Source organism: uncultured Azonexus sp., from assembly GCF_937982035.1.
Taxonomy (GTDB): domain Bacteria; phylum Pseudomonadota; class Gammaproteobacteria; order Burkholderiales; family Rhodocyclaceae; genus Azonexus.
Window position 1 is genome coordinate 109177 of the sequence record NZ_CALJNI010000011.1, and the last position, 42754, is coordinate 151930.

Sequence of the window (42754 nt, forward strand, 5' to 3'; positions counted from 1 at the left end):
TCGGGCCAGACCGACACCGGCGTTCGGCAGCTGGGCAAATTCGAAGGCCAGTTCCGGGTTGCCGACGTTCATCATGACTTTGACCGGGACGTCCGGCATGGCCGAGATGTCGCGGGTGGTGACTTCGTAGTCGAGGCGGCCGCGATAGACGTGGCCGGTATCGCCTTCCGTGCAGCTGACGGTGACGGTATCGCCTTCGTTCAGCGTTTCGGTCGCGTCGCCGCAACCGACGATGGCCGGGATGCCGAGTTCGCGGGCGATGATCGCGGCGTGGCAGGTGCGGCCACCACGGTTGGTGACAATGGCGGAAGCGCGCTTCATCACCGGTTCCCAGTTCGGGTCGGTCATGTCGGCGACGAGCACGTCACCCGGCTTGACCTGGTCCATCTCCTTCGGGTCCTTGACGATACGGACCGGACCGACGCCGATCTTCTGGCCGATGGCGCGGCCGGAGGCGAGCACCTTGGAGAAGGACTTGAGCTTGAACTTCTCCTGCTTGCCGGCGGCAGCCTGCGACTGCACGGTTTCCGGGCGGGCCTGGAGGATGTAGAGCTTGCCGTCGACGCCGTCCTTGCCCCACTCGATGTCCATCGGACGACCGTAGTGCTTTTCGATGATCTGGGCGTAGCGGGCCAGTTCCATGACTTCTTCGTCATTGATCGAGAACTGGTGGCGCAGCGATTCTTCAACTTCTTCGGTGATCGTGGACTTGCCGGCGACCTTCTCGGCGGCGAAGGTCATCTTGATCATCTTCGAGCCGAGGTTTCGACGGATCACCGCCTTCTTGCCCTGCTCCAGCATCGGCTTGTGCACGTAGAACTCGTCCGGATTGACGGCGCCCTGCACCACCGTCTCGCCCAGCCCGTAGCTGGAGGTGACGAAGACGGCATCGCGGAAACCGGATTCGGTGTCGAGCGTGAACATCACGCCGGCCGCGCCCTTGTCCGAGCGGACCATGCGCTGGATACCGGCCGACAGCGCGACGTCGGCGTGCACGAAGCCCTTGTGCACGCGGTAGGAGATGGCGCGGTCGTTGTACAGCGACGCGAAGACTTCCTTGATCGCGTGCATGATGTTTTCCAGGCCGACGATGTTCAGGAAGGTTTCCTGCTGACCGGCAAAGGAGGCATCCGGCAGGTCTTCGGCGGTGGCCGAGGAGCGCACGGCGAAGGACATGTCGGCGTTGGATTCGGCGACCAGGCGCTGGTACTGCTCGGTGATGGCGATGGTCAGGTCCATCGGGAACGGCGTGTCGAGAATCCACTGGCGGATTTCGGCGCCGGTCTTGACCAGGGCGTTGACGTCATCGACATCGAGCGTATCGAGCGTGTCGTTGATCTTCTTGTCCAGGCCGGACTGCGCCAGGAACTCGCGGTAGGCGTGCGCCGTCGTGGCGAAGCCGCCGGGAACGCGAACGCCGGTATCGGCGAGCTGCGAGATCATTTCGCCGAGCGACGAGTTCTTGCCGCCGACCTGGTCGACGTCGGTCATGCGCAGTTTTTCGAAGGGGATGACAAGGGCTTCCATCAGTGGGTCCTTTCGGTGGGAATTGAAGATTGGAAAATCAGGAGTTCAGGAAATCGGTGTTCAGGCGGCGCTCGGCGGTTTCGCGGCGGGCGACCGAGCGCAGCGTCTGCGCCAGCGTCTCGCGGACGAAGTCGATGTGCGTCTCGGCGGCGGCGCGCGCGGCCTGCGGTTTCTTGTCGACGATGGCGGTGTGGATCGCGGTGTGCTGGCTCATCAGGAGCTTGCCGGCGGCCGGCACGCTCTTCAGTTCACCGAGGTTGAGGCGGATGTTGTCGTGCATCAGGCGCAGCAGCGCCGCCGACAGGTGACCGATCAGGACATTGTGCGAGGCGTCGCCGATGGCCTGATGAAAGGCGATGTCGGCGGCCGAGCGTTTTTCGGTGTCGTCATTGTTGAACGAGGCCTGCAGCGCCGCATAAGCCTGGTCGAGACGCAGCAGATCGGCGTCGGTGGCGCGCTCGGCGGCCCATTCGGCGGCCTGGCCTTCGATCATGCGGCGGAATTCGAGCATGTCCTCGCGCAGGTTCGGGTAGGAACCCATCATCTCCTGCCAGGGGTCGAAGAAACTCTTCTCCAGTGCGGCCGTCACATAGGTGCCGCCGCCCTGGCGGCTCTGCAACATGCCTTTCGATGCCAGCTTCTGGATCGCCTCGCGCAGGCTCGGCCGCGACACGCCGAGTTCAAGCGCCAATTCGCGCTCGGCCGGCAGGCGGTCGCCCGGCTTCAACGAACCTTCGAGGATGCGCCGCTCCAGCGTCGAAGCGACGGCATCGGAAATCCGCGGAACCTGCACCTTGTTCGGCATTGGTAAGACCACCTTGATTGGTAAGACCGCCACATTCTAGCCAGCGATCTGTAAAAGTGCAAGCATGGGGATTTCCCTAGTGGCATTGACCAAGTCACGGATTTACCTTAAATTTCTGCCTCAGGAATTATTGGTCTTACCATTGAACCAATTAAACAAAACGGAGAGAGGATGACAATCGCCCAAACCCCGCCGGGCAAGCCGGCCGATGTGTATTTCTTCGCCACCTGCGTCGTCGACCAGTTCTACCCGGACGCCGGCATGGATGCGATCACCCTGCTCGAACGCGAAGGCATCCGTGTGCACTTCCCGGAAGACCAGACCTGCTGCGGCCAACCGGCCTACACCAGCGGCTTCCATGACGAGGCACGCCAGGTCGCGGCACATCAGTTGACGCTGTTCCCGGAAGACTGGCCGATTGTTGTGCCCTCCGGCTCCTGCGCCGGCATGATGAAGCACCACTACCCGACGCTGTTTGCCGCCGACCCGGTGCGCAAGGCGCAGGCCGAAAGGCTGTCGGCCCGGGTCTGGGAATTCACCCGTTTCCTCGTCGACGTCCTCGATTTCAAACCCCAGGACTGCGGCAGCGACTGCACCGTCGTCCTCCACACCTCCTGCTCGGCGCGCCGCGAGATGGGCGTCCATGTCAGCGGTCGCCAGTTGCTCGGCGGTCTGGCCCAGGTCACCGTCGCCCAGCAGGACCACGAATCCGAGTGCTGCGGTTTCGGCGGCACCTTCTCGGTCAAGCAGCCGGAAATTTCCGGCGCCATGGTCGAGGACAAGGTCAAGTCGCTCAAGGCCACCGGCGCCGAGCGCGTGGTCAGCGCCGACTGCGGCTGCCTGATGAACATCCTCGGCCACGCTGCCTGGAAGGACGCCCAGGAAGGCCGTCCGCCCACCCTGCCCGGCGAACACATCGCCACTTTCCTGCTGCGCCGTACCGGAGGTGCCAAATGAGCGCCCGCGACCGCATCCTGGCCCGCCTGAACCGTAGCGCGCCTCAACAGCCCCCCGCCCTGCCCGACGTCGGCAGCTGGTACGCCACGCATCGCAGCAGCGAAACCCCGGCCGACAAGGCCCGTCGTTTCCGCCACTTCATCGAACTCGCCCATGCCGAAGTGCATGCGGTCAGCCGCGACAACTGGGCCGACACCCTGCACCAGGCGCTCAAGGCGCGTGGCATCGACCGCTTGCTGGTCGCCGAAGGCACGGCGCATGGCGACACCGCGCTCGACGAACTGCCGCCGCGCGGCATCGAATGCAGCGTCTACGACATGGCCATCGAAGCCTGGAAATCGGAAATGTTCAACGCCACGCCGGCCAGCCTGACCGCTGCCCGCGCCGCCATCGCCGAAACCGGCACGCTGATCCTGTGGCCGAACGAGAAAGAACCGCGGCTGATGTCGCTGGTGCCGCCGGTACACATCGTGCTGCTCGACGCATCCAACATCTACAACACCTTCTTCGAGGCGATGACTGCCGAAGCCTGGAACAACGGCCTGCCGACCAACGCACTGCTCGTTTCCGGCCCGTCGAAAACCGCCGACATCCAGCAGACGCTGGCCTACGGCGCGCACGGCCCGAAGGAACTGATCGTCCTGCTACTGGGAGAGGAAGCATGAGCGAGCACACCTTGCACTTCAAGCCGGCCGACGGCTTCCGCGCCCGTTCCAAGGCGGTCGTCGACAACCCCTTCCTGCGCCAGAGCTTCCGTGGCGCGATGGACTTCCTGATGAGCAAGCGCGCCGCCCAGTTCCCCGACCCCGAGGAACTGGAAAGCCTGCGCAACCTCGGCGAAGCGATCCGCCAGTACAACCTGGCCAAGTTGCCCGACCTGCTCGAACGCCTCGAAGCCAACCTGACCCGCAACGGCATCAAGGTGCACTGGGCGGAAACGCCGGATGAAGCCAACGCGATCATCCTCGGCATCATCCAGGGCCACGGCGCGACCAAGATGGTCAAGGGCAAGTCCATGGTCAGCGAGGAAATCGAACTCAACCACGCCGCCGAAGCGGCCGGCATCGAAGCGCTGGAATCGGACATGGGCGAGTACATCGTCCAGCTCGCCAACGAAAAGCCGTCGCACATCATCATGCCGGCGATCCACAAGACCAAGGAGGAAATCGCCCGCCTGTTCCATGAAAAGGTGCCCGGCGTCGATTACACCGACAACGTCGACGCGCTGATCCAGATCGGCCGCAACGTCCTGCGCCGGAAATTCCAGGAAGCCGAAATCGGCCTCTCCGGCGTCAATTTCGCCGTCGCCGAAACCGGCACGCTGTGTCTGGTCGAGAACGAAGGCAACGGTCGCATGTGCACCACCGCGCCGGCCGTGCACATCGCCATCACCGGCATCGAGAAGATCGTCGAGAAGCTCGAACACGTTCCGCCGCTGCTGTCGCTGCTGACACGCTCGGCGACCGGTCAGAACATCTCGACCTACTTCAACATGATTTCCTCGCCGCGCAAACCCGGCGAGAAGGACGGCCCCGAGGAAGTGCATCTGGTGCTGCTCGACAACGGTCGCAGCCAGGCCTACGCCGACGAGCAGTTGAGGAAGACGCTGCAGTGCATCCGTTGCGGCGCCTGCATGAACCACTGCCCGGTGTATACGCGCATCGGCGGCCACGCCTACGGCACCACCTACCCCGGCCCGATCGGCAAGATCGTCTCGCCGCACATGCTCGGCCTCGACGCCACCGCCGGCCTGACCACCGCCTCGTCGCTGTGCGGCGCCTGCGGCGAAGTCTGCCCGGTGAAAATCCCGATTCCGGACCTGTTGATCCGCCTGCGCAGCGAAGCCTTCTCCGCCCCGCACGCCAACCCGGCGATGCGCGGCCAGGGCGCCGGCTATTCGTCGCTGATCTCGGCGATCTGGCGCGGCTGGGCCTTGGTTTACCGTTCGCCCGCGCTGTACCGCGCCGTTTCGTGGCTGGGCAGCCGTTTCGGCTGGCTGATGCCGTCGCGCCAAGGCGCCTGGACCACCGTCCGCGAACCCCTGCGGCCGGCGCCGAAGCGCCTGCGCGACCAACTCAAGGAACGCAACAAAGCATGAGCCAGCTTCTGACCGCCGCCCTGCGCGAAAAACTGCCGACCTCGCAGGTCATCACCGACGAACTGCGCCGCCTCGCCTACGGGACCGACGCCAGCTTCTACCGCCTGATCCCGCAGGTCATCGCAATCATCGAGAACGAAACCCAGGCCCGCCACGTACTGGCCACCGCCCACGCGCAGCAGGTACCGGTCACCTTCCGTGCCGCCGGCACCAGTCTGTCCGGACAGGCGATTTCCGACGGCATCCTGGCGCTGATCGGCGAGGGTTTTGCCACCTGCGAGATCGCGGCGGACGGCGGCAGCGTCCGTCTCGGACCGGGCATCGTCGGCGGCGAGGTCAATCGCCGGCTGGCGCCGCTCGGGCGCAAGATCGGTCCCGACCCGGCCTCGATCGGTGCCGCCAAGATCGGCGGCATCGCCGCCAACAACGCTTCCGGGATGTGCTGCGGCACGGCCCAGAACAGCTACCGGACACTGGCCGGCCTGCGCGTCATGCTCGCCGACGGCACCCTGCTCGATACCGAAGATCCGCTCAGTCGCGACGCCTTCGCCAAGTCGCACGCCGTCCTGCTCGGCGAACTCGAACGCCTGGGCCAGGCGACGCGGGCCAACCCGCGGCTGGCCGAACGCATCCGCCAGAAGTTCAAGATCAAGAACACCACCGGCTACAGCCTCAACGCGCTGGTCGATTTCGAAGACCCCTTCGACATCCTCGCGCACCTGATGATCGGCTCCGAAGGCACGCTCGGCTTCATTTCGCGGATCACCTACCAGACTGTCGTCGAGGACCCGTGCAAGGCCTCGGCGCTGGTCTTCTTCCCCGACATCCGCAGCGCCTGCGAAGCGGTCATCCGACTGAAGACGCAACCGGTCGCGGCGGTCGAATTGCTCGACCGGCCGGCGCTGCGCTCGGTCCAGGACAAACCGGGGCTGCCGGCGGTGATGCGCAGCCTGGGCGACGACGCGGCGGCGCTGCTGATCGAGGTGCGGGCCGGCGATGCCGCCGCGGTCGCCGACAAGATCGCCGCCGTGCACGGCGCGCTAGCTGGCGTCGCCACGGTCGAGCCGGTCCAGTTCTCGACCGACCCGGCGACCTGCGAAATGTACTGGAAGGTGCGTAAAGGCACTTTCCCGGCGGTTGGCGCGATGCGCCGCACCGGCACCACGGTGCTGATCGAGGACGTCGCTTTCCCGATTGCCGCGCTCGCCGACGCCACCCTCGACCTGCAGGCGCTGCTCAAGAAGCACGCCTACGACGAGGCGATCATCTTCGGCCATGCGCTCGAAGGCAACCTGCACTTCGTCATCACCCAGGATTTCGCCACACCGAGCGAGATCGACCGCTACGCCCGCTTCATGGACGAACTGTGCGACATGGTGGTCAACAAGTACGACGGTTCGCTCAAGGCCGAGCACGGCACCGGCCGTAACATGGCGCCCTTCGTCGAACTCGAATGGGGACGCGAGGCGACCGAGCTGATGCACCGGATCAAGGCGCTGTTCGACCCGGCCGGGCTGCTCAACCCGGGCGTCATCCTCAACGCCGACCCGCAGGCCCACCTTGCCCACCTCAAGCCGATGCCGGCGGCCGAAGACATCATCGACCGCTGCATCGAATGCGGCTTCTGCGAGCCGCTGTGCCCCTCGCACCGGCTGACGCTGAGCCCGCGCCAGCGCATCACCAGCGTCCGCGAGCTGGCCCGCCGCGAGGCGGCCGGCGAAGCCGCCGGCAAGATCGCCGAAGACTACGCCTACATGGGCCTCGACACCTGCGCCGGCTGCGGCCTGTGCTCGACCGCCTGCCCGGTCGGCATCGACACCGGCGACCTCACCCGGCGCCTGCGCGGGCGCCGGGTGAACGACGGCGCGCGCGCGGTCAACGCCTGGACCGGGCGCAATTTCGGCGTCCTCGCCGGTGCTGCCCGCGCCGGCCTGACGCTCGGCCACGCCGCAGCTTCGGTAATCGGCCAGAAGACGTTGGCAAAACTGTCCGGCGGCGCCTGGAAGCTGCCAATGCCGCGCGCCGGCCGCGCCCCGGCGGCCATCCACACTGGCGGTGACCCGGTTGTCTATTTCCCGACCTGCGGCGGGCGCATTTTCGGGCCGACCGCGGCCGGCGAACCGCAACTTGGCGATGTCGTCCTCGAACTGCTGCGCCGTGCCGGCTACGCGCCGATCCTGCCGGACGGTTTCGACAAACTGTGCTGCGGTCAGATGCTGGCCAGCAAGGGCCTGGCCATCGAAGCCGACGCAATGTCGGCGCAGCTTGAAGCCGCGCTGCTGAAAGCTTCCGATAACGGCCGCCACCCGGTGATCATGGACGCCAGCACCTGCACCGCCCGCATGCAGCAACATCTGGCCGGCCGCCTGCAGCTCTTCGACTTCCACGAATTCGCCCATGACGCGCTGCTGCCACGCTTGATGATCGTCCGCCAGGCCGAGCCGGTCGCCCTGCACATCAACTGCAGCGTACGCAAGACCGGCAGTGACGCCAAGCTGCGCGCCCTGCTCAAGGCCTGCGCCGAAACCGTGATCGAGCCGGCTGCCGTGACCTGCTGCGGCTTTGCCGGCGACCGCGGCTTCGCCGTTCCCGAGCTCAACCGGCACGCCCTGCGCCACCTCAAACCGGCGCTGCCGGGCGGCTGCGCCTGCGGGGTATCGACCAACCGGACCTGCGAAATCGGCCTCACCGCAGAATCCGGCATCGACTACCGCTCGATCGCGTATCTGCTCGAGAAATGCAGCCGACCGCTGGAAATCCCTTGCTGACCGCGGGGCCCGCCACTCGTTACAATCGCCGCATATTCACCCGCCTGGACCTGCCATGACCGATTCCGCCCTCGACAACAACAAGGACGAACCTCTGCGCAACGACATCCGCCTGCTCGGCCGGCTGCTCGGCGACACCGTCCGCGAACAGGAGGGCGCCGCGATTTTCGACATCGTCGAACAGGTCCGCCAGACGGCCGTCCGCTTTGCCCGCGACGGCGACCCGGCCAGCCGCAACGAACTCGCCGCCCTGCTCGACCCGTTGCCGCGCGACACCACCCAGGCCGTCGTCCGCGCCTTCAGCTACTTCCTGCAACTGGCCAACATTGCCGAGGACGAGCACCACGTCCGCCGGCGCCGCGCCCACGACCTGGCCGGCTCGCCGCCGCGCGAAGGCAGCCTGGTCTTTGCCCTGGACGCGCTGGCTGCCGCCAAGGTTTCGCCCGAAGCGCTGGCCGATTTCTTCGCCCACGCTCTGGTCGCCCCGGTGCTCACCGCCCACCCGACCGAAGTCCAGCGTCAGAGCCTGATCCGCAACCACCGCGAGATCGCCCGCCTGCTCGACCGCCGCGAACGCCAGCAACTGACGCCCGAAGAAGCCGCCGACAACGAACTGGCGCTGGCCAACGCGATCCTGACGCTGTGGCAGTCGCGCATGCTGCGCCCGGTCCGGCTCAAGGTCATCGACGAGGTCAAGAACGGCATCAGCTACTTCAAGGAAACCTTCTTCAGCGAACTGCCGCGCCTCTACATCCAGGCGACCGAGCAATTGCAGAAGCGTTACCCGGAGAAAGTCTGGGCGCTGCCCCCCTTCTTCCGCGTCGGCTCGTGGATCGGCGGCGATCGCGACGGCAATCCCTTCGTCACCGCCGACATCCTCAACGAAGCGCTGCGCCTGCAATCGGCGGCCACGCTCAATCACTACCTCGACGAAATCCACGAGCTCGGCGCCGAACTGCCGCTGTCCGACCTGCTGGTCAAGGTGACGCCTGAACTCAAGCTGCTCGCCGATCTGTCGCCCGACCAGTCGCCGCAGCGCATCGACGAACCCTACCGGCGCGCCCTGTCGGGCATCTACGCCCGCCTGGCGGCGACCGCCCGGGCGCTCGATCACGTCGATCCGGTGCGCCACGAGATCGGCCACGCCGAACCCTACGCCACGCCGGCCGAACTGCGCGGCGAACTCAAGGTCCTGGCCAATTCGCTCAAACTCAACGGCAGCGGCCGCCTGGCCGGTGGCCGTCTGCGCCGCCTGCTGCGCGCGGTGCAGGTATTCGGCTTCCACCTGGCGCCGATCGACCTGCGCCAGAACTCGGAAGTGCACGCCCGCAGCGTCGCCGCCTTGCTCGCCGCCGCCGGCCGTTGCCCGGATTACGAAGCGCTGCCGGAAAACGAGCGGATCGCGCTGCTGACCGCCGAAATCGCCTCACCGCGCCCGCTCTACTCGCCGTGGCTCGATTACGACGAAGAAACCCGCGGCGAACTGGCGATCTTCTTCGCCGCCCGCGAACTGCGCGCCAAGTACGGCGAGGCGGCCTTGCCCAACTGCATCATCTCGAAGACCGACGGCGTCTCCGACCTGCTCGAACTGGCCCTGCTGCTCAAGGAAGCCGGGCTGCTGCGCCCGGGCGCCGAGCCGCGCCTCGACGTCAACATCATCCCGCTGTTCGAGACCATCGAGGACTTGCAGAAGAGCGCCGCGATCATGGATCAGCTCTTCGCCATTCCCGGCTACCGCCAGCTGGTCGCCGGCCGTGGCGACGAGCACGAAGTCATGCTCGGTTACTCGGACAGCAACAAGGACGGCGGTTTCCTGACCTCGGGCTGGGAACTGTACAAGGCGGAAATCCTGCTCGCCGACACCTTCGCCCGCCACGGCGTTCGCCTGCGCCTGTTCCACGGGCGCGGCGGCTCGGTCGGCCGCGGCGGCGGCCCGTCCTACCACGCCATCCTGGCCCAGCCGGCCGGCGCCGTTTCCGGGCAGATCCGTCTGACTGAACAGGGCGAAGTCATCTCGACCAAGTACGGCACGCCCGACACCGGTCGCCGCAACCTCGAAGTGCTGCTCGCGGCGACGCTGGAAGCCAGCCTGACCGACCATGAGAACAAGGTCGAGCCGGCCGGCCAGTTCCACGGCGTGATGGACGATCTCTCGCTGCGCGCCTTCAATGCCTACCGTGGCCTAGTCTATGAAACGCCCGGCTTCACCACCTATTTCCGCCAATCGACGGTCGTCTCCGAAATCGCCTCGTTGAACATCGGCAGCCGCCCGGCATCGCGCAAGGCCTCCGAACGCATCGAGGATCTGCGGGCGATTCCCTGGGTCTTCTCGTGGGCGCAATGCCGGCTGATGCTGCCCGGCTGGTACGGCTTCGGCTCCGCCGTCGACGGCTACCTTGCCACCAACCCGGACGGCCTCGCCACGCTGCGCCGCATGCTCAAATCCTGGCCCTTCTTCCAGAGCCTGTTGTCGAACATGGACATGGTGCTGGCCAAGACCGACCTGGCCATCGCCTCGCGCTACGCCGAACTGGTCGCCGACAGCGAACTGCGCGAGCGCATCTTCAGCCGCATCGTCGGCGAATGGCAGCTGACCCGCCGCCACCTGCTGGCCATCCTCGAACGCGACGATTTCCTCGCCGACAACCCCATGCTCAAGCGCTCGCTGCAACTGCGCGCGCCCTACATGGACCCGCTCAACCACCTCCAGGTCGAGCTCCTCAAGCGCCATCGCGGCGGCGACACCGACGAGCGCGTCGCCCGCGGCATCCACATCACCATCAACGGCATCGCTGCCGGATTGCGCAACAGCGGTTAAAATCGCCAGACCATGCCCAATCCGATCAAACGCACCGTATTCTTCATCTCCGACGGCACCGGCCTGACCGCCGAAGCCCTCGGCCACAGCCTGCTGACCCAGTTCGAGGACGTCGAGTTCAAGCAGGTCCGCATCCCTTTCCTCGACAGCCTGGAAAAAGCCCAGGACGCCATCGCCCGGATCAACGCCCAGGGCGAGGCCGACGGCATGCGTCCCATCGTGTTCACCACCCTGGTCAACCAGGAACTCGGCGAACTGGTGCACCAGGCTGACGCCTTCTGCCTGTCCTACTTCGAAACCTTCCTCGCCCCGCTCGAGGCCGAACTCGGCCGCAAATCCAGCCACACCGTCGGCCGCTCGCACGGGACCGCCGAAAGCTCGGAATACAAGAAGCGGATCGAGGCCATCAACTACACGCTGGCCCACGACGACGGCATCACCGACCGCGACCTCGAAGAATCCGACGTCATCCTGGTTGCCGTTTCGCGTTGCGGCAAGACGCCGACCTCGCTCTACCTGGCCATGCAGTTCGGTCTCAAGGCGGCGAATTTCCCGCTGATCCCGGAAGATTTCGACCGGGGTCGCCTGCCCGGCACGCTGGAAAAGCACCGCAGCAAGCTGTTCGGCCTGACCATCCAGCCCGAACGCCTGCACCAGATCCGCGAGGAACGCCGTGCCGGCAGCAAGTACGCCTCGCTGCCGAACTGCCGCTACGAAATCGCCGAAGCCGAAAAAATGATGCGTCGCGAAGGCATCCGCTGGCTGGATTCATCGACCAAATCGATTGAGGAAATCTCGGCGACCATCCTGCAGGAACTCAACCTGCGTTGAGGTAATCTTTGGCCAGCGAGTGCAGGGTACACGGGCGCCTTTCGGGGCACCCACCCTTTAGGTTCTGCCAGACGAAATACTCGGTCTGCCCGTCCGGATCGCCAAACACGCGATAGACGGATGGCATGATTGGCACATGGTCTCCATACCAGCAGAATCTGGCAGGACGGGAATGCTCGACCAATGCCGCGCGCAACCGCCCGATCATCGCATCGGCATTGCGCAAATGACGCAGATATACGGTGAGATCGTCGCACCCTCCAGGCGGTGGCATATCGTACAAAGCAGGTAGATCATCCGGCTGGACACGCTCCAGGTGCAGCGGCCCGTGGTTTTCCATGGTGATCACGAAAATGAACAGGGGCTGCGTGGCGCCAGCGAGCAATTCAATCACCTTATCTGTTACTGCCTTATCCGAGACATACGGCCCAGCCCGCTCGGCATCGGCAAATGCCTCGATATCGACGAATTCATCGAAACCCAGATGAGGAAAAACCCGTTGCCGGTTATAGAAGGAAGCTGGATAGGGGTGCACGCAAACCGTGCGATAACCCGCGGCACGAAGGCGGGTAGCCAGCGTTTCCGTCGTAGATGAAAGAATGCACCGGTAAGGATTGAAACGATGCACGCCCAAGGCCGCTTCATCTAGCCCAGCGAGAAAGGCAAACTCGCTGCGAACCGTATTGGCCCCCCAGGCCGGCACCCGCAAGCGCCCGGAGCAAATTGCCTCGGCACAGATATCGTCGAATGTCGCCAGTACATCCCGACGCACCCCTGCCCCCAGTCGTCTGGCATCGAAAAAAGATTCGCTCTGGACGACCACCAGATCGGGAAGGTTCTCCGGCACCTGGAGCGCCGACCAGACATCCACAGGCGCATTCAAGGGCTGTCTTTCGGCCCAACCGTAATCCCACAAACTGGCCAGCAAACCCTCTCGACGCATGTCTTCCAAGGGTTCAAACAGCGGTTGCCCGCCACGCGCGGCGACGACGAGCAACATTGCCCCCAAAGCCAGCACACCTGCGGCCACAGGACGAACACCGACAACCACGGGCTCCAGCCACAGGCCAATCGCCAGCGCAGTAGCCAGCACCAGAACGATGACAAGAAATTTCCACCAGCCAAGAAACGGGATATACAGGCGCGGATGGCGAAGGGCATCGGTAAAGTACTCGAAGTCCTGAAAAACAAAGGGTTCCCGCAAGGCATGGTACTTGGCGTTACTGACCTGAACGATCAACATCAGCAAGGCCAGACCAAGTGCCATGGCAAACCACAAACGGCCAAGCAGCAGCACCAGCAGCGCATGAACCACCAGCCACAGGCCGCCATGCAGCAGGATGCCCCGCCACCGCCACGACCATGGCGCCGGAATGGCCGGCCGTAGGAGGGCAAGCAATGCGAAAGAAAGGACCAGCCCAGCCAACCAACTCATCGGGCAGCGTCACCCCGATAGCCGAGTAGGCTCACGATCCACTGGGAAACGCCAGCCGGGAGTACCGCCAGAAACCAGGTACCGAGATTCAACGGAAACGGGAAACTGATTCTCGCCCGGTTTCTTTCCAAGCCACGGCGGATATAGCGCGCCGCCTTCTCCGGTTGCCAGAGAAATGGCTTGGGTCCCGGCATCGCATTGCACATCGGTGACGAGACATATCCCGGCATGACGACATTGACCCGGATACCCGTCGGCGCCAGCCAGCCGCGCAAAGCCTCGCCATACGCCTTGACCGCCGCCTTGCTGGCGCAATACGAAGGCGTCACCGGCAAGCCGAAATACGCCGCCAGGGAACTGACCAGCACGATCTGCCCACTGCCACGCCTGCGCATTCCGGGCACCGCCGCATGAGCCAGGGCAATGGTCGAACGTATATTGACGTCGATCAAGCCAAGCACATCGTCCCAAGGTTCGCCGTCGCCGCGGGTACCGATATCGGTATTTACGCCTGCATTCAAGATCAATAGATCAACCGGAGATTCGGCATGCAAGGTTTCGAACCAAAGGCGCGACTTTTCGCAGTCACTCAGATCGAGGCCGTGACAAATCACCTCGGCGCCGGCGGAACGGCAATCCACGGCCAGCGTTGCCAAGGCATCAAGCCGGCGGGCGTGAAGATGAAGCTGAACACCGGGCGCCGCATATTCGCGAGCCAGTGCAGCGCCGATAGCCCCCGCAGCCCCGGTAATCAGCACACGCAAACTCACGTCAGACACTCATGCGGCAATTCCGGTTTGCGAAATACTTTCCCCAGATAACGCGCACCACCATGCTGCAAGGCTCGGTGGATCGTCGATCCCGGTGTGGCGGCAAACTCGCGGGCGATTGCCTTGCCCAGCCACATCCGGCTGATCAATGCCTCCTTGCGCGCCTGACTGGCAAGCATCGATTGCGCGACATTCGGCGTAAAATCCTCGGCCTCCACCAGAAGCATGCCACAGCCCGCAAACGCCGCCTCGGTATCGGCGATCATGCCGTCCCCGCGAATATCCACCCAACCAAAACGCCCACCGGGCTTCAGTACCCGCCGCACCTCGCCGAGAAAGGCACTCATGTTCGCGTAGCAGTGCGATGACTCGACATTGATCACCACATCGAAACTATTGTCCTCGAAGGGCAATCGCTCGGCATCGCCCTCGACAAAGCTCAAGCCCTTCACGCCAGCATGCAGACGTGTGGCAAGCCGTACCGCGCTACCCGAATAATCCACACCGACCACCTCGGATGGCTCATGGTAACGACACAAATAGGAACTGCCGCCCCCCCTACCCGATCCCACCTCAAGAACCCGCATCCCAGCGGGAGCGACGCGCTCGGCCAAATATCGATAGAGCCCGATGAAGCAGCGATCCGGCTCGTCCTCCGGCAATAAGGCAAAGGCAGGCTCACCGGAAAGTGGCACCCAGCCGTAGTTCATGAATGTCCATTGGCGGTCGCGCCAATTCATTGCCAGCGCTTGATACCACCACCGCCACAGTCGCTTCTGCAGCCCCGGCGCCAGCGTGCCACGATCCACGGCATCGATGAAACGCCGATACAAGCCATCAAACATTCTCACTCCCCTTGACCCGGCGATTGAAATGACGCTGCCACGGCTTTGCCACATCATCGTCCTTACCAGCCTTCCAGGGATCGAACCCCGGGATGAAATAGCTGACGAAATAAGGCAGGGCCCGCCGGTAATACCCGGGAGAAAAAACGCCGTAACGCCAGATCATCCGGAACATTGCCCGCCAGGAAAAAATCCCCCGTGTCTTGAGAATGTCCCGCATGTTGATCACCAGAGTGCGATGAATATCCAGTGTCGCCAGCAACAAGGCCATGCAGCGCAAGGCGTAACGCTGCCACCCCGACATCTCCGCCGTCACGATCCGGTAGACATCGAAGGCCACGCCCTTGTGCTCCATCTCTTCAAGGCAGTGCCAGGTCCACAACTCGCGATAGGCTTCCGGTGCTTCGGAAAAAACCTGACCATCCCGCAGGACGATGTGCGCCAGCGTGGCTGTCAGATGCTCCAGCGCCACGGTGAATGCCAGTTGATGCAGCGGCGACTTGACCATCGCCAGCTCATCGACCGCCCGCTGCTCCATGCCATCCACCGGGTAGCCCATTTCGCGCAGCCGCTGGTTGTAGGCTTCATGCTCGCGGGTATGCAAAGCCTCCTGCCCCATGAAACCACGTATTTCCTGGCGCAACTTCGGATACGCCTCCAGCTGTGGCAGATAATGCGCCACCGAACGGATGAAAAAACGCTCTCCCGGCGGAAAGAACACGGACAAGGCATCGCAGAACGCCGAGCGATAAGAATCGCCACCAAACCAGTCGGGATCGTTTTTGTCGCCCAGCGCAAAATCAATATCGCGTCGCGGAATTTCGTGATCGACTTCAATAGCCACAGCATTCATCCTGAAAAAAGCCTCTCATTGACGGGCCAGCAAAGATTCCAGCGGAGACACCTCGGCACTCAGCACCTTCACGGCATTGCGGACCGCCAGTTCGATCCCACGGGCGCAATAGAAACCGCCATTGAGTTGCGTGGCGTAAATCACAATCTTCTGGAAACGCCGGAACAATTCGGCATCGGGCTTTTGAGCATTGCACCAGAACGCATCCAGCCCCCCCTGAAAAGTCAGACCGGGCAGATTATAAATGGGATCGCTCAAGCACACCGTCGGACAATCCAGCGCCAGCGCCGCACAACCGCTTGTACTATTTACCGTGACGAGACCGGCCGCATGCCGCAACATGGCATTCAGGTTGCCGCCCTCAAGGAATATCACCCGCCCCGTCACACCGTAGCGTCGCACGGTTGACTCGATCACAGGGGCGTAGGCCAGCAGTCCCATGTCCAAGGGATGATTCTTGATGACCAGGCAGGCTTCTGCCGGCGCATGTGCCGCAAACGACCCAATCACGAAATCGATGACCTCGACCATATCCTCAAACGGCGAGTGATCTCTGATCTGCGCATCGCTGTTCAATTGCAGCGGAAAGATAAAATATGGCACGTTCCGGGACAAGCCTGCCATCCTGCGTTCGCCGGCGCGATTACCCCCCAGGCGGATTCGAGTCTTCCGCCAGAGAAAAGACAGATATTCCACCGCCGCCGGCACGGTGTAATGCGTAGGATAGCTTGGGAACAAGAACATGTTTGCCGCATTGGCATATCGATAAGCTACATCATGCGCAGCGCGGTACATGAAACTCGACTCGAACGCCGTCACCTCAGGCGCCTCTGCCAGATGCTCCCCAACTTGCCAGAACCACGCCGGATCGCGCGGCAGCAAGGAATGCCCGTTCACACCCTCGCGTTCCAGCGTCACCCAGTGCGGACGGAAATAGCCTTCCTCGAATACATGAGTACGCACCCCGCACGCCTCGCCGTGCGCCACCGCCGGTTTGTGGATCGGCCGCCTATCGCCGAACAGGATCTGGTCAGTAATCCCCTCTTCCCGGTACAGACGATCATAAAAATCCCGTAGATCGTCCGCCTCGCCGCGAAACAGGCGAGATTTGCGCACGCCCCAGTAGAGCATGTCACCGGCACTGAAATTGACCTTGCGAACGGCATGCCCATCAGCCAGCAATGCATCGCCGAGACGGGCAAAAAAAGGAGAGCAAACCCCTTGCAGTAACAGAAAACGACGTTTCATACCCGGCATGCTCAAGAAACAGGTTTTCGCAAACGGTCAAAACCGGACACATCGAATGCCGGTTTCAGAAGACCCAGCTTCAGGCGCCGCGCCCGGACGTAACCCAAACTTTCATAAAACTCGCGGGCACCGGCATTCTCAAGATGCACTTCAAGAAAAACCTCAGCTGCCCCCAACAACCTCGCCTGCGCCTCGGCCGCCAGCATCAGCGCTGAAGCCACGCCTCGCCGCCTGGCCCACCGCGACACCTTGAGGCCGTACACATAAAACCCGAGATGCCGTGTCCTCGCCTCGAAAAACCGGAACAACACGCATCGCCAGAGCCCCGAAAAAACCCCGAAGCTTCGACAAAACGCCCGAAGATCCGGCGCGTAAGGTCCAGCACCGCCATACTGAAAACCGAGATACCCGGCCGGCACACCGTTCAATCGCGCAACGAGTATCCGCTCCGGCACAAGCTTGTCGGCAAACACCGCCTGCCGCGACGCCCGGTCACCGAGAAAAAAGCGCAGCGATCCACGTCCACGGGCCACCATCTCCCTGAAGGCGCCACCACGATCATCGGTCTCGCTCAACAACGCCACCGAGACCTCGCCGGACTTTCTTTCATCGACCATTTACGCTATCGCCCCACGGTAGTCGGCAGCCAGCGCCTCCACCCCTGCCAGAAGGCGATCCGGCCAAGGGTAATCGGCAGGCAATCCGAGCAGCCAGTCACGATGCACCATCCGAACCTCAACGGGGACCCGTTCAATACCCAGTACCGTCGCCACCGCAAGACGATGCTTGGCACCGGGCAGCACAATAACCTCCCCCAGGGGGCCAATCGCCACGCCGATCTCGCGCTCGCCCAGGCTGACCGTCCAGTCACGCACCGCCGAAGGCGCATCGAACCCGGGCTCCCGTTGGCGAGCGTCCGACAAGGGCAGGACACCATGCCGCCCGATCGACTCGAACAAACTGACGAAGCGGTGGTAATACTGATCAAGCAACGCCCGCGAATCGATCAGAGTCTTGTTGCGACGGAAGTAACGCCCCTGGGCCAGACGCGCACAATCCTCACGGTATACCCCGGCCTTCTGGAAATTCAATCCTGCCGCAAAAATCGAACGCGCTTCCTGCATCGTCCGTGTCGCCTCGGCGTCAATCAGCAATGGCGCCCAATCCCCGTTGAAGAGGAAAAAATCGGCCGTATGGACCACACGCCCACGACAGCTTACCCAGTCATGCAAGCGAACGCCGAGCGCTCGGGTCGGCAGATTCAGCTGCAAACCCACCGGCAAGGCAGTCAGCACCCAGGAGACCGGCAAGGAAAACCCGGCACAGGCCGCCCCAACACCAACAGCGCAGCTCAAGCGCCGGGCCAGCCAGCGCTGCCGAAACCCCGGCGGCAACAAGCGGACAAACTCACGACCGGCCAGCAACGACAACTTCTGCAAGCGAATCCAGCCACGGATCGACGGTGTTCTACTGCCCTTGCGCAGCGGCAGGCACTGAGCAACACGACTCACGCTATCCCCATTTCCCGCCAATCCCAATTCCTCTCCGGCAAAACCCATTCTCGCAAAGCCGCCTATAATCCGGCATTCTAACGTTTCGCCGCAGCCCGCGCCGCACTCGCCGCATGAATCCGACATTGAAGGACCTGCTTTCCCCCCGAGCCACGATCATCCAGGTCACGCGCCGGGCCAGTTTTGAAAAGCGCATCGTCGAGTTCAATGACGCAAAATACGTTCTCTACAGCTTCCCCAACCGGCAGCTGGCCCGGCGTTTCACGCAGATTCTCAACAACCGTGACGCCAACACCGGCTTGCAGCGCATCGCAGCAAGCTCAACCAGCAAACTGCCCGGCTGGCTGGGCAGCAACTGGGTGGCACTTCATTACGAAACCGGCGAACAAATCCCGAACAAAAATATCGACCCGGCCATTTTTTCCTCACTGGGGCAGGCACTCGCCCGCCTTCACCGGCTACGCAACAATACCCGCGCCCACCTGCTGATTCCCCCGTGGCACGACGTCTCCGGCGCCTATTCATCACTGATGCAGACAGTCGAGCCGGCACAAGCAAAATGGCTGGAGGACAGCCAGCAACGGCTTGGCAAGATCACGGAATTCAGCCTGACCCACGGCGACCTTCACCCAAAAAACATCATCGTCACGCCCAGTGTGCAGGCGGTACTCATCGACTATGAATTCCTTGCCTACGATCTGGCCGGCATTGAGCTTGGTACGCTATTGCTGCGCCCCTTCTGTCGCACGGAAAAAAACCGGACAAACCTGTTGCAGGCCTATCTCGCCAACTGTGACGAAATTACCTGTCAACTCTGGCAAACTCACTGGCCCGACTTCCTTGTCGCTGCCGCCGTAAGGATTTCAGCACAACGTGATCGTCGCCACCGGATCATCAGCCAGCGTCACAAACGTCTGAGCTTGTTCGGAAAACTCCCCCTGCCCCAATCCTTCCAGGCTCGTATTACCAGCCAGCAAAGCACCCAGGCCGAAACCATCCGCCGAACAGCCGACGGCAGCAAACTGCATCTTGAAATCGCCAGCAAGCTTGTCAGCTTGATCTGCGAGGGTGGTGTTTCGGATTCATCGACTCTGGTCACCGAATGCTTCCGAAAACCCACGACCAAGAATTAACGCTTGTAAAGCCGCAACACCACACGCAACGCCCTACGCCATAACGGCAAGGTCGTTGGCCCGCTTTCCCGCCAGGCCAGCAACTCATCCAGCGCCCGCTCCGGCGTTGTAAAGCGCCCGGTTGTCCGGCTCACATACGCGGGATAAAGAATCAAGGCCCCGGCGACCAACTCGTCCAGCGCCAAGCGTCGCGTTCGCCGAGCCACCGGGGCAATATCCTCGGTCAGCCCCCAGCCGGCATAAAACGGCTGCCCGTAGCAAACGACTCGTTTGCCGCGCAACAAGGCCTCGAAGCCTGCCAGCGAGGTAATCACATGCACTTCATCCACCTGCGCCAGCATCTCGCCCATGCTGGCATCCGTCACCTGTTCATCGCACCATTGCAGCGCCTGCTTTTCATCCTGCCCACGCACCCGCAAACCGGCCAATACATCCGGGTGGGGCTTGTACACCACCCAGGCATTCGGGTTCGCCACCCGCACTGCGCGCAGCAGGTCCATGTTCCGCCGTACCTGACAAACGCCCTCCGGTGCGCCAAAGGCGATTGAAGCATCGGTTTCCACCTGGCCGGGAACGAGGATCACGCGCGCCTTGCCCGGCGGGCGTTGCCAGCCCCCCGAGCCCACGTTGTACTTGGTCAGCCCGGCAGCAACGATGCGCTCCCGCAAAGCGGCTGCGCGCTTGAGCAAGGCTTCGTCAAAAACATGCGATTGCAACAGCGACTCCAGCGTCGACGGCCGCGTCGCGTCGTAATACATGCCCTGCGTATCCATTACCCACGACAAAGGTCGAACCAGATCAGCCCCCAGCCCGACCGAGCGCAGGAAGGCATCCTCCAGACATATCACCGGCCGCTGCCCGAGCAATGCCAGCCCCTTCGTTCCCCAGGCAATCACCATGGCGCCGTCTGGCACTTTTTCCAGCTTCTTGACGAAATGCACACGGCTGCCCTGGCAATAATCCCGGATGATGGGTTTCTTCCAGTCCGAGAAACCCACCGCATACAAATCTGCCGGAAAGCGCGTACGCATCCGCCGCTGCAACCCCATCCACTCGATCACGCGCTCCGGTTCGCAACGTTTCCCGGTTTCGGGATCGACATAATGCGGGTAATCGACCAGCGCAGCATGAACGAGGTTTTCCAAAGGAACGGGACGCCGCCGCGCCGGCGCAGGCAGTTCATCCTCAGTCAATCCCCAGCCGGCATAAAACGGCATGCCGAAGGTACGAACGCGCTTACCCCACAACAAACCTTCGAAACCCATCTGGGAAGTCACGACATAAACCGCCTCAGCACCGGCAATCAGACTGGCTGCGTGCACATCCTCGCCAAGTACCAGAATACGAGGATGCTTCTGCAGGGCAACAACATCAAAATGCCCCTTTTTACGCCCCAGCATGACTTCCGGATGCACCTTGAGAACCACCGTTGAATCGGGATTTTCAGCCAAGGCAGCGTCAAGCATGTGGGTAAACGAGACGGCATCGGCCAGACCATAACGAATCGAAGCATCACCAAAAGTTTGGTCCGCCACCAGCACATAAGGCTGGCGCAGCGACACCGAAAGATCGCGGGCGTAGTTGTACTTGGAAACCCCAGCTACGCGCCAAGCCTGCACCAAGGCCAATGCCCGTTGGGTAGCAGCCGGAGACAAGGGCCGCAATACCAAGGCCTCCAAGCGAGAAGGCCGGCTGGCATCGTAATAAATACCCAAGTCGTCCACGACCAGGGACAGCGTCTGTTCTGTCGGCCCGACACCGACAGATCGCAAAAAGGCATCCTCAAGCGACCAATAAGGTAAGCCCAAAGCTTCCGCCAACTCATGCGCGGAGACAGCCGTCGGTTTCATACCCCAACCTGCAACCGCCTGTGCACCTTGCTCTCTACCACGTCGAAAGCGCAACACGGGTTGCCCGATCAATTCGGGCAACCCGGCAATTTTTTCTATTCCACGAGATGTGATCAGAATCACAAAATAATCTTCAAATACAAAGATGGAAGCGTTATGGTCACACTCAGAAAATCTTCACGCAGACACCTGATCACTAAGATCGTAGATCTGCAGCACACCAACTACTTTGCTCGCCTCATCCAAAACGATCAGCGAATTTACTTTGGCTTCGCGCATCCGATGTTCTGCCACGGAAAAACGTTCTTGTTGATCGATAGACAACGGGTTAGCCGTCATCAAATCAGCCGCCGACATCCTCAAAGGATCATCCGAACGATCAAAAGCCCGCCGAATATCGCCATCAGTAATAACCCCCTGAAGAACGCTTCCGTCCATGACGATCGCCAAACCCAATCTCCCTCGGGTAATGGTATGAACGACATCCTTGAAGCATTCACCTTTGCTACAGAAAGGCAAGGCTCCTCGATGCATCACATCCGCCACACGTGTCAGTAACCTCCGGCCCAAACTACCGCCCGGATGAAAACGGGCGAAGTCCTCCGGCTGAAAACCATTCAATGTCGAGAGGACAACGGCAAGCGCATCGCCCATCACCAAGGTGGCTGTGGTCGAACTGGTCGGCGCTAGATTGTTGTTACATGCCTCCCGCGGAACCGAGACATCGAGCAACACATCGGCGTAGCGAGCCAGGGTCGATTCCGGTTTTCCGGTCATGGCAATAACCGGATTCTTTTGGTGCTCCATGAATGGCAGCAAGCGGATCAACTCTTCTGTTTCTCCGCTATTGGAGATCATCAAAACCACGTCGATAGGCTTAATCATCCCCAAATCGCCGTGAAAGGCCTCACCGGGATGCACAAAGAATGACGGGGTCCCTGTAGACGCAAGCGTCGCGGCAATTTTCTTCCCGATGATGCCGGATTTTCCCATACCGACAACGACAAGCCTGCCGCGAGCCTGCCTGATGATTTCGATGGCTTTTGCAAAATCGCCATCGAGACGCGCAGCCATGCCTTGCAAGGCTTCAATTTCAGTAGCAACTACCTGCCGGGCCAACTCGACTGCATCCATTTTTCCATCCCCATTTACGGTTGCTTATTGGGCAACCTCGTTCATTGCCGAGACAAATCTATCGCCCGAATTAAAAAATACTGTCATCGCCAACACCGGCAGTCTGATCGAGCGTCACACCCGCCTGCTCCGTCAATTGGCGACAAGCCAATTCCTTATCCTTACGCCAAACTGGAAGAATGAAATCCCCGAATCGTTGACGCGCTTCCGCAAGGTTGGGGAGTGCCGTGCTGAAACAGCGAACCATACCGCGCCGGAATAACTATCGCCACACGTTGCATAGCGCCGCCTATTCGATTACCAGCGGCGGAAACGACTTCACCAGATCGTCAACTGCCTTCACCTGGGCAAGGAACGGCTCCAGCAAATGCAACGGTAAAGCGCTGGGGCCATCACATTTTGCCTCATTAGGGTTTGGATGCGCTTCAAGAAAAAGCCCGGCCAAACCAACCGCCATACCCGCACGAGCCAGATCGAGCACCTGACTTCGCCGACCACCGGAAGCCAGACCCAAGGAATCACGTTGCTGCAGCGCGTGTGTAACGTCAAAGATAATGGGCAAATCGCCGCAAACTTTCTTCATTACGCCGAAGCCCAGCATATCGACCACCAGATTGTCGTAGCCAAAGCACGTTCCACGATCACACAAGATAAGCTGATCGTTACCTGCCTCCTTGAATTTCTCGACAATGTTCAATACCTGCGTGGGACTCAGGAACTGCGGCTTCTTGATATTGATTACACGCCCCGTTTTGGCTAGGGCTACCACCAGATCAGTCTGCCGCGCAAGAAACGCCGGCAGCTGTAGCACATCGACCACTTCAGCCACCGGAGCGGCTTGCCAAGGTTCATGTACATCGGTAATTATCGGGACACCGAACTCCGCTTTGACAGCTTCAAAAATTCTTAGCCCTTCTTCAAGCCCTGGCCCTCGATAGGAATGAATAGATGAGCGGTTGGCTTTGTCAAAGCTGGCTTTAAAAACATAAGGTATATGGAGCTTATTTGTAACTTGAACAAATTTTGCGCAGGTATGTAATGCAAAATCCAGTGACTCTAGTACATTAACGCCACCGAAGAGAACAAAAGGATTGTAATTTTCTACGCTAAAATTTCCACAAATCTTAATCACAACCTCCTCCAAATTATTAAGCTGACCTAAAGAAATCAAAAATCACTACGGACAGTTATCGAAAAACGTGATGTCAGGAAAAAATCCATGCACAACTGCCATGCTATTAATTTTCACTATCTTATCGATAGCATCAGGCAAAAAATAGACTCTGGCAAAAAGAGAGTCGCGATGACCAATCTTTATATTTACAGCTTGGAACGTCAAAACGTAGCGGCCACTTTTTTCAATAACCTTATTTGACTGATAATATCCTGCATTACCAAATGCCCCCAAACTAAGAGTAACTGATCCCTGATCAATTTCCACATCTAAATAACAAGTAACAAAATGCCCTTCCTTAAATCGAGACTTTAGCAGGAAACCAAGCTCCCAATTAATGTAAACATTCTTTGAATCTAGATAATTTGCTGAAAAACCAGAAGTAGCAAAGTAGCTCAATTTCTGGCCATTTGGGACACGAACCCATAACCCTTCCAAAAGAAAGTCATTATTCTTTAATAAAACATCATGGGAATTCGGAAGGCTCAAGTAAGACAGCCCAGTCATCCCCGACTTAGGCAATAATGGGAAAAACCTATCCCCATCATATGAACACAATACGCCCGACAGCGCGCCAACCGAATTATAATATCCAACATCTCTTATGAAATAAGCTCCCGGTAATTCCACAGTATGCCGACGTTGCCAACTCAATGCGGTAGAAGAGTCACGTTGGGACAAATACCGATAGGGAATTGATTGCTTATTAAAAACCGCATATTTTCTATTTTCTCGCAAGACTCCGATTTGAGGGGTTTGATCCTGAAAGCTTAGTTCAAAATTAGAAAACCTTCCCATTAAGTCAATAACTTCATAGATCTTAGCGACATTCCGCCCGAAAGGCATTGCATGGTCATCAGTATCAAGCGTATAGATGAGTAGCTTCCTAATAGGCGTTGAAGAGCCTAAAATTAATTCAACGTTAGCTACATCGATTGGTGCATGGCCATGCACAATGCACATTACTGAGTCGTAAACAGAATTATCAAGAAGAGACTCAATTTGAACCGCCCCGCCGTTGCTTAAAACTTTCAGCATGTTTTTATTAAGCTCATGCCAACCATAATCAAGTGATAGATCCAAGCTCACCTGTGGATTGCATGCAAGACAATTGACATTGTTCAATACAGAAAAATGAATCGCCGCATAACCCGCCATCGACGATCCAAATATATATATATTTTTACGATCAAACCGGGAAAAAATTTTACCTAAAATTGAATTATAAACTTCACCCTTATCTTCATCTAAATACCACGTATTTTTTGGATCGGTAATAAACAGAAGATTTATATTTTGTTCCTCAAGAAAGGCTCTCAACAAAAAATAGCGGTTTTTCTGGTTATGGGCACTGAGCAAAACAAGAAGCTTATCGGAATTATCACAAGGGACGAATAAATATTTTTTCCCCAAAAGAGTATCTTCATACTTTGAAACAACTGAATTCAAATCAGCAATCATAGCGGTTTTCAACATAGTTTAGCTATTTGGCGCAGTAACGGATTCTTGCTATCAGCAAAGAAACGTTTAGGGTCACGCTTAAACTTTCTCCATTTTCGCTCAAATGACGTAAGTGTGATTTGATTTGTAGCCGCAACATTTTCAAGCATGTTATTACCCCCCCTATCAGACACGGTTTTACTTATCACTTCCGGGGCTGCAATCATATTATTTTCAACTGAAGGCTTTCCCTTGATAGATAACTTTATGTAATCGAATGGCGCAAAAATTTTTCGCAACTGTATTAAACCGGACTTATTTTTTGAAACTAATGAATAAACCAACGATTTGACAAGAAACAATTCAAAACGATCAAACTCATCGAGGGTTAATGAATAAGCTTCACGATTGTGGTTAATTACATGCTCGACAGCTTGATCGATATGGTTAACATCGAAATCAATAGTGAATCCTTTATTTCCGAAAAAAGGTTCACCTAGAGTAATTGGTTTTATACCGTGCCAAGCTGCCTCTATACCCGATTGGGAATTGATAATTACCACACAATTTGATTGATCAAACAATTCCTCTAGACTGTGATCTTCAACAATCAAGAGACGAGAACCTAAATAATCTGAAAAATTCTCTCGAAGAAAGTCGGCTGTAACAGGGCTTTTTAAGTTTGTCTTTTTATTTTCCCAGGGGTGCGCTTTAAAAACAATTTTTTTATCGGATTTATCCAATAGCTTTTGGATAAACTCCGAATATATTGCGATCGATGAAAACGCTCCTCCATGGTAGCCAATAATTGAAAAGTCATTAACAACCTGCCCTATCACCAAGACAAATCCGTCGGCGTCGAACAGATAACGCCCTGTGGGCGCTGGCTGTTTAACATTCAAATTATCCGAAAGAATATATTTATTTATTGCCTTAGCCCTATCCTTCTCCCACGTATCCGATTCAACAAAAATAGCATCATAGTAATTTCTAGACGACAACAATGATGCATTAGGTAATGATGAAAATCGTTCTTCACAATAATAGTCGTTCCCTGTAAAAAACGTCTCAAGTATAAAAACCCTAGTTGGAGTTAGTTTTAATAGCTCAATGAGAGACCTGGAATAAATAAGCGACCCCGAAAATATAAGCGCACCATCATAAACCGGCGCTGTTTCTAGATATTTTCTCCAGTGTTTAATCCAAAATGCAGCTGCCGATATATTTAAAATTAGCGCTGATCGATGTTTATCAAAAGCGAATTGAAAAACATTGTTTTTAGTAAAAACTTTTCCATATTTTGCAAATTCCAAATCCGCTGCCAGATATGACAACAACTCCAGCCTACATACATCAAATAAATTAATCCCATGAACTTGCGCCTCGAGCAGCATGGAAAAATCGAACTGAGAGTAGACTTCGTTCTCTGCACTAATCTCCGATGGCATTTTTCTATAATCACCGTATTTTGCAATCAAGTGATTTAACTTGGAATATTGCACGTATTCGTGCTTACCTTCCTCCATAAAATCATGTATTGACTGAAAATTTTTTCTGTTCACATGCAATGAGTCGGGAGAGAAAAACCTCATTTCAAAAACTCCTCATAAATTTCGCAGTTCCTTAGAACAGATTCTTTCCAAGTTATCGCTCGACTCAACTTTGACTCTGAAAAACAATTTCGAAAAATTCGTTCAATCCAAACATTATCACCAGCATTTGAATTTATTTTCTCAGCATCCCGCTTTGGCGACATAGAAAGAATGATTCCATTAAAGTCATCCTGCACCATATCGTATGCCATGCCCACGGGGTTGCAAATAATGGGTGTTGCGCTAGCAACCGCTTCAGGAATATTTGCAGGCCCGCCTTCATGAAGACTGGCCATTAATAGAAAATCTGCAGAGTCATAAAGATGACGATAGATTCGATATGGCAATCGCTCATATGTCTTGCATTCAAAGCCAAACTTTTTTAAATAATATCTATCAATTGATCGATCTTGACCAACAAGAGTGAATGAAAATTTAGAATTATCAAGCCACTGAAGTAGCTCAATAAAATATGCTTCGCCTTTTACTCTGCGGCCATATCGTCTAGATGTAACTAGTATGTTATATTTTGATTTTATTTGTTTTTGCTGCGCACCGGAGAAAACCTCAGGATTATAACCATGAGGCACTATTACTGTTTCTAACAACCCTTGTTTTTGCAGATAGTTCTTCTGAAGCGAGTTTAGGCAAATTATTTTTTTTGCCTCAGAATATCTTGGATGGAAACTTTCATAATTTAGCCAGCCATCACTATCCATTAAATCGTGATGCACAGTTACAACCGAATTAGCTTTTAACCTTCTCTCCAAATGTGGCCGATGGTAATGCCATATATCGGCTTCATCTATTGGATCTTTTGATTGGACATGAGTTATATTTCCAGGAGAGAATTTTTTGAAATATGAAATTATACTTTCAAATATCCCACTGCGCACTTCTTGCGACATAACATGATTAACAATAATTTTTTCGGCCATCTTATTCCAACCATTCTATGTTTGCATTATTTCTATTCAGAAAATAATAGATAAATCTTTCACTACGCTTTTAGAAGACACACGGGATCCAACAACAATTTGGTTAGGCACCTCTTCTGGTTGAATATTATTTCCCACAATATAGTTAGGCTCCATTTCAACTCTTACGCCAACTGCAACTCCCAGTTTAACTAGGTTATTGATGATTTTATTGCTGACAGCCTCATCAGGAACGTATAAAGCCGGCTTTTCTGTTTGCAAGGTTTCCGCCCACACTTCATAAGACGTGAATCTTGGCATTATCGTGCAGCATCCCATATCGCAACGTTTTCAATATAATTTGTATTATATGACATGCCAAAAGACAAAAAACAAACATAAAATTTGTTCACGTCGAGCCCAACTAAATTGACGTCGATATGATCAGCATCGGATATTTAGACACGCTTTCCAATAAAATATATAAAAACAAAGCAAATATATATTGCTATCTAATATTTTATTTTGATAATACTGTGCCAGCCTTCAAAAATTTGGCATTTTGATTAAATCCGCGTTCTTGAGCATGCGCGTTTTCCCTTCTTTACAGACCAATCCCCCCCTCGCTGCAATTGCGATCTGATAAACCATCTGCTTCAGATCCTTGGCAATTTTCCCGAGATTTCACATCCACCTTGGGCAGCACCAACACTTCATCACCAGCAACGATCTCGGCACGTTTGCCTTCTTCAAAACTACCGTCACGGTGCGCTACGACAATGCACGAGGTATCGGCATTTTTCGTATAGCCGCCAGGCACCTTGATGTAGTCGTCAAGGTCGTATCTATTGTCGAAAGCTAGCGCGTTCGGGAATAGCACTTCGCCGCCAATCAGGACCAGGCCATCCTTGGCGTGAATTTTGATCACGTCTCCGTTTTCCAGCAGCAGGCCATTGCGTTGCTCGGCTTTGGAAATAACGACTTGGCCGGCCGGCTCGAGTGACTTTGCGCGCTCGACCCATTTGAGAATCGGATTTGCTTCTTCTGTACGCAATTCTCCTTCTGTGGTAGTGCCGGATCTTGCGGTCAACACTGCAGATTCGAGTGTTTTCAGTGAAACCGCCAGCATCTGCTTCTGGCGCTCCTTGGTGGAGAGGCGGAACAGTTGGGGTTTTTCCGAATCGGAACGTTCGCTGTACTTGATTTGCTCCATCAGCTCCCCCAGACGGGCGCCATAGGGCAGAACATACTCCTGGGCGCTCAAGTGCTCGCCCACGACACGTACGGTAATCGTTCCCGGCTTTTTGTCGGCGGTGAAGTCTAGCGCATCGCCATTCATCAGTTCGACCCGGTATGCCTGATCGAGAGAGAAGTATTCCGTATTGGTCACATCGCCTGAGTTTCGAACTACCCGCACATGCGTCGAAGTCGGTGTGGGTTTGGCCATCTCGATCAGATCCGCCACTGTCCGCCGCTCGCTGGAAAACCAGTAGAGTGTGCCGGCAAACCCTGTGGCAAAACCCTCTGGCTGGCTATTCAGCGTTTGCGAGACTTCGTCGAGAGAATGGAACATATACAGGCAACTAATTATGTAATGCGCTTAATGGAGCGTTATGGGTTTAAAGTCCAATCACCACCCTCGCCGCAATCGCGATCTGATAAACCATGGTCATGATGTCTTTGGCAATCTCACGCGACTTGATATCCACCTTGGGCAGAACGAGTATTTCGTCGCCTGCCAGAAGCGTGGCTTTCTTGCCCTCTTCGAAACTACCATCGCGGTGAGCCACAACCACCCGGGAGGTGTTGGCATTCTGCGTATAACCACCGGCTGCCTTGATGTAGTCGTCCAGGTCAAGTTTCTTGTCAAAGGCGACGGCATTCGGGAAGAGGACTTCACCGCCGACGAGGACCAGGCCATCCCGGACCGGAATGCGAATGATGTCGCCGTTTTCGAGCAGCAACTGATTACGTTGGGCGGCCTGGGCGATCAAGACCTGGCCGACAGGTTCGATGGCTTTGGCGCGATCCACCCATTGCAGGATCAACTTGGCTTCTTCGGCACGTAGTCCGGCTTCGCTGGCTGTCCCAGAGCGGGCAGTGAGGACCGTCGATTCGAGTGTTTTCAGCGACATCGCCAGCATCTGCTTCTGCCGCTCCTTGACCGAAAGACGGAAAAGTTGCGGCTTATCCGACTCGGAACGGTCGCTGTAGCTGATCCGGCTCATCAATTCGCCCAGGCGGGTACCATAGGGCAGGACATATTCCTTGGCGCTTTCGTGCTCGCCCTCAACGCGCACGGTGATCGTGCCGGGCTTTTTGTCGGCGGTGAATTCGAGATCGTCGCCATTCTGTAGCGCGATTTCACCAGCCTTTTCCAGCGGGTAATACTCGGTATTCGCAACGTCACCGGTATTTCGGACGACGCGCACATGCGTGGTCTCGGCCCTGGGTTTGGCCAACTTGACCAGGTCGGCCACGGTTCTGGCCTGCCCGCTGAAGAATTCGAAACGCTTGGCATTGGCGACCAGGCCGCGCACATTGACCGTGGACTGACGCGGCGGGACGAAAATCACGTCGCCTTCCGCCAGCTGGACGAGCGGAATGCGGCCTTCGATCAGGAAATCATAGAGATTGACCGTCGCCCGGGTCAGATTGCCGCGCTTGACTTCAACCTTGAGGAAGGAACCGCGGTCGGCATCGATACCGCCAGCCTGATCAAGATAGGAGAGTAGGCTGTCCATGCTGGTGCCATTGTACAACCCGGGTCGGTTGACGTTGCCGCCAACGAACACCCGCACCGGCTGGGGAGCCGCCAGGCTGGCGTAACTGTAGACATTGGCCCGGAAAACCTTGCGTACAGCCGCTTCAACTGCGGCCTGTAAGTTCTGGTTGGCCACGCCGAGCACCCGTACCGGCCCCACATGGGGCAGGAAGAGGTTGCCCTGAGGATCGACCTCGACCAGGCTGTCAAACTGGAAACCGCCCCAGATCCGCACCTGGATCTGGTCGCCGATCATGATGGCGTAATCGGGGTTGAAACGCCCCGGACTCTGTTTGGCAAACGCGCCGGTGAAAAGATTGGCACCAAACACCTCGCTGCGTTCGTTGACCGCATGCGCACCGCTGGCCGGATTGCCCTGATTGCTGGCAACCTTCGCAGGATCGACATTCCGGTTCGCCTGCGCGATGGCCGGCTCGCGGATGACCGCACCGGTATTGCCGGCCTGGCTGGCGGTAATCGACAGCGCACTGGATGGCCTGAGCGACATGCTGTCGTCCGCCGCGATGGCCGAAGCGGCAAAGCACAACCCGGCAATGCAAAATAATTTCTTGAGTGTCATGGGCATGGTTCAGTCCTGATGATCACGAATGATGGCGGCAAGCAACTGGATGATCCCGGCAATAATCAATGCCGCCAGCACGAATACGATGATGTTGTAGAAACGTCGCGGCTCCAGCGGGTATTGCGGCAGCGTCGGTTGTTGCAGCACGGAAACCTTCTTGAGCGTGCGCAAGGCTTCGAGCCGCCCCTTCTCCAACGCCACCAACGCGGTTTTGTAGGTATCCTCGGCAAATTTGGCGGCCATTTCCAGGCGCTGGTATTCCTCGACCGCCGTATTGAGCGGCTGTCCCTTGCTGGAAGTCAGCCTGGCCTGCTCTTCGACGATCTGCTTCTCGATGGCCGCAATCTGCAGGTCGAGCTCGACCACACCGGCCGCCTGCGGCGTCAGATAACCCAGAAGTGCAGCGCGTCGGGCCTTGAGGTCGGTCGCTTGAGCTTCCAGTTTGTTGATCGTGCCCTGCAGGCTTTCTGCGAGCGCCTGCGGCGACAGCATGCCTTTGCGGCTCTGGAAGGCAAGCAGTGCCTGCCGGCTGGACAGCGCCTTGACGCTCATTTCAGCAACCTGCTTTTCCAGGAAATCGACTTGATCGCGCGCCATGATGTGACCCAGTTCGTTCATGTAACGCTCGCCCTCCTTGACCAGGGTATCGGCAATGGCCTGGGCCATTGCCGGATCGTAGGCCTGAGCGCGGATCACCAGGACGCCGGCGTATTCGTCGAGTTCGATGCTGGTACGCTTGAGGAAATGCTCATGAAAATGTTCCTGTTCGGCAGAAGCCGACATGCGCGAAAACATGTCATGTTCGCTGTCGCTGTAGTGGGCGCGCAGTTTGAGCTGGGCGTCGAGCTTGTTGAGCATGTCTACCGACTGCAGGTGGGTGCGCAGCATCAGCTGGTCGGTCCGGTTCCCCCCAGAAGCGCCGGTCAGCAGGGTGCCGATGTCCATCGTGGCGCCGGCGGCCATATCGGTACGCTGGATGACGACCCGCGCTTCGGACACATAACGGTCAGAAGCAATCAGCGCCCAATAAACGATCGCGCCAAGGATAGCAACGGCAGCCACGCGGAAGGTACGGCGGCGCAACAGAGCCGGTGCCAGAAGGTTCTGGACACTCCCCATCCATTCCTGCGCCTTTTGTGTGGCGGGTAAATTCTTGATTCTCTCGATCATGCAATACTTTCCTTGTAATGCGTCAGGGCATCTTCCAGCTTGTCAAACCAGTAGGCCCGCCCTTCGTGCAACCAGATGCCAGCCTGGCAGAACTGGCGCAGCGTGCCTTCGCTGTGCGAGACCATGATCAGGCCGGCGCGGTCAACCAGTTGACTGAAGGCCTGCGAAGCTTTTTTCTTGAAGGCTGCATCCCCCGCCGATGTCACCTCGTCGGAGATGTAAACATCGAAATCGAAGGCCAGCGAAATGCCGAACTTGAGCCGCGAGGTCATGCCTGTAGAATAGGTCCGCACGGGTTCGTCGAAGGCGTCGCCAATTTCGGCAAAATCCTCGATGAACCGGATTTTTTCTTCCATGTCTTCATCGTGGCCATGAATGCGGCAGACGAATTTCGCATTCTGCCGCCCGGTCAAGGTCTGGTGCAGCCCTCCAACCAGGCCCATCGGCCAGGATACGCTGCAATGACGCTCTACCCGACCGCGATTGGGATGATCGACGCCGCCAATCAAACGCAGCAGGGTCGATTTACCGGCCCCATTGCGTCCCACCAGCCCCACGCTGACGTTGCGCGGGATGGAGAAAGAAACGCCCTGCAATACCCATTTCCCTGGTCCATGATCGGTCAGGTAGCGCTTGTATAGGTCTTCGACGACGATCATTTGGCAATCAAGCGTGTGACAAAGCGGACGTGCATCGCCAGGCCGATGAAGATCAGGCAGACGGCAAACGCATAGAGGTAGCCCAGATCGAGCCCCGGCATTGCGTGATAATTGCGGGAAAAACCGACCCGCACCGCTTCGACGCCATGCAAGAGCGGATTGTAGAGCAGCCACTGGTTGAAGGGGTAAGGCACCATCGTAATCGGGAAAATGACGCCGGATAGGAAATACAGCGGCATCATCAGGAATTTGACCAGCTTGTCGATTTCATCGACCAACTCGCAGGGCACCGACAATGCCAGCGCAAACCCCAGGCCAAACAACCACATGCCGAACATGGCCGAAACAACCATCAATGGATCGTCGGGAACGATGTTGCGGTTGAACAGCGCCAGGATGGCGAAGGCCAGGATACCGATGAGGATCATCAGGAAGGCCTCCAGCGCCGCCCGGACAATGACCGTATCGACAGGCCTGACCTGGCGGTAGGCGAACATGGTGCTATTGGCGTTGATCGCCTCAATCCCCTGAGATGCCGGACGCCTGAACATGAAAAAAGCCAGGATTCCCAGGGTTACCCAGACCACCACATCCATTCCGGCAACCACTCGCTGACGCACGGTCACCATCAGGATGATGATGAACACCTTGTGCGCCACCGGCTCGAACAACACCCAGAACCAGCGGGCCCGGCCGCCGCTGATGCGGGCAAGCGCTTCCCGCAGGAACAGCGCCTGCCAGGCGGACAACATGATGGCTAGTGAGGAACGCCGGGGTTCTGACATCAGAGAAGCGCTCCCAAGGCCGACACCGCTTCGTCAATCTGCTTCTGGCTGTGCGTCATGCTGATGAAGAAACGCAATCTCGCCGCCTTTTCCTCGACGGCCGGATGAATGATGGGCTGGACGTTGATCCCCTGACCGAACAGTTTCTGGGAGAGTTTGGTCGCCTTGAGCGAACTGCCGATAATCGCCGGCACGACCGCATACCCTTGCGAAAGGCCGGTATCGATTCCCTGTTGCCGGGCCCGGTCAAGAAAATAGGCAGCACGTTCGCGCAGGCCGCTGACCCGCTGCGGCTCCTCAAGCATCAACTGGATGGCCTTGAGCGAGCAGGCAGCCAGCATGGGTGCCAGACCAACGCTATAGACAAAACCCGGGGCTGCATATTTCAGGTGGTCGATCAGCGCCTGCTCGCCGGCGATATAACCGCCGCAGCCAGCAAATGACTTGCTCAGGGTGCCCATCCAGATATCGACCGCTTTACCGGCCAGACCAAAATGTTCGCGCAGGCCGCGCCCGGTTTCACCCAACACGCCGAGGGAATGGGCTTCGTCGACCATCAGGAAGGCTTTGTAACGCTGCTTGATATCGACGAATCGCGGCAGGTCGGGAATATCGCCATCCATGCTGTACAGGCCTTCGATGACGATCAGCGTACGCTCGAAGTTGCCGCGGATTTCGGCAAGAATGCGTTCCAGCGATTCCGGGTCGTTATGACTGAAGGCCCGGCGGGTTGCACCTGAGAGCTTGATGCCTTCGAAAACGCTGTTGTGAATGAGACTGTCGTGAACGATCAGGTCCTTGGGACCGAACAAGGTGCCAATCGTGGTGACATTGGTAGCATGACCGCTGACGAAAGCGATGCAGTCATCGACTTCGTACAGGTCTGCAATGGCGCGTTCCAGTTCCTGCTGCACCGGGCGCTCGCCAGCGACCAGGCGGCTGGCCGAAGCGGATGTGCCATAGCGGTCGATGGCCTCCTTGGCTGCCTGATTGACTCGCGGGTCGCCGGAGAGGCCCAGGTAGTTGTAGCTTGAAAAATTGATGTAGGTCTTGCCGTCGATTTGTGTCGTGGCATTGGCTACGCCGTCGTGAACCTTGAAGAAGGGATTTTCGACGCCGAGTTTGCGTGCACCAAACCGGGACAGCTTGATTCGCTCGTACTCGGCGAACTTCTCGAAGGAACAGAACTTGTCCGGCACATGCGCCAGCGCTGGATTCTGCGGCAGCAGCCCGCCCGACTCAGCCTCCTGCTGGTTGCGCCTGAGTAGAAAACGCTTGACCAGTTGCTCCCGGGCCTGACCGACCAATCCCTGACTCTGCCGGGTCATACCCCACCTCTGCTAGCGAATATCCTCCGATTTTCCCTCATTTGCCGCCATCTGCCTTTGGTTCGATTTCCCGAATGATAGCCGCAATTTCTTCCTGGGAAACCGACTCTCCGTGCTGCGTGGCAATGTTCCGGGCGGCAACAGCCAGTTCATCGGAGGATTCCTCCATGGGCACAGAGGAAAACAGGCGTTCCATGATGCGCGCAGTCACACGCTCGACCGTCGGCCCCTCGTTGAGCATCATGGCCGGCACCTGGATCCCGAAACGTTTTTCCAGGCCGAGCGCCAATTCCACCCCCATCAGCGAATCCAGGCCAAGGTCGTGCAGCGAGCGCGCCGGCTCGACCCGATCCGGGCTGACGGCGAGAATCTGTGCCACTTCCTGGGTAACAAGGCGGGCAACGATGCCCTGCACTTCAGCCTGCGACTTGCCTTCGATCATGGCACGGAAATCTTCGAGGCTTTCCGCGCCCCCGGCATCTCCCCCCTGGCGACGCAAGGTCATGAAGCGCGGCCCCTGTGCCGAGGGCAACAAACGGGCAAGTGCGTTGAACTGGAAATCGCCGATGGAAACATTGCTCTGCGGCGCACTGAGCGCACGCCCGAGCATCTGCAGGGCCATTTCCACGCACAGCGGCTCCGCCCCCAGACGGCTGGCCAGACTATCCTTGACCGCCTGATTGCGGGTGAGATAACCGGCATCGCCGATAGGCCCCCAGCCGATGCAGGTTACGGGCAGGCCTTCGGCCCGACGCATGCAGCCCAGCCCTTCCAGCCAGGCGTTGGCAGCCACGTAATTGGCCTGCCCCGGATTGCCAATGTAGGTGGTCACCGATGAGTACAGCACGAAATGATCCAGCGCCATCTCCCGGGTCAGGGTATGCAGGTTCCAGCCACCGCGCACCTTGGGAATCAGCACCTGCCGCATGCGATCTGAATCCAGGTTGCTGATCAGCGCATCGTCGATGACCATGGCTGCGTGGAACACACCCTTGATGGGCTTGAGCCCCGGCAGGGCGAGCACGCGCGCAAGGGCTTCGCCGTCGGCAACATCACAGGCCAGGGCAAGCGCTTCAGCACCGAGCGCCCGAATCGAGGCAAGCGCCTCGCTGGCGCCCGGGGTCTGGTCTCCCCGCCGACTGAGCAGCAGTATCTGCCCTGCCCCATGTCTGGCCAGCCAGCGGGCAGTTTCAAGGCCAAACCCCGACAAGCCACCGGTGACGAGATACGCCGCCTGCGGATCAAAAGCAATTTCTGCAACTGGTGCAGCCATGGATTGCACCGGCAACCCGGCCCCCTCGAAGGTGACCACGACCTTGCCGATCTGGCGGGCCTGTTGCATGTATCGGAAGGCGTCGACCACCCGCTCGGCCGGGAATACACGTACCGGCAACGGCGACAAGGCGCCGCTGTCGAACAGGGCCATGACCTCGCGGAACAGCCGGGCAGCGAGTTCGGGACGAGCGATCAGCAGTTGGTCGGCATCAATGCCGAAGTAGCTGATGTTGTCCTTGAAGGGACGTAGGCCGATCGGCGTGTTTTCGAAAAAGTCACGTTTGCCAAGTTCGAGGAAACGGCCAAAGGGACGCAGGACATGCAGATTACGACGGATGGCCTCGCCGGCCAGTGAATTGAGGACGACATCGACCCCCTCGCCGCCTGTGCATGCAAGAATCTGGTCGGCGTAGGCAAGATTGCGCGAGTCGAACACGTGGTCGGCACCCAGCAATTCGACGAACTGGCGCTTTTCTTCACTGCCGGCAGTGGCGAACACTTCCGCCCCGAGATGACGGGCGAGCTGGATCGCTGCGATCCCGACCCCACCGGCACCGCCATGAATGAGTACGCGTTCGCCCGGCTGCAGGTTGGCGAGCTGGCGCAGGGCGTAATACACGGTAAAGAAAACGGTCGGTACCGTTGCCGCAGCTTCGAATGTCCAGGCCTGTGGCTTGGGCGTCAAGGCATTGGCACGGGTGACGACATGACTGGAGAAACAGGCTGAACCAAAGCCCATCACCGCATCGCCGGGCGTAAATTCCCGGACATTATCCCCAACCCGGGTAACGACGCCGGAAAATTCCAGGCCCAGGCTGGCGCCGGCAAATCCATGCTCGACCGCCTCATCGGGCAGCAATCCCATCACGTACATGATGTCGCGGAAGTTGAGGCCGGTGGCTACCGGTCTGACCTCGATCTCGTCTGCCGCCAAGGTCCGCTCGGGCTGAGCCAGCCAGAGGAGATTGCGCAACTGGCCTGGCACCCGGAAATCGAGCCGGAAACGCGGCTCGGCATTCTGCTGTGCGGCCGTCTCCTTCAACTGCGCTGACTGCATCCTCAGGACATGCCTGGTATCTTCAAACCGGACGATCTCGTTTTCGCCATCCTGCGCGAGACATTCGGTCACCAATTGTTCGGCAACATTGACGGGCTTATGCTTACCGGGAAAATCGATGAGCCGGCAGGTCAGTCCTGGGTATTCGTTCATCACCACCCGTCCGAAGCCCCACAGCGCAGTATGGGCGGGATGACGGTATGGCGCAGGCACAAGATCGTCTACAGGCACCGCGCCACGGGTAACCAGGGTGAGCTTCGTGGGCTTGGCCGAAGTGCTCAAGGCGAGGACGAGATTCAGCGCTTCGACCGGCAGTTCGACATCATCCGCGTGCCGGACGGGCGCAATGAAAACAACATGGTCGATCAATGCTCCCATTTCACGCTGACTGGATTCGATCAGGGCGCCGGCCGAGGCACGATCGAGCAACTGCGCCCCCGTTTCCAGGTGCTGCACCAGCTGCGCCTGCTCACTCAGTTGCCCAGCGAATGCTTCAGCCGTTTCCTTGCCGGTATCGTCACCCGACAGAATCAGCCATCGTGCACTTTCCGACCGCACCTCTGTCGCTTCCCGGGTTTCGCATTTGCCGAGCACCAGATAACAGCCCACCGGACTATCTTCACCGGCCGGCTCGCGACAGGTTTCCACATCCTCAAAGCCAAGACGGGCCAGTTGCATTTCCCAACTTGCCGGCGAACTGAATCGCGAAATTCCCCAGACCAGATCGGTGGCAAGGTCGGACTGACGCTCGGCAATGATCAATAAACCGCCGTCAGCCAGTCTGGAACGTGCGAAAGCGAGTAGAGCATCCGGCCGGATGGCGGTGCCTAGCACGTGGCGCAGCAGGACAACATCGAATTGCCGGGGAATTGGCTGCCCTGCCTTGAGCGACATGCTTTCGTGATCAAGCCCGGCAACGGTGATCCAGCTGTCGTTCTGGTATTCATGCTGGAGATGGTCGCAGGCTTCGTTGTCGCCATGGGCCAGGACATAATCGATGTTGTCGGTGGCTACCCGGTGCCCAAGGACCCGGGGTAGTTCGCTCAACCCGGCCGAGCAATCGAGAACGCGCAAACGACGATTCGCCGCCTGCTGGCTTGCCAGCAATTCGAGCAAACGCTCAACGGCAAGACGGGTACCAAGGTAGGACAAGGCATCGTCGTACAGGGTTTCGAGTTGCTGACTTCTCGACAACTGCTGGGCCAGGGTCGACGGGTCGATGCGCTCAAGCAGGAGATCGGCCAACTGTCGGCCGCGGCGCCCGATCAGGATCAGTTCGCCGGTACTGGCCGGATATTCGGCCAGCAGAGTGCGCCAGATATCCTCCGCAGGCGGCATGTCGGCATCGATGAGTTGCCAGACACCTTCCTGCTGCTGCAGCCAGTTCTGCTCCTGCAGCAGATCCCTGGCCCAGGCGAGCAGTCGGCTGGTTTCGTCGCCATCGCGACTGGCACTCTCCAGGCGTTGCCAAAAGGTGTTGCCTGCTTCGGTGCCGGCTGTCTGCACGGCTTCGTATACAAATGCGGTGACCAGCGCGTCGAAGAGCGGCTGCGCTTCGTCGAAATACGACTGTCGCCGGATGGTGGACTCCTGTTCGACGAACCACGTTCTGAGTTGCTCCAGCAACCCCTGGACCGTGGGCAGGAGCGCCGAGGCACTCTCCAGCGCCCCCGGCTGAACGACCGGAACGATTTCCCAGCAGGCCGCCTCGGTAAGTCTGGTCCGACGCAAGGAAGCTGCCCGGAAACGGCAGCCGGTCAATACGGCAAGGGACTTTCCCTGCGCATCGAGCAATTCGAAATCGGCGAGCACCGAGCGTAATCCGCGCCGGCGAATGCACGTACGGAATTCCGCGATTTCGCCCTGGCACAGCCAGCGCAAACGCCCCACCTTGACAGGCAACAGAGGCAGGCCGAGCCCGGCTTCGATTTCCGCCTGAAAAAAATCCAGCAGCGACTGGAAACAGACATCGAGGATTCCTGGATGAAGTATCCAGTTGGCGGTATCTTCCTTGACATCAGGCGGTAACTGATAGCCCCCGCTCAGGCAGTCTTCATTCAGGCAGGCGGCGGTCAACCCGCGGAACACCTGGCCGTAATCCAGCCCTAAAGACGCGGCAAGCCGGTAGTGCGTAGCGTGATCGATCCGGATTTCCGGTGCTATCGGCACAGCAAGGGATTGCACTTGATAGCCGGCAACGGCACCCAGCAAGCGTCCTGCGGCATTAAGCATCCACTCATCTTCGGAAAGTCGCTGGCGACTACGTATCTGGAAACTTCCGTCGCGTTCGTTGAACTCGAAACGGATGCTGCGCCCATGTTCACCGTCGAAGACCACCGGCGAGACGATATCGATTTCCTCAATTTCCTGCGTACCATCGCCAAAAATCTCGCGGGCAGCAGCCAGTGCCATCTCCACATACGCAGCACCGGGCAGTACAACCGCACCACCTACCTGATGATCTGCCAGCCATTCCTGTGTTCTGGGATCGAGAATGTTCTCCCAGCCATGCTGTACTTCCTTCAAACGCCAGCCCAGTAGTGGATGCACCCGCTGGCGTTCGATCAGGCGATAACCTTCCGAGGTATGGGGTAGCCAGTAGCTTTCCCGTTGCCAGGGATAAGCCGGTAGCGAAACGTGCGGCGCGACGACCGGGAAATACGCTTTCAGCGTATCTTCGGAAGAGAGCAGATGCAGCCTCAGGGCAAGTTGCTCAACGCGATCCTCGCCATCGTCGTTCTTGCGCAGGGACGCCAGCACCTGGGCTTTGACTGCCTTTTCCGTCACGCATTCCTTGAGATAGCGCTGGAGAATGGCATGGGGCGAGATTTCCACCAAAGTCCGGCAGCCCATCTCGAGCAAGGCGGCGATTGCTTCCCGGAAGCGAACCGGTTGCCTGACGTTGTCCCACCAGTAGGCAGCGGCCAGAGCAGCGTCGTTCGGTGCTCCGGTCACGGATGAAACAAAACATGCATCGCGCGACGGAGTCGGCACGAATCCCGCCAGGGCATTGGCCAGTTCATCCCTGACCGGGTCCATGGCGCGGCTGTGGAAGGCATAATCGAGATCGAGCAAGCGGAACACGATACTGCGCGACCGGCAAGCAGCCGCCAGCGCCTCAAGTTGCACCAGCGGGCCGGAAAGCGTGAGATTCTGCGGACTGTTCACGCCGGCGATCTCCACATCCGGCCATTCACCACTGGCAAGCCATGACTGCATTTCGGGTTCGGCAAGGCTGATCGCAGCCATCCGCCCGGCACCACGAGTTCTAGCCTGCGCGGCACTGCGCGCGCAGATGACGAGTACTGCTTCATCGATGGTCAGCGCACCGGCCGCCCAGGCCGCGGCAACCTCGCCTACGCTGTGGCCGGTCACGGCAGCGGGAGCCAACCCCGCCTCGCGCAACAGGGTGGTCATGGCCACCTGGATGACGAACAACAGGGGTTGTGCAACTCCCGTTTCGTCCACACGGGAATTCACAGGATCAGCCATCAGTTCATCGATGACGGAAAAACCGGCTAGCGGCCGGATTCTCTGGTCAAGATCGCGCACGATTTCGGCAAACCTGGCATTTTCAGCGAACAGAAGCTGCCCCATACCCGCCCATTGAGCGCCATTACCAGCATAGATGAAGGCAATGCCGCCCTCTTCCAGCGGCGCGTCTTCGCGAACGAGGTCAGACGACTGCTCTCCCTGAGCGAACATCCGCAGGAGACGGACCGCCTGGTCAACGCCCTCCGGCTGCAGGATCAGGCGCTTTTCCAGTCTGTCGCGCCGATAGGCAGCCCCGTAAGCGATATCGTAATAAGCACTTGGCTGCTTGCCTTGCAGCATCTCGGCATAGCAGTCTGCCAGTGCCTTGAGCGCAGCTTCACTGCGCGCCGACAGCACCAAGGGAGGCAACTCCCCGCCTTGCCAGACATGCGGCACCACTGAGGTTGAGGGATGCTCCTGCAACAGGACATGCGCGTTGGCACCACCGAAACCGAATGAATTGACACCAACGACAAGCGGCGCGCCTCCCGGTGCCGAGAGTGGCATTGATTCAGTGACCGGCTTCAGGCGCCAGGCATCGAAATCGATCCTGGGATTGGGATCGCACAGATGTATGGACGGGGGCGCGGTGCGGTTCTTGAGAACCAACAAGGCCTTGACCAACCCGGCCATGCCCGAAGCCGGCTCAAGGTGCCCAAGATTGGTTTTTACCGAACCGATCGGTAGCGGGTTGTCTACGGGTCTGGTCTGCCCATAAACCGCCCCGATGGCCGAGGTTTCAATCGGGTCGCCAATGGCTGTGCCGGTACCGTGCGCTTCGAGATAGGCAACTCTTTCCGGGGCAATCCCGGCTTTGGCAAGCACATTACGCATCAGTTCGATCTGGCCTTCCGCGCTGGGAATAGTCAGACCGGTCTTGCGCCCGCCATCGGCGTTACTGCCTGAGGCAAGAATGACCGCATGAATCTGGTCGCCATCGTTGACTGCCGCTTCGTACGGCTTGATCAGGAGAACCGCCCCACCCTCGGCACGAACGTAACCATCGCCGGATGCATCGAATGTCTTGCACCGCCCCCCGGCCGACAGCATGGAAGCTTTGGTGAAACCCACGAAGGGATAGGGATGGGCGAGCAGGTTGACACCACCAACCAGCGCCATCGAAGCATCACCGGCCTGCAGGCAGTTGCAGGCCTGATGCAGCGCCACAAGTGACGATGAACAGGCTGTGTCGATGGCCATCGAGGGGCCATGCAGATCGAAGACGTAGGACAAACGGTTGGCGGCAATGCTCAAGGTGTTACCGGTCATGGTATGCGCCGAAAAACTCGGCAGGTCATCCAGCGCCCGAATACCGTAATCCAGTCCGGAGATACCGACATAAGCGGCACAATCGGTTCCCGCCAGGCGCGAGGCCGGCACACCGGCGTTTTCCATGGCCTCCCACGCCAGTTCCAGCAACAAACGTTGCTGAGGATCAATCCAGGCGGCTTCACGGGGAGAAATACCGAAGAAGCCCGCATCGAACTCATCGATTCGCGACAGTACTCCGGCCGAAAAAGTCACACTCCGGCCAGCCTCGCTACGCTTGGAATGCTGCAATACATCGGTCGCCCAGCGCTCGGGATTAATCTGGGTCACAAGATCGCTGCCCGCCTGCAGCGAACGCCAGAACGACACTTCATCAACCAGATCGCCGGGAAAACGAAAGGCAAACCCCACAATTGCCAGCTTGTTTTTATTGCATTCCAAAACAACTTCCCTTTGCGAATTGGCGATTTTGTTAATTTTTATAGTAACAATCCCCCGGCAAAGCCGGGGGCCTTCATTATGTGAGCCGCTCAAAGCGGCTAGCGGGGTCGCTGACGCGGCCCCAATTCTTGTGCCGCCACAGGCGGCTATGCCTCAATACAGATTGAGCTGCTCCAGCCGCTC

30 protein-coding genes (1 of these 30 cut by a window edge) are annotated in these 42754 nt (G+C 58.3%); 7 read left to right on the forward strand and 23 right to left on the reverse strand.

The features are described 5' to 3' along the window. Window positions 1-1527, reverse strand: partial view of a phosphoenolpyruvate synthase gene (gene ppsA, locus Q0799_RS09015; protein WP_298397355.1) — the 5' portion only. Its footprint begins 849 nt before the window's first position; the window shows 1527 of its 2376 coding nt (coding positions 1-1527); it begins with the start codon at window positions 1525-1527; the stop codon falls past the left edge of the window. Window positions 1528-1564: 37 nt separating this feature from the next. Then, complete coding sequence (locus Q0799_RS09020) at window positions 1565-2332, reverse strand: FCD domain-containing protein (RefSeq protein ID WP_028995702.1); 768 nt, start codon at window positions 2330-2332, stop codon at window positions 1565-1567. A gap of 171 nt (window positions 2333-2503) precedes the next feature. Here Q0799_RS09020 and Q0799_RS09025 point away from each other — a divergent pair, with 171 nt between their 5' ends. The 6 genes from Q0799_RS09025 to Q0799_RS09050 are packed head-to-tail and all read left to right on the forward strand — an operon-like array spanning window position 2504 to window position 11804. Next, complete coding sequence (locus tag Q0799_RS09025; RefSeq protein WP_298397365.1) at window positions 2504-3289, forward strand: (Fe-S)-binding protein; 786 nt, start codon at window positions 2504-2506, stop codon at window positions 3287-3289. Further along, complete coding sequence (locus Q0799_RS09030; protein WP_298397368.1) at window positions 3286-3954, forward strand: lactate utilization protein; 669 nt, start codon at window positions 3286-3288, stop codon at window positions 3952-3954. Before Q0799_RS09025 ends, Q0799_RS09030 begins: the two co-directional genes overlap by 4 nt. Beyond that, entirely contained in the window at window positions 3951-5387 is a 1437-nt protein-coding gene (locus Q0799_RS09035) for a LutB/LldF family L-lactate oxidation iron-sulfur protein (RefSeq protein ID WP_298397371.1), read from the forward strand. Before Q0799_RS09030 ends, Q0799_RS09035 begins: the two co-directional genes overlap by 4 nt. Then, the gene (locus Q0799_RS09040) at window positions 5384-8155 is read left to right on the forward strand and encodes an FAD-binding and (Fe-S)-binding domain-containing protein (protein WP_298397373.1); all 2772 of its coding nucleotides are present in this window, start codon (window positions 5384-5386) and stop codon (window positions 8153-8155) included. Before Q0799_RS09035 ends, Q0799_RS09040 begins: the two co-directional genes overlap by 4 nt. A gap of 55 nt (window positions 8156-8210) precedes the next feature. Next, complete coding sequence (gene ppc, locus Q0799_RS09045; protein ID WP_298397374.1) at window positions 8211-10973, forward strand: phosphoenolpyruvate carboxylase; 2763 nt, start codon at window positions 8211-8213, stop codon at window positions 10971-10973. Window positions 10974-10985: 12 nt separating this feature from the next. Beyond that, on the forward strand, window positions 10986-11804 hold the full coding sequence (locus Q0799_RS09050) for a pyruvate, water dikinase regulatory protein (RefSeq protein WP_298397377.1): 819 nt from the start codon (window positions 10986-10988) through the stop codon (window positions 11802-11804). Here Q0799_RS09050 and Q0799_RS09055 read toward each other — a convergent pair. Genes Q0799_RS09055 through Q0799_RS09085 form a run of 7 tightly spaced genes read right to left on the reverse strand, consistent with a single transcriptional unit; the run spans window position 11791 to window position 18466 of the window. Continuing rightward, window positions 11791-13239: an LTA synthase family protein gene (locus Q0799_RS09055; protein ID WP_298397380.1), complete on the reverse strand. Its 1449-nt coding sequence runs from the start codon at window positions 13237-13239 to the stop codon at window positions 11791-11793. The genes Q0799_RS09050 and Q0799_RS09055 overlap by 14 nt on opposite strands. Beyond that, window positions 13236-14009, reverse strand: a complete 774-nt coding sequence (locus tag Q0799_RS09060; protein ID WP_298397382.1) for an SDR family NAD(P)-dependent oxidoreductase — start codon at window positions 14007-14009, stop codon at window positions 13236-13238. The genes Q0799_RS09055 and Q0799_RS09060 overlap by 4 nt, the downstream gene beginning before the upstream one ends. Beyond that, complete coding sequence (locus Q0799_RS09065) at window positions 14006-14854, reverse strand: class I SAM-dependent methyltransferase (protein WP_298397385.1); 849 nt, start codon at window positions 14852-14854, stop codon at window positions 14006-14008. The genes Q0799_RS09060 and Q0799_RS09065 overlap by 4 nt, the downstream gene beginning before the upstream one ends. Further along, entirely contained in the window at window positions 14847-15698 is an 852-nt protein-coding gene (locus Q0799_RS09070; RefSeq protein ID WP_298397388.1) for a metal-dependent hydrolase, read from the reverse strand. The genes Q0799_RS09065 and Q0799_RS09070 overlap by 8 nt, the downstream gene beginning before the upstream one ends. Window positions 15699-15722: 24 nt before the next feature. Beyond that, entirely contained in the window at window positions 15723-16955 is a 1233-nt protein-coding gene (locus tag Q0799_RS09075) for a capsular biosynthesis protein (protein WP_298397391.1), read from the reverse strand. Between the two features lie 11 nt (window positions 16956-16966). Then, window positions 16967-17572 carry a GNAT family N-acetyltransferase gene (locus Q0799_RS09080; protein ID WP_298397394.1) on the reverse strand — a complete coding sequence of 202 codons (606 nt, stop codon included), beginning with the start codon at window positions 17570-17572 and terminating at the stop codon, window positions 16967-16969. Further along, complete coding sequence (locus tag Q0799_RS09085; RefSeq protein WP_298397396.1) at window positions 17573-18466, reverse strand: hypothetical protein; 894 nt, start codon at window positions 18464-18466, stop codon at window positions 17573-17575. Between the two features lie 113 nt (window positions 18467-18579). On the opposite strand from Q0799_RS09085, the gene Q0799_RS09090 reads away from it, so the two are divergent. Continuing rightward, window positions 18580-19599, forward strand: a complete 1020-nt coding sequence (locus Q0799_RS09090) for a phosphotransferase (RefSeq protein WP_298397399.1) — start codon at window positions 18580-18582, stop codon at window positions 19597-19599. On the opposite strand, the gene Q0799_RS09095 is transcribed toward Q0799_RS09090, so the two are convergent. The 14 genes from Q0799_RS09095 to Q0799_RS09160 form a co-directional block, all read right to left on the reverse strand. Continuing rightward, window positions 19596-21572, reverse strand: a complete 1977-nt coding sequence (locus Q0799_RS09095) for a hypothetical protein (protein WP_366940770.1) — start codon at window positions 21570-21572, stop codon at window positions 19596-19598. The two genes, Q0799_RS09090 and Q0799_RS09095, sit on opposite strands and share 4 nt — an antisense overlap. 54 nt (window positions 21573-21626) lie before the next feature. Further along, window positions 21627-22583 (reverse strand): KpsF/GutQ family sugar-phosphate isomerase, encoded by a 957-nt coding sequence (locus Q0799_RS09100; protein ID WP_298397402.1) that lies wholly within the window; start codon window positions 22581-22583, stop codon window positions 21627-21629. Between the two features lie 289 nt (window positions 22584-22872). Next, window positions 22873-23727 (reverse strand): 3-deoxy-8-phosphooctulonate synthase, encoded by an 855-nt coding sequence (gene kdsA, locus Q0799_RS09105; protein WP_366940772.1) that lies wholly within the window; start codon window positions 23725-23727, stop codon window positions 22873-22875. 33 nt (window positions 23728-23760) lie between these two features. After that, on the reverse strand, window positions 23761-25218 hold the full coding sequence (locus Q0799_RS09110) for a hypothetical protein (RefSeq protein ID WP_298397408.1): 1458 nt from the start codon (window positions 25216-25218) through the stop codon (window positions 23761-23763). A gap of 8 nt (window positions 25219-25226) precedes the next feature. Further along, window positions 25227-26789, reverse strand: coding sequence for a hypothetical protein (locus Q0799_RS09115; protein ID WP_298397411.1), 1563 nt, complete (start codon window positions 26787-26789; stop codon window positions 25227-25229). Continuing rightward, a complete protein-coding gene (locus Q0799_RS09120; protein WP_298397414.1) occupies window positions 26786-27727 on the reverse strand; it encodes a glycosyltransferase in 942 nt (313 codons plus the stop codon). The genes Q0799_RS09115 and Q0799_RS09120 overlap by 4 nt, the downstream gene beginning before the upstream one ends. Window positions 27728-27763: 36 nt before the next feature. Beyond that, complete coding sequence (locus tag Q0799_RS09125; protein ID WP_298397417.1) at window positions 27764-28027, reverse strand: hypothetical protein; 264 nt, start codon at window positions 28025-28027, stop codon at window positions 27764-27766. A gap of 283 nt (window positions 28028-28310) precedes the next feature. Then, window positions 28311-29279 (reverse strand): hypothetical protein, encoded by a 969-nt coding sequence (locus Q0799_RS09130; RefSeq protein WP_298397421.1) that lies wholly within the window; start codon window positions 29277-29279, stop codon window positions 28311-28313. A 46-nt stretch (window positions 29280-29325) separates the two neighbouring features. Next, window positions 29326-31056: a polysaccharide biosynthesis/export family protein gene (locus Q0799_RS09135; protein ID WP_298397424.1), complete on the reverse strand. Its 1731-nt coding sequence runs from the start codon at window positions 31054-31056 to the stop codon at window positions 29326-29328. Between the two features lie 3 nt (window positions 31057-31059). Next, on the reverse strand, window positions 31060-32223 hold the full coding sequence (locus tag Q0799_RS09140) for a hypothetical protein (protein ID WP_298397427.1): 1164 nt from the start codon (window positions 32221-32223) through the stop codon (window positions 31060-31062). Further along, the gene (locus Q0799_RS09145; protein ID WP_298397430.1) at window positions 32220-32882 is read right to left on the reverse strand and encodes an ABC transporter ATP-binding protein; all 663 of its coding nucleotides are present in this window, start codon (window positions 32880-32882) and stop codon (window positions 32220-32222) included. The genes Q0799_RS09140 and Q0799_RS09145 overlap by 4 nt, the downstream gene beginning before the upstream one ends. Then, on the reverse strand, window positions 32879-33667 hold the full coding sequence (locus Q0799_RS09150) for an ABC transporter permease (protein ID WP_298397433.1): 789 nt from the start codon (window positions 33665-33667) through the stop codon (window positions 32879-32881). Before Q0799_RS09150 ends, Q0799_RS09145 begins: the two co-directional genes overlap by 4 nt. After that, complete coding sequence (locus Q0799_RS09155) at window positions 33667-34995, reverse strand: aminotransferase class I/II-fold pyridoxal phosphate-dependent enzyme (RefSeq protein WP_298397436.1); 1329 nt, start codon at window positions 34993-34995, stop codon at window positions 33667-33669. Before Q0799_RS09155 ends, Q0799_RS09150 begins: the two co-directional genes overlap by 1 nt. 37 nt (window positions 34996-35032) lie before the next feature. Next, window positions 35033-42571, reverse strand: a complete 7539-nt coding sequence (locus tag Q0799_RS09160; RefSeq protein ID WP_298397439.1) for a type I polyketide synthase — start codon at window positions 42569-42571, stop codon at window positions 35033-35035. Window positions 42572-42754: the final 183 nt, after the last annotated feature.

Bases quoted from the DNA above. Each gene is read 5' to 3' on its own strand.
- Q0799_RS09135 (WP_298397424.1), bottom strand. From the start codon at position 31,056: ATGCCCATGACACTCAAGAAATTATTTTGCATTGCCGGGTTGTGCTTT.
- Q0799_RS09025 (WP_298397365.1), top strand. From the start codon at position 2,504: ATGACAATCGCCCAAACCCCGCCGGGCAAGCCGGCCGATGTGTATTTC.
- Q0799_RS09040 (WP_298397373.1), top strand. From the start codon at position 5,384: ATGAGCCAGCTTCTGACCGCCGCCCTGCGCGAAAAACTGCCGACCTCG.
- Q0799_RS09065 (WP_298397385.1), bottom strand. From the start codon at position 14,854: ATGTTTGATGGCTTGTATCGGCGTTTCATCGATGCCGTGGATCGTGGC.
- Q0799_RS09080 (WP_298397394.1), bottom strand. From the start codon at position 17,572: ATGGTCGATGAAAGAAAGTCCGGCGAGGTCTCGGTGGCGTTGTTGAGC.
- Q0799_RS09075 (WP_298397391.1), bottom strand. From the start codon at position 16,955: ATGAAACGTCGTTTTCTGTTACTGCAAGGGGTTTGCTCTCCTTTTTTT.
- Q0799_RS09140 (WP_298397427.1), bottom strand. From the start codon at position 32,223: ATGATCGAGAGAATCAAGAATTTACCCGCCACACAAAAGGCGCAGGAA.
- Q0799_RS09020 (WP_028995702.1), bottom strand. From the start codon at position 2,332: ATGCCGAACAAGGTGCAGGTTCCGCGGATTTCCGATGCCGTCGCTTCG.
- Q0799_RS09030 (WP_298397368.1), top strand. From the start codon at position 3,286: ATGAGCGCCCGCGACCGCATCCTGGCCCGCCTGAACCGTAGCGCGCCT.
- Q0799_RS09110 (WP_298397408.1), bottom strand. From the start codon at position 25,218: ATGATTGCTGATTTGAATTCAGTTGTTTCAAAGTATGAAGATACTCTT.
- Q0799_RS09115 (WP_298397411.1), bottom strand. From the start codon at position 26,789: ATGAGGTTTTTCTCTCCCGACTCATTGCATGTGAACAGAAAAAATTTT.
- Q0799_RS09055 (WP_298397380.1), bottom strand. From the start codon at position 13,239: ATGAGTTGGTTGGCTGGGCTGGTCCTTTCTTTCGCATTGCTTGCCCTC.
- Q0799_RS09155 (WP_298397436.1), bottom strand. From the start codon at position 34,995: ATGACCCGGCAGAGTCAGGGATTGGTCGGTCAGGCCCGGGAGCAACTG.
- ppc (WP_298397374.1), top strand. From the start codon at position 8,211: ATGACCGATTCCGCCCTCGACAACAACAAGGACGAACCTCTGCGCAAC.
- Q0799_RS09035 (WP_298397371.1), top strand. From the start codon at position 3,951: ATGAGCGAGCACACCTTGCACTTCAAGCCGGCCGACGGCTTCCGCGCC.
- Q0799_RS09145 (WP_298397430.1), bottom strand. From the start codon at position 32,882: ATGATCGTCGTCGAAGACCTATACAAGCGCTACCTGACCGATCATGGA.
- Q0799_RS09050 (WP_298397377.1), top strand. From the start codon at position 10,986: ATGCCCAATCCGATCAAACGCACCGTATTCTTCATCTCCGACGGCACC.
- Q0799_RS09120 (WP_298397414.1), bottom strand. From the start codon at position 27,727: ATGGCCGAAAAAATTATTGTTAATCATGTTATGTCGCAAGAAGTGCGC.
- Q0799_RS09130 (WP_298397421.1), bottom strand. From the start codon at position 29,279: ATGTTCCATTCTCTCGACGAAGTCTCGCAAACGCTGAATAGCCAGCCA.
- Q0799_RS09150 (WP_298397433.1), bottom strand. From the start codon at position 33,667: ATGTCAGAACCCCGGCGTTCCTCACTAGCCATCATGTTGTCCGCCTGG.
- Q0799_RS09100 (WP_298397402.1), bottom strand. From the start codon at position 22,583: ATGGATGCAGTCGAGTTGGCCCGGCAGGTAGTTGCTACTGAAATTGAA.
- Q0799_RS09090 (WP_298397399.1), top strand. From the start codon at position 18,580: ATGAATCCGACATTGAAGGACCTGCTTTCCCCCCGAGCCACGATCATC.
- Q0799_RS09125 (WP_298397417.1), bottom strand. From the start codon at position 28,027: ATGCCAAGATTCACGTCTTATGAAGTGTGGGCGGAAACCTTGCAAACA.